Here is a 53,778-nt window from a genome sequence, read left to right as displayed (position 1 = left end):
GCTCGCGCCGCTTTTCCAGCACATAGTCCTCGCAATCGCCAAAGCCGTCGTCCGGATAGGCCCAGACTTCGTCCTTGCCGTAGTGATCGAGATCGCTCATCGGCCTGACCGCGGCATTGACCTTCGCGGTGATGCTTGTCAGCTTGCGCCAGACCCCCTCGGTCATCTTGGCCGGTGCGAGATTGTTTGGCCGGATGTTGCATTCGCCCGGATGGCTCTTGCAGAAATCGTAATGTCCAATCGGCTGCGACGTCAGGCCACCGGTCGTCATGGCGCCGGCCGCCCAAGCCGGCACCGCCCAGTGGGCCGAGATCGCCAGCCCTGCGACTGCACACAAACGCAGCATCCGCGCCATCGCTGAGGAAGTCATTGCCCCCGCCGCCCTGTTTTTATTAACGAAACGTTAAGGGCGATTTACAGTCCGTGTCAATTAGCGACGGCGGCTAGTTTGACGGCATGGTTACCCGCACGATCGCGAGAGCGGCTATTTCGCAACAGCCCTCGGGCTGAACGCCGCCGACCGCCTCGACAATGCAGCCTTTGGTAGTGGCGCCTGCAAGCATAGGTACGAGGCGACGACGCGGAGGACCGCCGTCCTGGAATCGCTTCATCGGCGAGCGGATCTGTCTTTCACGCCTTGGCGGAGCGCACCAGCTTGGGCTTCGCGGCCACGCGGCTCTGCCTGCCATAGCCCGTGATGAAGTCGACGATGCGCGGTACGATCTCGGAGCGGAAGCGCGAACCGTTGAAGACGCCGTAATGGCCGACGGCCGGCTGCATGTAATGCGCGTGCTTGTCGGGCGGAATGTTGATGCACAGGTCATGTGCGGCCTCGGTCTGGCCGAGGCCGGAAATGTCGTCGTTCTCGCCTTCCACGGTGAACAGGGCGACGTTGCGGATCGCCGAAGGATCGACCGCCTCGCCGCGATGCTTCATCTCGCCCTTCGGCAGAGCGTGACGCACGAACACCGTATCGACGGTCTGCAGGTAGAATTCCGCCGTCAGATCCATCACCGCCAGATATTCATCGTAGAAGTCGCGATGCTTCTCGGCGCTGTCGCCGTCGTTCTTCACAAGGTGCATGAAGAAGTCCTTGTGGGCGAGGATGTGGCGGTCGAGGTTCATGCTCATGAAGCCCGAAAGCTGCAGGAAGCCGGGATAAACCTCGCGGCCGAAGCCGGGCACCGGCCAAGGTGCCTTCATGATGACGTTGTCGCGGAACCAGCCGCTGCCCTTTTCCTCGGCGAGAAGATTGACCGCGGTCGGGTTGCGCCTGGTATCGATCGGGCCGCCCATCAGCGTCATGGTCGAAGGCACGAAGGGATCGCCGCGCTTTTCCATCAGCGCAACCGCCGCCAGCACCGGCACGGAAGGCTGGCACACCGCCATGACATGGGTGTCGGGGCCAAGCGCGTGGAACATGTCGATGATGTAGTCGATATAGTCGTCCAGGTCGAAACTGCCGTCGGCGAGCGGCACCATGCGGGCATCGACCCAGTCGGTGATGTGCACGTCGGCATGGGGCAGCATCGCCTCGACCGTGCCCCGCAGCAGCGTCGCGTAGTGGCCGGACATCGGCGCCACGATCAGAAGCTTGGGGTCCGGCTTGCGCCCTGCCGGCAGAGCCCGCTCGAACCGCACGAGGTTGCAGAACGGCCTGGACCAGACGGTCCTTTCCACGACGTCGACCGTGTTCCAGTCGACCACGGCCTTGCTCAGGCCGAATTGCGGCTTGCCGTAGCGGCGCGTGGTGCGCTCGAAGAGCTCGGCGGTCGCCGCGACCGAACGGCCGAAGGGCGTATGCGAGATCGGATTGAGTGGGTTGGAATAAAGCAGCCGCACCGCGTCGGCGTAAAGGCGGACCGGTTGCAGCGCCGCATGGTTCAGTTCGTAGAGCTGGTAGAACATCGACAACTCCGCTGCCGGCCTTCCGACTCAACGACGACGGGCAGCGCCGAGCCTCAAATGTCTCGCAACGACGTTAACAAGATATTGTTGCGATGCAATAGGTCACGCCGAGTGATCAATGCTTCTTTTGTCCAAGGTGTTGAAAACCCGCATCGAACGGCGGCGCCGGCTCACTGTGCATTGCCGAAATGTGCAGGAAACCTGTCCGGCCGCTGTTGCCGGACACCGAACCGGGATTCACCGGCAGCAGGGTCGCACCGGCGGAACCCGGCCTTCGCATCCGGCAATGGTCACGGTCGATGGCTGCCTCACACCCGCGCCATGCACACCGCGGTATGGCCCGAGCCGATGAAGCCGAGCTGGCCGGCCGCGCCGCGGGAGAGGTCGAGCACCCGGCCCCTGACGAACGGGCCGCGATCGTTGATGCGAACGACGACGCTGCGGCCGTTGTTCTTGTTGGTGACCTTGAGCTTGGTGCCGAACGGCAAGGTGCGATGTGCGGCGGTCAGTGCCGAAGGGTTCATGCGCTCGCCGGAGGCGGTTCTGGAATGCAGCGCGTACCAGGACGCTCGGCCGCACTGTGCGGCGGCCGAAGAAGCTGCCGAGGCGCCAGCCATCAGGCCAGCCGCGACCGTTACCGCGACAAGCGCGGTCCGCTTGGTTCTCTTCATCTTTGGGGACAGCTCCGTTTACAAGACAGGCCCCGCCGGTAAGTGTCGAATGAGGCGGGAAATGCGGCAGCTGTCTGTCGGTTCCATGGCAGAGGCACACGTTTGGAGTCGCCGCGAAACAGTTCGTCATGACTTTTTCGCAATGCGTCAACGTATTGTTAATGAAGAACCGGACCGCTGCGCTGGAAGTCTCGAATAGGACTGGCCCTCAGTCCCCAAGTAGAAGCTGGAGCGACTGCTTCGCTTCCTTGCGCTTCATTATTGCGCGCCCATCGCGATGAAGGATCGTCTTTTCGAAGCGGCCACGCCGATGCGATTGATCAGGAATGTGCTGGCGCTGACGTGCTGCCGATCGAATGTCGCCCAGACTTTCGCCAATCGCCAACGTTGTCAGAAAAGCTGTGCCGGCGAAGCTGCTGATCTCCTCCCCAAGTGGGTCCCTCGTGGGGGAGATGGCCGGCAGGCCACCAGGGGGCGCTGTCCCGCCGACATGTCGGTATGTGTGCCATTGCAGACCGCAATCCACGCTCTAAACTGCGCCGGCTTGCGATCTCCGGAGGCGCCATGCGCGTGATCGTGTTGGGCGGCGGCGTGGTTGGCGTCACCACCGCCTATCAGCTGCAGAAGGATGGGCACGAGGTCATCGTCCTCGAGCGCCAGTCCCAGGTCGCCGCCGAGACCAGCTGGGGCAATGCCGGCATGATCGCGCCGGGACATTCCTTCGTCTGGTCGTCGCCGAAGGCGCCGATGATCCTTTTGAAATCGCTGGTGCTGAAGGACCAGGCTCTGCGCTTCAAGCTCTCGTCCGATCCCAGGCTCTACAGCTGGTCATGGCTGTTCCTGATGGAATGCACGGCAGAGAAGGCCCGTCGCAACACGCTGCTCAAGCATCGCCTTGCCGCCTATTCGCAATCCGTCCTGCACGAGGTCATCGCCGACGAGCAGATAGATTACGACCGCAACGATCGCGGCATCCTCTATTTCCACCGCAGCCAGCAGGCGCTCGACAGGGGCGTCGAGCACATGAAGCTTTTGGAGGAGGACGGGCAGCAGATCGAGGTGCTCGACCGCGACGGCGTCGTTGCGCTCGATCCGGCGCTGGCCTCGGCCAAAGAAAAGATCGCCGGCGGCATCTATTGCCCGACCGACGAGACCGGCGATCCGGCCAAGTTCACGCGGGCGCTTGCGGCAAAGGTTGTAGAGCGCGGCGGTGTGATCCATACCGGCACGACAATCACCGGCATCGAGACCTCAGGCGACGGCGTCACGCAGGTGCTGACCGACAAGGGAAGCTTCAAGGGCGATGCCTATGTGCTGGCGCTCGGCTCCTACAGCCCGCTGATCGCCAAAACGGTCGGCATCAGCCTGCCGATCTATCCGATCAAGGGCTATTCGCTGACCATTCCGGTCGGCAACCGGCCGGCGCCGCCGACCATCGCTTCCGTCGACGAGCACAATCTTGTCGCCATGTCGCGCTTCGGCGACCGGCTGCGGATCACCGCGACGGCCGAGTTCGCCGGCTACGACACCAGCCACAAGCCGGCCGATTTCGCCTTCATGAAGGGCGTGACGCAGGAGCTCTACCCGGAAGGCGCCGACTATGACCGCGCCGAGATGTGGGCGGGCCTCAGACCCATGACTCCGAACAACCTGCCTGAGTTCGGACGTCGCCGCCTGCGCAATCTCTACTTCAACACCGGGCATGGCCATATCGGCTGGACCATGTCGCATGGTTCGGCCCGCATCACCGCCGATCTGATCGCCGGACGCCGGCCGGCCATTTCCATGGACGGTCTTTTGAACTGAGAGCATGATCCAAGACTGGACCCGAGCAGGATCGATCAGAAGAAAGGGAATGCCATGTCTGTCAGCGCAGCTGCTACCCGCCTGCAATCTTCGGAATCGCTCGATCCCAAGCCGGTCGATCTGGGCGTGTTGCCGTCGGAGATCGACGGCGGCCTTGCCTCGCGCGCGGCGATCGGACTGGCGATCCTTGCCACCGACCAGACGCTGGAGCATGAGTTCCGCGCGCTGGTCCGCATTCCGGGCGTCGCCTTCTACGAGGCGCGCCTCTTCAACGACAACGACATCACGCCCGACACGCTGCGCGCCATGGGCCCGCGGATCGCGCCGACGGTCGACCTCATCCTGCCCAGCATCCCGCTCGACGTCGTCGGCTTCGGCTGCACTTCCGCCACCATGACCCTCGGCGAGGAAGCCGTGTTCGCCGAGATCCGCAAGGCGCGGCCGGGTGTCGCCTGCACCACGCCGGTCACCGGCGCGCTTGCCGCCTTCAAGGCATTGGGCGTCAAGGGAATAGGCCTGCTCACGCCCTACGCGCCCGAGATCAACAAGGGGCTGGTCCGCTATTTCAATGGCCGCGGCCTCGACATATCAGCCGTCGCCACCTTCGACCGCCGCGACGACCGGGAAGCGGCCCGCATCTCGCTCGCGTCGATCGAGGCGGCGGCCGAGCGCATGGCTGCCGTACCGGGCGTCGAGGCGATCTTCATCTCCTGCACCAGTCTGCGTGTCGCCGAGGCGGTGGCGGAGCTCGAACGACGCATCGGTATCCCCGTCACCTCCAGCAATCACGCCATGGCCTGGCACTGCCTGCGGCTTGCCGGCATCGATGACGTCGTGCCGGCCGGCGGCAGGCTGTTTGCCCTGCCGGCGAGGTGAAGCGGACGGCTACGAATCCACTCCAACTTAAAATATTCCACGAAACAAGTGTGAGGCAACAATGGATAATGGACTCGTGGAATAGTTTGCAAGATGCGCTTGCTGTAACGCAGTTAGCGCAGGAGGAAACAATGCTTCGTGTGTTAATAGCGGCGCTAGTCACCGTCACGTGCCTATCGACGGCATCCTCGGACGAAACTGCAGTCAAAGTTTTTGACAAGACGCAGTTGATGGCCTTTACCTACATAAAACCGGTGCCAGCACCGCAAATGTCGACTCCGCTTGTCACAAAGGTCTCTGTGCAATGCGGGCCTTATACCTGTGACACCGGTTGTTGCGCTTACAAAGTAGGAAACGAATGTGTGCATGAGTGCGCAACGCACCACGCCCCTCTTTGTCCCCCTGGCAATCCTTGTTAGAGAAGGCGCACGGGCCAAGCCGGGGAACGGTCTAAAGTCCGGGTCCCGGCATGGCTGACCCAGTCTCGTCCTAAAAGCGAAAGTCGCTGCTGCCGCATCTGGAAGAGTGGTGGTCGCGGCATCCTTTGCTACTCAGTTTCGGAGCCAGTCACGGCCCGGCTGAGTCTGCATACTCGCCTTTCGCCGAAGGGCGAGCCGGCCGGCGCTAGAAGCATGGTTGGGCCATTGATGCCAGGCGGCACCAGCGCCAGAAAATTCCGCCTCGCCTTCATCCGCCGCCTGATGGCTTGTGGCCAGCGCCGTGCATTCTGCGGGCTAAACAAACAATGGCCCGTGCCGCCAAAACCTCAGCGTTAACGGAATCGGAAGGGGTTGTTTAACGCTTCGCTACTATCTCCCGCCTCGGGAGGCAGGACAGAGTGAGCGCGATGAACGACGACCCCGAAAAACGCAACGAATGGCGTGCCATTTTCTACGTGCAAGCGCGTGTCGCCATGCTGTTTGTGCCGATCATCGTCAGCCTTCTGATCATCGGCGCGCTCGCCGGCAACAACCGCGACCCCAGCGCCCTCGACCGCACCGTCACCAGTTCGGTGAAGTAGGGCGGCTTCGCCGCGAGATCGTTATTCGTTCTTCCAAGGCAGAGGCGCGTTCATCGTTTTGCGCAATCTCTCATTGGGCTTCGGAGGCGCGTCAAGCTGGGCGACAAACTGCGCATAGGCTGCTGCCGTGACCGTAATGAGCGTTCGATCAAGCAACTCTTTCGGCTCAATGGGAGCGTCGGATATGCCCTTGCGAGCTTTGTCTGGGAGCTTGGTCTTCATTATCTCAACTATGCTAACTCACTGTTCAAATCAAACAAAGCGCGGTATTGGGCCGTTCTGCGGCGTCGTCCGCGCGCCGAGGTCGATGAAGACCTCGTCGACATAGCACCAGCCCCAGCCTTCCGGTGGATCGTAGCCCTCGATGACCGGATGCTGGGTCGCGTGAAAATGCTTGGTGGCGTGGCGGTTGGGCGAGTCGTCGCAGCAACCGACATGGCCGCAGGTGCGGCAGAGCCTGAGATGCACCCACCAGGATCCGCTCTTCAGGCATTCCTCGCAGCCGAGCGCGCTCGGCGTGACGTCCTTGATGCCGTCCGTATGCCCACATTCGTCCATCACGGTCTCCTGGGTTCGTTCTCACCGGGGGGGTCGCCGTTCTGCGCAAGATAGGCATGCAGTGCCGCCACCACCTGGGCGCCTTCGCCGACGGCGGCGGCGACCCGCTTGGTCGAGCCGGAGCGCACATCGCCGATGGCGAACACGCCGCTGCGGCTCGTCTCCATCAACCCATGTCCCGGTTTCACGTCCGGGCCGGTGCGAACGAAGCCCTTGGCGTCGAGCGCCACATTGCAATCAGCCAGCCAGTCGGTGTTGGGGTCGGCGCCGATGAACAGGAAGATATGATGGATGGCGCGCGCCGTCTCCTCGCCGGTGAGCCGGTTGCGCCAGCGCACCCGGTCGAGATTGCCGTCGTGGCCTTCCAGTGCCGTGATCTCGGTCTCTGCCAGCACCTCGATGTTCGGCTGCGCCTCGATGCGCTCGACCAGGTAGCGTGACATGGTGGCATTGAGGCTGTCGCGCCGCGCCAAGAGCGTCACCTGGCGCACCTGGCTCGCCAGATAGACGGCCGCCTGGCCGGCCGAATTGCCGGCGCCGACCAGCGCCACCTCCTGGTCCTGGCACAGCCGCGCCTCGATCGGTGAGGCCCAATAATGCACGGACGTCCCCTCGAATTGCGCTAGGTTGGCGATATCGAGGCGGCGGTAACGCGCGCCGCTGGCGATCACCACGGTGCGTGTGCGCACCATCTCGCCGTCGCCGACTTCGAGCTTATAGCGGGCGCCTTCGGCGGCGGCGCCGAGCAGCTTCGCCCCATCCGGGATCACCATCTCGACGCCGAACTTCTGCGCCTGGTTGTAGGCGCGCGCCATCAGCGCCATGCCCGAAATGCCGGTCGGGAAGCCGAGATAGTTTTCGATGCGCGAGGAAGCCCCCGCCTGACCACCGAAGGCGCGGCAATCAAGCACGATCGTCGACAGTCCTTCGGAGGCCGCATAGACCGCCGCCGCCAGCCCGGCGGGACCGGCGCCGACGATGGCGACGTCATAGACCTTGTCGGCATCGACTGGCCGCAACACGCCGACGCAGCGGGCGAGCTCGCTTTCGCCCGGATTGTGCAGCAGCTTGCCATTCGGACAGAGCACGATCGGCAGATGGTGCGGATCGACGTGGAAACGCGCGATCAGCGTCTTGGCGCAGGGATCGTCGTCGGAATCGAGCGCCCGGTGCGGCAGGCCGCTGCGGGTGAGAAAGCCCTGCAGCCGCAACACGTCGCCATTGCCGCCAGGGCCGATGATGATCGGTCCGCTGGTCCCGCTCTCCAGCAGGCCGACACGGCGCAGGATCAGCGCCCGCATGACGCGCTCGCCGAGATTGGCCTCCTGCACCATCAGGTCGCGCAGCCGCTGCGAGGGGATGACGATGGCCTCGACCGGTTCGATCGCCTCGGCATTGACTAGGGACGGCCGGCTCGAAAGCTGCGCCAGCTCGCCAATGAAGTTGCCGGCGCCGTAGGTGATGATCGGCTCGGGCCGGCCGAGCCCGCCGGCCTGCGTGATCTCGACCTTGCCCGACAGGATGACGATCAGCCCGGGCGACACCTCGCCGGCCGTGACGATGCGGTCGCCCGCGGCATAGGCACCAGGTTCGCCAAACCGGCGCATCCGCTCGATGTCCGCATCGGCCAGGACGGGAAACATCTGGTCGCGACGAGCAGCGATGGTCGGGCTGACGAAAGGGGCCATGGGGCGAGCGTAGCGCCGCGGTCGCCGGGTTTGAAGCGCTTTGTTCGGCACCTGGCCGCCAGGGGAGGTTGGTCGCTATGCTTTCATCTATCCGAGCGACGTCGCCAGCTTGCGCAAGGCCCCCTGCGGATCATCCGTGATGACGGAGCCATGCGATACAAGGATGCGCTTGAGCGCTGGTTGTTCCGCCCATCGTCTCAACTGCGCTGCGAGCGCGGCCTTGTGGCCGACCATCGTCAGCTTGACCGGCAAGGGTATATGCGGCTCATCACCGGCAAATCCCATCATTCGCAACGCCCAGCCTGCAAAGCCGGATGCATCGCGGATGTTGCCGACGAGATCGTTGAGGACGAGCGTCGTGCCGTTTGGTCCGTCAACCTGCAGCGCCGCTTCGCGCTCGCCGGTTCCGGGGACGGTGATGAGCTTGACGTCGGGGTCGCCAAAGTCGCCGCGTGTCGCATCGACATGTACCGCCTTCCCGACGCTGTCGAGCGCGCCCGGCGGTGCAATCACCTGAAGGCCGGGATAGCGGTCCTTCCATGGCTTTGCATCGAGCCGGTGATGATTGTTCGGGACGATCAGGAAGGCCGGCTGGCCAAAGGCCTCGATCGCGCGCATCTGGTCGTCATCAAGCGCGATGGCGCTGAAGATGACGAGCCGTTGGTCGCGCAATCGCACCACGGTCATGCGCCGTTTCATGTTGCCGACGGGCATCGGTATGTCGCCGGTCACCGTCAGAATATTGTCGTCGACAGAAGTGAGCCTGCCATGCGGCAGAACCTTCCATTCCTTGAATGGCTTGGGCATCACGGAACCTCGGGTTGACCGACAAGATAGGAACGGTTCAACTCGGGACGAGTTGCAGGGCACAAAAAAGCCCGGAAAATCCGGGCTTTTTGCTCATCGCTTCAGAGCGTCTGAAACGGGAATTTGGTGCCCAGAAGAGGACTCGAACCTCCACTCCTTGCGGAACACGGACCTGAACCGTGCGCGTCTACCAATTCCGCCATCTGGGCTGGTGCGGGCTCATGTAAGCGGGCGAACGAAGCGTGTCAACGCGCTTTTTTCAAACCCGGCTGGCCGCCGGCTCACCCCGCCAGCACTTCCTTCGAAGCCACGGTGGAATCGGCGTTGAGCTTGTAGATCACCGGCACGCCGGTGCCGAGCTCGAGCTTGACGATCTCCTCGCCGCTCTTGCCGTCCAGCGCCATGATCAGCGCCCGCAGCGAATTGCCGTGCGCGGCGACCAGCACGGTCTCGCCCCGCAGCACATGCGGCTGCACGTCGTGCAGGTAATAGGGCCACACGCGGGCGCCGGTGTCCTTCAGGCTTTCGCCGCCGGGCGGCGCGACGTCGTAGGAGCGGCGCCAGACATGCACCTGCTCCTCGCCCCACTTCTTGCGCGCGTCATCCTTGTTGAGGCCGGAAAGGTCGCCATAGTCGCGCTCGTTGAGCGCCAGGTGGCGAATGGTCTCGAGATCGCTTTGGCCGACCACGTCGAGGATGTGCTGGCACGTCTCCTGCGCCCGCTTCAGGTCGGAGGTGAAGGCGATATCGAATTTCAACCCGCGTGCCTTGAGCTTCTCGCCGGCGGCAAGAGCTTCCGCATTGCCCTGCTCGGTCAGGTCGACGTCGCGCCAGCCGGTGAACAGGTTCTTCAGGTTCCATTCGCTCTGGCCATGGCGCACGAGCACGAGAGTTCCCGACATGTTTGCTCCTTCGTTGAACAACACCAGAGCGGGTTTTCCCCTCCGGAATTGCGGAATGACAAGTTTTTCCGGGTCGTCTCAGGCGAGACCGAGCACGTCCCGCATGGAATAGAGGCCGGGCTTCCTGCCTCGTGCCCAGAGTGCGGCCTTGACGGCGCCGCGGGCGAAGATCGCCCGGTCCTCGGCGTGGTGGGAGAGCGTGACGCGCTCGCCGGTGCCGGCCAGCATGACGCTGTGGTCGCCGACCACCGACCCTCCGCGCAGCGTGGCGAAGCCGATCGTGCCCGCCTTGCGCACCCCGGTATGGCCGTCGCGCACCCGCACGCTGTTGTCCGCGAGCGCGATCTCTCTGCCATTGGCCGCCGCCTCGCCGAGCAGCAGCGCCGTGCCGGACGGGGCGTCGACCTTGTGCTTGTGATGCATTTCCAGGATCTCGATGTCGAAATCCTGCGGGTCGAGCGCGCGCGCGGCCTGTTCGACCAGCACCGCCAGCAGATTGACGCCGAGGCTCATATTGCCGGACTTGACGATTGTCGCATGGCGCGCCGCGGCCGCGATCTTGGCATCGTCGTCGGCCGAGCAGCCGGTGGTGCCGATGACATGGATGATGCGCGCCTGCGCGGCATAGCCGGCGAACTCGACGCTTGCGCCAGGGGCCGTAAAATCCAGCACGCCGTCGGCCTTGGCGAAGGCCGGCAGCGGGTCGTCGACGATCGGCACGTTGATGATGCCGATGCCGGCAAGCTCGCCGGCATCCTTGCCGAGATGCGGCGAGCCCGGCCGCTCCACCGCGCCGGCAACGCGCGCGCCGGGCATGGTGTGGATGGCGCGGATCAGTGTCTGGCCCATGCGGCCGGCGGCGCCGACCACCACCAGGCCCATATCGCCTGCTTCGCTCATGCGTTTCTCCCGACCGCCTTCTTCGCGCGGCTGCGCGGGGGCGGAGTTTGGATTGGCTTGGCGTCATCGACAAGCCCCAGGCCCTTCTTGCCCTGCACCCGATGGAAGCGGGCATAGACGCTGTTCGGATCGGCCATCAGCAAGGCATGCGTGCCCTCCTCGACCAGCCTGCCCTCCTCCAGCACGATGATGTGGTCGGCGTTGACCACGGTCGACAGCCGGTGCGCAATCACGATGGTGGTGCGCCCTTCCATGACATGGGTCAGCGCTTCCTGGACGCGCGCTTCCGCCTCATTGTCCAGCGCCGAGGTCGCCTCGTCGAGCAAAAGGATCGGCGCCTGGCGCACGATGGCGCGGGCGATCGAGACGCGCTGGCGCTGCCCGCCCGACAGCGTCACGCCGTTCTCGCCGACAGGTGTGTCGTAGCCACGCGGCTGCTGGCGGATGAACTCGTCGGCGGCGGCCTGCCTTGCCGCCAGCTCGATCTCGGCATCGGTGGCGGCAAGCCGGCCGTAGCGGATGTTGTCGCGGATCGTGCCCTCGAACAGATAGGGCGCCTGCGCCACATAGGCGATCGATTGGCGCAGCGAATGCTTGGTCACCTTGGCAATGTCCTGGCCATCGACCTCGATGCTGCCGCCGTCGACGTCGTAGAAGCGCTGCAGCAGCGCCACCAGCGTCGATTTGCCGGCACCGGAGGCGCCGACGATGGCCGTGACCTTGCCGGCTGCGGCGGTGAAGCTCAGATCGCGCAGCACCGGCAGGTCGGCCGAATAGCCGAACGAGACATTGTTGAAGCGCACCTCACCCCTGGTGATCCTGGCCTCGGCCGCGTTTGGCGCGTCGCTCTGCTGCGGCTCGAGATCGAGAAGCTCGTAGATCATGCGGGCGTTGACCAGCGCGCGCTCCATGCCGACCTGCATGCGGGCTAGGCGCCTCGCCGGGTCGTAGGCCATGATCAGCGCGGTGATGAAGGAAAAGACCGCGCCCGGCGGCTGCCCGAGTACCAGCGCCCGATAGCCGGAATAGGCCAGCACCGCGGTGACGGCCAGACCGGCCAGAATGTCGGAGATCGGCGACAGCCGTTCCGAGACGCGGGCGATCTTGTTGTTCCGCTGCTCCGCCGTGTCGGCCATGACGCCGATGCGGCGTGCCAGCTCCTGCTCCATGGTGAAGGCCTTGACGATTGCGATGCCCTGGGTCGCCTCCTGCACGGCCCCGGTCAGCCGGGAGTTGATGAGCACGGACTCGCGGTTGATGCGCCGCAGCCGGCGGGTGATGTAGACGACCGCCCAGATCAGCGGCGGTCCGATCAGCAGCGAACTCAGCGACAACACCGGATCCTGGTAGATCATGACGCCGACAAGACCGACCAGCGTGACCGCGTCGCGGCTGATCGAGGTCAGCGTCAGCGACAGCAGGTCGCGAATGCCGCCGACATTCTCATTGACCTGTGCCGCCAGCCGGCCGGACCGTGTGTCGTTGAAGAAACCGACGCCGAGCTTCATCAGATGGTCGAAGATGCGCTTCTGGTAGCGCGCCACCAGATTGTTGCCGATCTTGGCCAGCGTCACCGCCTGGCCGTAGCCGGCGAAGCCGCGCAGCAGGAAGGCTGCCATGAAGCCGGCGCAGATCCAGACGATCATGTCGCCGCGCCGTTCGTAGAAGATCTGGTCGACCATCGGCGCCATGATCCACGCCGTGAAGGCCGTCGTGCCCGAGACGATCAGCAGGCAGGCGACGGCGACCACATAGGACCAGCGATATTCATTGCCGTTTTCCTTGAGGATGCGGCGCAGCACCGCCGTAACCTCGCCGGGCCGCACCTTCAGCATGTTTTGGGCTTGAGCTGTCAAATCAGGAGTGCTTCGTGGTTCTCGCAGGACCGAGGCGGCAAGATTTGGCACTTCTCTTAGCGCCCCGGTTGCTCCTTGCCTATGGCGAAACTTCGTCGCGGCGCGGTTCGGGACCTGACGCTGCGGTTCCGAGAGCTCGAAAAGCTACGCCCGCCAGTGCCGACCTGCCGTCTGGACGCCGAACAGCGACGGCGTCCTGGCATAGGCCGCGAGGCCGAGAAGCGCCGCCAGCGGATGCGTGATGACATAGACCGGCATCGCGCGCAGCAGGGCGCTGTGCGGCGCCTTGTCCTCGAAGGCGGCGCGGAAATTGCCGGCCTTCAGCGCCGGCACGATTTTCTGCGCGATGCCGCCGGTCAAGAACACGCCGCCCCGGCTCATGAACACCAGCGCCAGGTCGCCGGCGGTGCGTCCGAGGCAGGTGACGAACAGCGACAGCGCCTCTTCCGCCACAGCGTCGGATTTCGAGAGCGCCGCCGCGGTGACCTCGGCCGGCGTCGTGAACGGCATTGGCCTGGCGTCGGCCTTGGCCACCGCGCGATAGAGGTTGACCAGCCCGCGGCCGCACAGGATCTGCTCGCCGGAGATGCGGCCATCGAGCTTGTCGATATGCGGAAACACCTCGAAGTCGCGCGGCGTGCGCGGACCGATGTCCATGTGGCCGCCTTCGCCTGGAACCGGAATCCAGTGGCGCAGCGCGTAAATCAGCCCGGCGACGCCGAGCCCGGTCCCGGGGCCGAGAACGACCCGGCCGGCATTGGGCTCCGGCGTGCCGCCGCCGATCTTTTCCATATGCTCTTCGCCCAGCGCCACGACGGCCAGGGCCTGCGCCTCGAAATCGTTGAGCACGACGATCTCGCTCAAGCCCAGATTGGTGAACATCTGGCGGGGCTTGACCACCCAGGGGCAGTTGGTGAGCCGGATCTCGTCGCCGTCGACCGGACCGGCCACCGCCAGCACTGCCGAATTCGGCCGCACCGACGAGCGGTCGAGCACCGCCGCCTGGATCGCCTCGTCGATGGTCTTGAAATTGGCCGTCTGGACGATCTGCGGCTCGGTCGCTTCCGAATTGGCGTCGAGCACGACCGAAAACCGCGCATTTGTGCCACCTATGTCGCCGATCAAGACCGGAAACCGCAGCGCTGTGTCGTCTTCGCCTGCCATTCTGTCTGCTCGTCCCTGTTCGGGCCACCCGCCGTCGTCTGTGCGTTGACTAGCGCATGACCCTGGAAAGGGAAAGCCGCTTCGGTGCCTATCTATCCAGCGTCGGCGCCGCCCCTCACCTGCCTGCCGGCGTCCTCTTCCATATAAGGACGAGGAGAGGGAAGCTCGTTGGCGGTTTCGCCAATCGTGCGGCGGCCGCATCATAGGGGGAGAACTGTTACCTATGTATCCGGTTCAATCTGTAACCCCTCTATCCGCTGGGCACGGTAGGGCATGAGGCACGGCGCTGACTTCGACAATTGGCCCGCCCAAATGGCTTCGGCGTCAGTTCCCCGGTCTTGGCCTTGGCAGCGGGATACCGATCTTCGGTGTGGGGGCGAAGGCGCTGGCTTGCGCCGGGAGCGCAGCCGCATCGCTGGAGATCGTCTGCGCCGGCTCGCTCGGCTGGGGTTCGGCCACCGCCACCGCGGTGGCGCTGCCGCCCTGATAGGTGACTGCTTGCAGCGACGGCGCATCGGCCGCGGCGAGCACCGCCTGGCATTCTCTCGGCAGGTTGGCCATCGTCATCAGGTCGCGCGCCTTCGGCGCATCCGGATTCTTGTTCGGCCGCCACGGCTCCTCGGTGAACCACCAGGCCAGCGCCTTGCCGCAGCCGTCGTCGGCAGGCGTCGCCTCCTGCGCCTTGCAGCCCATCGAGCCGGGCTGGCAGCCGATGCGCATATGGAAATGATAGTCATGGCCCCAGAACGGGCGGATCTTGCGCAGCCAGGAGCGATCGCCGGTGACCGTGTCGCACAGCTTCTTCTTGATGCCGGGATTGACCAGGATGCGCTCGACCTCCGGATAGCTGGCCGCCCGCTTGAACAACCGCGTATGCGCCGGGGTCCACAGCGCCTCCTTCACCAGATGTGTCTTTTCGTTCACCATCAAGGTGGCGCTCATCGTCTCGCGCTGCGCATAGGTCAGTGCTCGCCTCGGCATCGGCGTCAGCCAGATGTCGGCATCCAGCCCGATCTGGTGCGAGGCATGGCCGGTCGTCATCGGGCCGCCGCGCGGCTGCGAGATGTCGCCGATCAAGAGACCTGGCCAGCCGTCGGCCAGGGCCTCGCGCGACAGTTTCTCTATCAACCCAATCAGTACCGGGTGGCCCCAGCGGCGATTGCGCGAGGGACGCATCACTTCCCAGGTCGGACCTTCCATCGGCAGCGCAACGCCGCCGCTGAAGCAGCCCTTGGAATAGAAGCCGAAGGATTGCGCCGATGCCACGGCCGGCAGTTTCTTGGCGCCGAACAGGTCCTTTGCCTTCTGCTCGGCAGAGATTGCGCCTGCGGCCAACGCGGTCAGCGTCACAAGCGCAAGCGCGGCGCTCAGGAAGGGTTTCCTGTCGGGCAGCGATCGCAATGTCATCAGGCCGGTTCCCTCTCCAGTCGATCCGTCAGCGGTCTGGCGTGGCGCGAATCATATCATGTCGCGGGCCGCGCTTCGATCACTAGCGTTTCATGGGGCTGCGCGGCTCGCCGTCGCGCCAGTTCCCGTCGGTCCACATCCGGTCAAGGGCCGCACGATAATTGGGAAAGCGGAATTCGTAGCCGGCCGCCTTGATCGCCTTGTTGGTGACGCGCTTGTTCTCGCCATAGAAGGACCGCGCCATGGGCGAAAGCTCGGCGGTCTCGAAGGGAATTTCGGGTGGCGCCTCGACGCCCATCAGCTTGGCGGCATAGGCGACGACGTCCTGCGGCGGCGCCGGCTCGTCGTCGGTGACGTTGAAGATGCCGCCGAGATTTTTGTCGGCCAGATGCCAGAGCGCGCCGGCAATGTCGTCGCAATGGATGCGGTTGAAGACCTGGCCGGGCTTGACCAGCCGCCGCGCGGTGCCCTCCTCGAGATTGCCAAGCGCATTACGGCCCGGGCCGTAAATCCCGGAAAGCCGCAGGATCGCCACTGGTTTCCCGATCTCTCGGCCAAGGGCCAGCCACGCCTGTTCGGCCGCCACCCGCATCACAGAGCGCTTGGACACCGGCCGGCATTCGGCGCTCTCGTCGACCCAGGCGCCGCCGTGGTCGCCATAGACGCCGACGGTCGAGAGATAGCCGATCCATTCCAGCGCCGGCATTTGCGCCCGGATTGTTTCGCCGCTGGCGTTGAGGACGGGGTCGCCGGCTTCATCCGGCGCCACCGAGACGATGAGATGCGTCGTTTGCCGCAGTGCGTCGCTGATCTCACCCGTCAGCGAACCGTCGAAGCGCAATGGCTCGATGCCGGCGTGGCGCAACCCATCGGACTTTTCTGGCGAGCGCGTGGTGCCCAGGATCGGCGCACCGCTTTCGTTGGCCCGCGCGAACGCCTTGCCGGAATAGCCGGCGCCGAAGATGAAGAAGCGTCTTTCGCCCATCAATGAACCCCCATCAGTGAAGCTCTGCGCGGTCTGGCAGCGCCGAAAACCATTCGTCGCGCACCGCTGGATCGCCTTCGGTCTGCAACACGGCGGTGGCGAGGTCTCTAAAGTCGCGGTTGGAGAGAAGTCGCGACAGGGCCCAAACTGCCGCACCCCGCACCAGCGGTGAGCCGTCTTCGAGCAGGCTTTGCACGGCCGGCGTCAGCGAAGTATCGCCCGAATTGCCGGCGGCGATCAGCACGTTTCGGATGAAACGGTCGCGGCCGATGCGCTTGATCGGCGAGCCCGAGAAGAAAGCCCGGAACCCCGGATCGTCGAGCTTCAAGAGTTCCGACAGCGGCGGCTCGCGCAGATCGGTGCGCGCGGCAAGCTTGGCGTCGGAGGCAGCGCTGGCGAACTTGTTCCAGGGGCAGGCGGCGAGACAATCGTCGCAGCCATAGATGCGGTTGCCGATCGCCTCGCGGAATTCGTGCGGGATCGGCCCCTTGTTCTCGATCGTGAGGTAGGAAATGCAGCGCCGCGCATCGAGCCGGTAGGGTGCCGGGAAAGCGCCGGTCGGGCAGGCATCGAGGCAGGCGCGGCAGGAACCGCAATGGTCCTCTTCCGCCGCGTCGGGTTCGAGGTCGGCCGTCGTAAAGATGGTGCCGAGGAACAGCCATGAGCCATGCGCGCGGCTGACCAGGTTGGTGTGCTTGCCCTGCCAGCCGAGGCCGGCGGCTTCGGCCAGCGGCTTTTCCATCACTGGAGCCGTATCGACGAAGACTTTCACGTCGCCGCCGGCGCGCGCGACGATTTTGCCGGCGATTTCCTTCAGCCGGCCCTTCATCACGTCGTGATAGTCGCGGTTTTGCGCGTAGACCGAAATCGCGCCCCGGTCGCGCCTGCCGAGCACGTCGCGCGGGTCGTGGTCCGGCCCGTAGTTCATCGCCAGAACGATGATCGAGCGCACCTCCGGCCACAGCGTCGAGGGCTCGGCGCGGCGCTCGATCGTCTCGGCGATCCAGCCCATCGAGCCGTGAAAACCGTCGGCGACGAATTCCGCCAGCCGCGCGGGCGCCATAGGGATCGCGTCCGGCGTGGTCACGGCAATAGCCTCGAAGCCGGCGCGCCGCGCCTCCGCGTCGATCAGCGCGCGCAGTTTTGCCCTGCTAGAAATCGAGGTCCGCATAATGCGACACCGGCGACAGGCCGCGCACCCGATCCGACAGCAGCGGCCGGAAGGCCGGCCGCGATTTCACCCGCGTGTACCATTCGCGCGCCGCGGTATGCTCGCGCCAGTCGATCTCGCCGAGATAGTCGAGCACCGAAAGCGCCGCCGCCGCCGCGAGGTCGGCATAGGTCACCCTGTTGCCGGCCAGCCAATGGCGGGTGCCGGCCAGCCAGTTGGTATACTTCATGTGCTGGCGGATATTGGCGCGCGCGGCACGGATCGCGGCCGAATCGGGCGAGCCGCCGCCGGCCGTCTCCGGCATGACCGGCTTCAGCACGCGCTCGCGCACCAGATGGCGGGTAACCTCGCTTTCGGCCTTGCTGAGATACCAGTCGGTCAGCCGGCGGATCTCGGCGCGCTGCATCGGATCCTCGGCGAACAGCCGCTTGTCGCGCTTGAGCACGCCGCGCGTCTCGTCGAGATATTCGGCGATCACCATGGCGCCGATGATCGGCACGTCGCCTTCGGCGAGCAGGATCGGCAGCGTGCCGGCCGGGTTCAGCGCCAGAAACTCCTTGCGCCGCGTCCAAGGCTTTTCCTCGATCAGCGCCAGCTCCTCGCCATATTCGCCGAAGGCGAGGCGCACGAACCGGCAGGTGGCGAACATCGGATGGTGGAAAAGCGTCAGCATGGTTCCGCGATGATAGGGCGCACTAGTGTGGTGGATTTGAAGTTCCTGTACCCTCAATGGCATCAGCGCGTCCAGGAACTTCAAATCCGAAACCGCACTAGAACTCAAAGTTGACAGTGTGGCTCAGAATCCGGAATTAGCACAGTGCGCGGCTCCCAGGTGCGGCGAATTCCGGATTGCCACACTGGCGAATCGTTTTTGGCGCCGGTAAGTCTTGGCCGCCCGATTCCAGGACTGTCAGGGTGCTGCGACCTATAGGGGGACTTCCGTCCCATGACAAGCAAGCCCTTTCCCAAGCCGTCATTCGAAAAGCAGAGGTTGCCATGGAAAGCCAGACCATCGTCGAAGCGCTGTTGCTTGGACTGCTCGAAGGCCTGACCGAATTCATCCCGGTGTCCTCGACCGGCCATATCCTGCTTGCCGGCCATTTCCTCGGCTTCCACTCGACCGGCAAGGCCTTCGAGATCCTGATCCAGCTCGGCGCGATTCTGGCGATCCTGAGCGTCTACTTCCGCCGCCTCTGGCAGATGCTGCTCGAACTGCCCCATGACCGGCTGACCCGGCATTTCGTCATTGGCATCCTGATCGCCTTCCTGCCGGCGGCGATCATCGGCGCGCTGGGGCACGATTTCATCAAGACCTTCCTGTTCGAATCGCCACGGCTGATCTGCATCATGCTGATCATCGGCGGCGCGGTGCTGCTTGCGGTCGACCGCATGAATCTCAAGCCGTACTACCGTGACGTCGAACGCTTCCCGACCAGGCTCTATTTGCAGATCGGGCTCTTCCAGTGCTTGTCGCTGATCCCCGGCACCTCGCGCTCCGGCTCCACCATCGTCGGCGCGCTGCTCTTGGGTGTCGACAAGCGCGCGGCCGCCGAGTTCTCCTTCTTCCTCGCCATGCCGACCATGGTCGGCGCCTTCGCCTACGACCTGTTCAAGAACCGCAACGTGCTGACCTCGGCCGACTTGCCGATCATCGCCGTCGGTTTCGTCGCCGCCTTCGTCAGCGCGCTGATCGTCGTGCGCTTCCTGCTCGATTACGTCTCACGCAACGGCTATTCGCTGTTCGGTTGGTGGCGGCTGGTGGTCGGCGGGCTCGGCCTGGTGGCGCTGATGATCTGGGGGTGAGGCTAAACCGCCGCGAAGTGGATGGCTCAATTCCTGCCATAAAACGCGTTCTCGACATGCACCGGCCAGCGCCAGGGCAGCACGGCCACCATGTCGAAGCGCGCCGACAGCCGGCCATAATCCGGCTGGCGCGACAGCCAGAGATCGGCGGCGCCCTCGATGCGGCGCTCCGAACTGTGGGCGATCGCTTCCATCGCCTCGATCAGCGTGCGGCGCGCCTTGACCTCGACGAACAGCACCAGATCGCCGCGCCTGGCGATCAGGTCGATCTCGCCCAGCCTGGTGCGGTGGCGGCGCGCGAGAATCCGGTAGCCCTTTAGCATCAGCGCCAGCGCCGCCAGCCACTCGCTGCGATGGCCGCGCCGATAGGCCTTGCGCCGATTGCCGACGCCGCGCTCAGTCACCGTTGACTTCCCTGAGCTCCAGCAGCCGCCGGTAAAGCGCCTGTTTCTGGCCGCCGGTCATCTTGGCCGCCTCCGCCGCCGCCTTGGAGGCCGGCATTTCGGCCGCGAGCGACAACAGCAGCCGGTCGATGTCGGCCGGTTGGTCCGCCATTGCTTCCGCTGGGCCGACGCAGATCACGATCTCGCCCTTCGGCGTGTCGGCCGCCGCATAGTGATCGGCGAGCGCGGCAAGCGTGCCGGTGCGCATTTCCTCAAAAGTCTTGGTCAGCTCGCGGCCGATCGCGGCCTTGCGCGCGCCGCCGAGCGCCTCGACCATCGCGGCAAGCGTCTCGGCGAGCCGGCGCGGCGATTCGAAGAAGATCAGCGTCGCCGCAACCTGCCTGTAGTTTTCGAGCTTGGTCAGCCGCTGCCCGGCCCTGGCCGGCAAAAACCCGGCGAACAGGAACGCATCGGAGGGGAGCCCGGAAGCGGTCAGCGCTGCGAGCGCCGCCGAAGGCCCAGGCACCGGCACGACGCGGATGCCGCGCTCCAGCGCTTCGCCGACCAGCCGGTAGCCAGGATCGGACACCAGCGGCGTGCCGGCATCCGAAATCAGCGCCACGCTCTGCCCCGCTGCGAGCGCCTCGATCAGCTTCGGCCCGGCCTCGGCGGCATTGTGATCGTGATAGGCCGTGGTGCGGCGGCGGATGCCGTAGCGATCGAGCAGCACGCGCGAGACTCGCGTGTCCTCGCAGGCGACGACATCGGCACTCGCCAGCGTCTCCAGCGCGCGCAGCGTGATGTCGGCAAGGTTGCCGATCGGCGTCGCCACCAGATAGAGCGCCGGCTCCAGCGGCCGCGCCGGCATCTCGGTCTGCCCGATCACATAGCTGCGTTTCTCGCTGCTCAATTGAAGCCCTCCCCTCCGAGCAAGTGCGCAGCGGTTTTCCGCCCGGAATTGCGCAAGAACAAGGTCTGTTTGCCACGGCTGATCTCCGGTTGCAAAACGTGATGGCGATGCAAAGGCGATCGCCATGCCTTTGCCACGATGCGGAACCAAACCGCGCAAGGCGGATTTACTCCTGATTCCCCGAGGAGGAGGACAGGATGGACAGCCTGATCATACAGGACGCTTTCACGCCCTACTATTCGGGCTGCAAGCGCTTTGCCGGATCGGAAAGGGTTGCCGGTGCGGAGAATGGGGAACCCGCCGCCAGGACAAAGGACGAGGAAGTGATGAAGCCGCTTCCGCGCCCTGCGGTTCAAGACGTCCCGAACGAAACCGAAAGCACGACGGAGCACTGACCGGACGATGCCCAATCGCTTCGACATTTTCATCAGCCGACTTGAAAGCAAGACCGCCCGCGAGGGCATTCCCCCACATCCGATCGCCGCCCAGCACGGCGCCCGCCGCGGCAAGGCGGACCAGAAGCCGGTCCGCAACGGCGAGGCGCATGCGGATAAGACCCGCGGCAAGCACCGCCAGAAGCACGACGCTTGAAGCATCTGGCGACGTTCGCGGTCATCATCCCAAGGCGGGAGCGGAGCGACGCGCGCAGACCCTGGGATCCATGCCGTTGAAGCCCGAGAATGACGAATGCGCGGGGAAGCGCCACATCCTCAGAGATATCTGCCTACCCTCGCCTCCAGAATCCGCACCAGTTCCGGATCCATGAACGCGTAGTCGTCCGGGATGTCGAGGCAGATCAGTCTGGCCCCCTTCAGGCTCGCCCGGAATTTCTTTTGCAGCTTGGCCCGATGCGCCTTTTCCATGACGAAGATGATGTCGGCCCAGGCGACGAGTTCATGCGTCAGCGGATTGTCGGCATCGTGATTGGTGCCGGCCGATTCGACCTCGATGTCGCGGCGCTTGGAGAACACCTGCTCGGCCGTCGGACTGCGCAGGCGGTTCTGGCTGCAGACGAACAGAACATTCTTCAAAGGTGTTACCGCGCCAGATCCGCCACCACGGCGTCGAGCACGATCATGCCGGCGGTGGTGGCGCGCAGGCGGGCATTGCCGACCGGCGCCACCAGTCCCTCCTGCTGCAGCACCGAAAGCCTCGCGCTCGATAGGCCGCGTCCAGAAAGCGCCTCGTAGCGCGCGAGGTCGATGCCTTCGGCAAGCCTCAGCCCCATCAGCAGGAACTCGTCGGCTTCCTCAGTGCGGGTCAGCACCTCGCCGCCGGTGACGCCGTGGCCTTTGGCCTCGACCAGATTGGCCCAGGTCTCCGGCATTCTTTCCGCGACGGTCACGGTGCGGCGGCCATTCTCGACGAAGCGGCCATGCGCGCCCGGCCCGACCCCGACATATTCGCCATAGCGCCAGTAGGTCAGATTGTGACGGCTCTCGGCCCCCGGCCGCGCATGATTGGAGATTTCATAGGCCGGCAGCCCATGCGCCTCGGTGACGTCCTGTGTCAGCGCGTAAAGGTCGGCGGCATGGTCGTTGTCGGGGAGGATGAACTTCCGTGCCGCGTGCAGCGCATGGAACGGCGTCCCCTCCTCGATGGTCAGCTGGTAGAGCGACAGGTGGTCGGCGGCATGGCCGATCGCTTCTTCGAGTTCCGCCCGCCAGGCCTCCGGCGTCTGGCCAGGCCGCGCGTAGATCAGGTCGAAGGACAGCCGCGGAAAGATTTCCCGCGCCAGCCCGATCGCATGCAGCGCCTCCGCGACATTGTGCAGCCGCCCCAGGAAGCGCAGGTCCTTGTCGTTCAGCGCCTGCACGCCGAGCGAGATGCGGTTGACGCCGGCCGCGCGATAGCCGCGGAAGCGCTCGGCCTCGACCGAGGACGGATTGGCCTCGAGCGTCACCTCGATCCCGGCGGGCACCGTCCAGTTCTTCGCCACCGCTTCCAGCACCGCGCCAACCGTTTCCGGCTTCATCAGCGATGGCGTGCCGCCGCCAAGAAAGATGCTGGTCACTTCGCGCGGGCCGGTGCGGGCGCGCATGGCCGCCAACTCCATCGCGAAGGCGCGTGCAAAACGCTCCTGGTCGACCGGCTGGTGGCGAACATGGCTGTTGAAGTCGCAGTACGGGCATTTGGCCGCGCAGAACGGCCAGTGGATGTAGACACCGAAGCCTGGGCTGCGGTCGAGCGGCATGGTCATCCCGCTCATCCCAGGCGCGCCATATCCAATCGCGCTTGCGCAAACTTCTGGAAGGCGCGCGCGCGGTGCGACAGTGCCGTCGCCTGGCCGGGCTTCCAGCCGTGCTTTTGCTCCGCGCTCATCTCGCCAAAGGTCTTGTCGAAACCGTTGGGCAGGAACACCGGATCGTAACCAAAACCGAGCGTGCCGCGTGGCGGCCACACCAGCCTGCCTTCGGCCTCGCCCCGGTAATACTCGGCCTCGCCGTCGGGAAAGGCGAGACAAATGACGGCGACGAAGCGGCCGGTGCGCTGCGCCGGCTCGGTCGCGCCGACCTCCTGCAGCGCCACTTCGGTGCGCTGCATGGCCATGCCGAAATCTCTGCTGCCGTCCGGCGTCTCTGCCCAGTTGGCGGTATAGACGCCGGGCGCTCCATCGAGCGCGTCGACACAGAGTCCCGAATCGTCGGACAGCGCCGGCAAACCGGTCGCCTTGGCAGCGGCATATGCCTTGATATAGGCGTTCTCCTCGAAGGTCGTGCCCGTCTCGTCCGGCTCCGGCAGGCCGTATTCCTTGGCCGACTTCGCCTCGAAGCCGTACGGCGCCATCAGGTCGGCGAACTCGCGCAGCTTGCCTTCATTGTGGCTGGCCACGACGATCTTCTGTCCCCTCAGGGAATGAAAATGCGAAGAATGCATCAGAGGCCCCAGATCCTTGGCTCGGCGAACTCGATCGAATTGCCCGACGGGTCGCGGATATAGATCGAGTGTCCGCCCTGCGGCCATTCAAAATCGCTTTCGATGGCGATGTTCCTCGCCGCCAGGTGCTTGCGCCATTCGGCGATCTCGTCGGCGCTTGCGGTGAAGCAGAGATGGCCTTCGCCCACCGTGCCGTGCGGCGGCACCTGCACTTTGGCGTCGGGTGCCGGCGGTATTTTGGTTGCCTCGGCATTGAAGAGGAGGAGCACGCCGTTGCCGCAGCGGAAGAACACGTGCCGGCCTTCGACCTTGCCCAGCACCTCGAGGCCGAGGATGTCGCGATAGAACTGTTCGGCAGCGGTTAGATCTGTGACGTAGAGCGCTGATTCCAGAATCGCCGAGGGAGTCACGAGGCACCCCCCTCTGCCCTGCCGGGCATCTCCCCCTCAAGCGGGGAGATTGGCTGTGGCTGCGTCGGCATCCTTTCTGCGATGTTGGCGATTGATACCCGATTTCCCCCCTTGAGGGGGAGATGGCCGGCAGGCCAGAGGGGGGTGCCTGGGCTCGGCATCCGAAACCTACGCCACCGCCATCTGCTGCAAGCTCACCAGCCGCGAAATACCTTTCTTGGCCAATCCCATCAGCGCGGCAAACTGCTCCTCGGAAAACGGCTCGCCCTCGGCAGTGCCCTGGATCTCGACGATGCCGCCCTTGCCGGTCATGACGAAATTGGCGTCGGTGCCGGCCGACGAGTCTTCGAGATAGTCGAGATCGATGACCGGCTGGCCGTCATGGATGCCGCAGGAGATCGCGGCGACATGGTCCCTCAGCACCTTCGAGACGCTTGCCATCTGGCGCGCCTCCATCCAGCGCAGGCAATCATGGAGCGCCACCCAGCCGCCGGTGATCGAGGCGGTGCGGGTGCCGCCATCGGCCTGGATGACGTCGCAGTCAACGGTGATCTGCTGCTCGCCCAGCGCCTGCAGGTCGACCACGGCGCGCAAGCTGCGCCCGATCAGGCGCTGGATCTCCAGCGTGCGGCCGCCCTGCTTGCCGGCGGACGCCTCGCGCCGCATGCGCTCGCCGGTCGAGCGCGGCAGCATGCCATATTCCGCCGTCACCCAGCCCTTGCCGGAATTGCGCATCCAGGCCGGCACCTTTTCCTCCAGGCTCGCCGTGCACAGCACATGCGTGTCGCCGAACTTCACCAGGCACGACCCTTCGGCATGCTTGGAGACGCCGCGCTCGAAGGAGATGGCGCGCATTTCGTCGGCTTGGCGTTTGGAGGGGCGCATCGGGACTCTTTCTGTTCTTCTTCCGGATTCGTCGGCGGCTTGTAGACGCATGCGGTGCGTGGCGCAAAGGAAAAGGGCGCGCGAAGCAAAAGGGGCCGGGTTGCGCCGCAGGGCCGGGAGTCTATATCTTTTGAGAACCGGAGGTTCTGGCTGGAATGAACAAGGCAGTCGATCCCGCGTCGCAGTCGCCCGTGCTTCAGTCGCTCGACATCCGATCGCGCGACATCTTCCGGCGCATTGTCGATTCCTATCTGCGCGACGGCGAGCCTGTCGGCTCGCGCAGCCTGTCGCGCATCCTGCCCTCCTCGCTGTCGCCGGCCACGATCCGCAACGTGATGAGCGACCTCGAGCAACTCGGCCTCATCTACGCGCCGCATATCTCGGCCGGCCGCCTGCCGACACAGACCGGCCTGCGCTTTTTCGTCGACGCCTTCATGGAGCTCGGTGATCTCTCCGAAGAGGAGCGCCGCGCCATCGAGGCGCAGGTGCGTGCCTCCGGTTCCGGCGCGACGCTGGAGCATATGCTGACCGAAGCCAGCCAGATGCTGTCCGGCATGTCGCGCGGCGCCGGCCTGGTGCTTGCCGCCAAGAACGAGGTGGCGTTGAAGCATATCGAGTTCATCCAGCTCGAGCCGACCAAGGCGTTGGCAGTCCTGGTGTCGCAGAATGGCGACGTCGAGAACCGCGTCGTCGATCTGCCGGCAGGCATCACCGTCTCGCAGCTGCACGAGGCTTCGAACTTCCTCAACGCTCACATACGCGGCCGGACGCTCGCCGAGGTGCGGGTCGAGATCGGCCGCATCAAGGACGAGACCAGGGCGGCGCTCGACACGCTGTCGCAGGAACTGGTCGAAAAGGGCCTCGCGGTTTGGGCTGGCGCCGACAGCGGCCTACCGGCGCGGCTCATCGTGCGCGGCCGAGCCAACCTCCTGGAAAATGTCACCGCCCAGGCCGACTTGGAATTGCTGCGCCATCTGTTCGATGATCTGGAGACGCAGGACGGCCTGCTGCAGCTGCTCGACCTTGCCGAGCAGGGCTCCGGCGTGCGCATCTTCATCGGCTCTGAGAACAAGCTGTTCTCGCTGTCCGGCTCGTCGCTGGTCGTTGCGCCCTATCGCGACAAGGATGCCCGCGTCATCGGCGCGCTCGGCGTCATCGGGCCTACCCGATTGAACTACGCGCGCATCGTGCCGATGGTCGACTATACGGCGCAGCTGATTTCGCGCATGCTTCGGTAAGCGAAAGATTACGGATATCGCTGCAAGGAGGGTGGAGATGGCGCTGGAATCGCTCAAGGCTCAGATCAGCCTGTTGCTCGAGGAAATGGTCAACCAGCCCGAGGACGAGCACGAGATACAGGAGCAGCTGCGCGAGAAGCTCATGGAGCTTCGCGCCATGGGCCTGCCGCTGCCGGCCGATCTGGTCGAGCTGGAAAGGCAGCTCGACGAGGATCTCGACTCCGAGGACGGCTGATGCTTCGCCCCAAGGGCACAGCGGTTCTTGGGAGACGCGGTTTGAGACAAGCAGTGCGCAAAACGGGCGGCCACCCGGCCGAACTCTGGTGCGCGCCTACTGCATGTCGCGCCAAGCGTGCAGCGGTCTTGAAAGAACGACATCCATAGAGACAAGGGGGTCGCCTGATCCGTTTCGGCGCGACGCGCTTCAATTGAATGGAACGCCTCTTGATCCCAGCTGTTTCTGCGCTGATGCATGAGCCGTTCGAAAGCGGCGATCAAACAGGGAGAACAGCATGATCCGGATCGCGGGCCTGGCCGCTCTCGGACTGTTGCTGGCCGCCGGCGCCTTCGCGCAGCAGGCGGACCAGCCCTTGCTGACCGGCAAGCAAGCCTTCGGTGACTGGAAGGCCGATCGTCCCGGCGTGAGGCGTCTCATCAAACCGGACGATCTGCAGCAGCCCTATGTCACCGACTCCGCCTCGAACGGCGGCGGGCTGACCGACCGCCCGGAGGGCGCCAAGCCCATCGTGCCGCCCGGCTTTTCCGTCGAGCTCGTGGCTTCCGGCATCGACAGCCCGCGTGTCGTGCGCGTTGCGCCGAACGGCGATCTCTTCGTCGCCGACAGCAGGGCGAACCAGGTCCGCGTCTACCGCCTGGCCGAGGGCAGCGCCAAGCCCGCTGCGGAAGCGATCTTCGCCAAGCGTCTTACCCGCCCCTATGGCATCGCCTTCTATCCGCCTGGCGACAAGCCGCAATGGGTCTATGTCGCCAACAGCAACAGCGTCGTTCGTTTTGCTTATCGTGACGGCGACATGCAAGCCTCCGGCAAGCCGGAGACGATCGTCTCGAACATTCCTTCAAGCCATCACTGGACGCGCGACATCGCCTTCTCGCCCGACGGCAAGACGCTCTACCTGTCGGTCGGCTCGGGCTCGAACGTCGCCGAGGATATGGGCGCCAGGCCGAAGGGCGGGGTCGAGGAATGGGCGCGATCGCAGCCGCTTGGCGCCAGCTGGGGGCCGGAGGAGGGCCGCGCCGATGTGCTCGCCTTCGATCCCGACGGCAGGAACCGCCGGATGGTCGCCACCGGGCTGCGCAACTGCTCCGGCATGACCGTTCAGCCGGCGACCGGCGCGCTCTGGTGCGTCGTCAACGAACGCGACGAGCTTGGCGACAACGTGCCCTTCGAATATGCCACCGCCGTCAAGGACGGCGCCTTCTATGGCTGGCCCTGGTATTATCTCGGCGGCAACGAGGACCCGCGCCACGAGGGCGCACGCCCCGATCTCGCGGAAAAGGTCACGGTTCCCGACGTGCTGATGCAGGCGCATTCGGCGCCGCTCACCATCGCCTTCTATGAAGGCGGCAACTTCCCCGCCGACTACAAGGGCGATGCCTTCGTCGCGCTGCACGGCTCCTGGAACCGCAATGTCCGCACCGGCTACAAGCTGGTGCGATTGAAATTCAAGGACGGCAAGCCGACCGGAGAATATCAGGATTTCGCCACCGGCTTCGTCATCGCCGATGACGCGGTCTGGGGCCGTCCGGTTGGCGTCGCGGTGGCCAAGGACGGAGCACTGATCCTCACCGAGGACGGCAACGGCACCATCTGGCGCATCACTTACGGCGGGTAGCCACCCGAACCTCGTCATCCCAGAGTCTGCGCCGCGTCGCGTCGCGCCTTGCTCCGCCCGTGGCTGACGATCGCATGAATGTCAACCAATCTCAGACATGTCCAGCAACGCTGAGCGGGCGCTCCCAACAGCGGAGATTGCCGACTGACGTCGTCATACTCGGACTGGCGCAACGAATCCCGCCGTCAGGGAATTACCGTTGCCCCGGTATCATGATAAAGGGCGGCTCGACATCGCTCCCCACGCTCCAGGCTCAACCATGACACTGACAGGATTTCTCGCCTACAGCGCGGCCCTCGGCCTGGCCGCCGCCATTCCGGGGCCCGGCGTCACGGCGCTTGTCGCCCGTGCGCTCGGTTCGGGCTTTCGTTCTTCGCTGGCGATGTTCTTCGGCCTTATGCTTGGCGACGTCACTTATCTCACCGCTGTGGTGCTCGGCCTCGCCTTCATCGCGCAGAGCTTCGGCATGGTCTTCCTCGCCATCAAATGGGCGGGCGTCGCCTATCTCGCCTTCCTAGGCTGGCGCTTCTGGACCACCGGCATCTCGCCCGAAACTGTCGAGGCCCGCAAGGGCAAGGGCGGCCTGGCCGCGAGCTTCATCGCCGGGCTGACGCTGACGCTCGGCAACCCGAAGACGATGATCTTCTATCTCGCCATTACGCCCACCATCGTCGATCTCAAAGCGATCACGCTGGCCGACTACGGCGTCCTTCTCGCGCTCACCGCAATCGTTCTGTTCGTGGTGCTGGTGCCCTATCTGGCGCTCGCCGCCAAGGCGCGCTGGTTCCTGAAGTCGCCGCGCGCGCTCAAGCTGTTGAACCGCACCGCCGCCGGCTTCATGGTGGGGGCGGCAGCCGCGATCGCCGCTCGTCAATAGCTGCCGTCCCAACCCGCCATCATTTCAGCGAATCCGTTCCGAAAACGGCCCAATCTGGAAAATGCATTTCCGGCGCGGCGCGGTTTTGAGCAATCGCCCCACTCGGATATTTTCGGCGCCCAGCCTATCTTGCGCGGCTGAAATCCCTATTCTGTCTGCCTCTACATTGCCTTGGGAGCAAAACCAATGAACAAGCCCGTCACCTCCGCGCGCATCCCCGGTCGCGGCCGCATCTTCAATTCGATCACCGAGACGATTGGAGACACGCCGCTGGTGCGGCTGGACAAGTTCGCCAGGGAGAAGGGCGTCGTCGCCAATCTCCTGGCCAAGCTCGAATTTTTCAACCCGATCGCTTCGGTCAAGGACCGCATCGGCGTTTCCATGATCGAGGCGCTGGAGGAGGCCGGCAAGATTTCGCCCGGCAAGACGACCCTGATCGAGCCGACCTCCGGCAACACAGGCATCGCGCTTGCCTTCGCCGCCGCCGCCAAGGGCTACAAGCTGATCCTCACCATGCCGGAGACGATGTCGGTCGAGCGCCGCAAGATGCTGGCGCTGCTCGGCGCCGAGCTGGTGCTGACCGAAGGGCCGAAGGGCATGAAGGGCGCCATCGCCAAGGCCGACGAGCTTGCCGCGACGCTCCCCAACGCCATCATCCCGCAGCAGTTCGAGAATCCGGCAAACCCGGAAATCCACCGCCGCACGACGGCCGAGGAGATCTGGAACGACACCAATGGCGAGGTCGACATCTTCGTCTCCGCCATCGGTACCGGCGGCACCATCACCGGCGTCGGTCAGGTGCTGAAGAAGCGCAAGCCTTCGGTGCATGTCGTGGCGGTCGAGCCGGAAGCCTCGCCGGTGTTGTCCGGCGGCCAGCCCGGCCCGCACAAGATCCAGGGTATCGGCGCCGGCTTCGCGCCAAAGATCCTCGACACCTCGATCTATGACGAGATCGTCAGGGTCTCGAACGAGGACTCGGTCGCCAATTCGCGCCTCGTCGCCCGCCTCGAAGGCGTGCCGGTCGGCATCTCGTCGGGCGCTGCGCTCCAGGCGGCAATCGTCGTTGGCTCACGGCCGGAGAACAAGGGCAAGAACCTGGTCGTCGTCATCCCGTCCTTCGCCGAGCGCTATCTGTCGACGATCCTGTTCGACGGGCTGGGGGCTTAGGCGCCCGAGAGCCAATTCGTTACATCTCGAGAAGGCTCACCCTGCCTGGCCGAAATGCCGACCGCTTGTGCGGCAAGCCGCGAGCAGGTCTCAGTTGCCGGCAAGTTTCGCCCGTCGGCCTGCAGGTGACGGCGCAAGGCCGGATCGCGTTCCAGCCCGATCGCCTGGTCGAAGGCTTCCGTGGCCTCGGCAAGCTTGCCCAGCCTGGCGGACAGCTCGGCGCGCGCCGCCCAATAGGGTTGGTATTGGACAAGCCGCCTGTCGTCGCCGATCCGGTCGAGCGCAGCAAGGCCCTCGGCCGCGCCTTCGGCCTCGGCGATCGCCACGGCGCGGTTGATCGCCACCACCGGTGAGGCGGCAATCGCCATCAGCGCGTCATAGATCTGGCGGATCGCGGCCCAGTCGGTGCGGCCGCTCAGCCGCCGCGCCGTATGCGCCGACTGCACGGCCGCTTCGAGCTGGTAGCGGCCGATGATCCCTTTGGCTGCGGCGCGTTCGAGCAGGGCCTCGGCTTCGTCGATCAGCGCGCCGTCCCACAATGCAACGTCCTGTTCGGCGAGCGGCACGAAGTCGCCTTCGGGACTGCGCCGCGCCGCGCGTCGCGCCTCGGCGAAAAGCATCAGCGCCAGGAGGCCGAGCGCCTCAGCCTCGTCAGGCATGAGCGAGGCGACCAGCCTGCCAAGCCAGATGCCTTCGCTGGCGAGGCTGCGCCGGCGCGTCTCCGTGCCCGCCGGGTCGGTCCAGCCTTCGGCGAAGGTCGCATAGATCGCCTCCAGCACCGCATCGAGCCTTTCGCCGAGTTCGCCCCGCTCCGGCACGCGAAACGGAATGCCGGTTTCGCGGATGCGAGCCTTTGCCCGCACCAGCCGTTGTCCCATCGTCGCCGGCGACACCAGGAAGGCAGAGGCGATCGTCGCGGCGTCGAAGCCGAGGATCGTCTGCAGTATCAGCGGTGCCCGCACCGTGGCGTCGATCGCCGGATGGGCGCAGGCAAACATCAGCCGCAGCCGCTCGTCGGGCAATTCTTCGTGGTTCACGCGGGCCTCCACCTCCTCGGCGATCAGCTGGAGATGGTCGCTGGCCGCCTCGCCGGTCAGCCGCCGTCGGACGACATCGACGCTTCGTCGTCGCGCCACGGCCAACAGCCAGGCCTCCGGTTTTTCCGGCACACCGTTCTGCGGCCAGCGTTCGAGCGCGGCCGCGAATGCATCGGCCAGCGCATCCTCGGCGCCGGCGACATCGCGCGTCCGGGCGGCGAGCCAGGCCACGAGCTTGCCGTAGCTGCGGCGGGCGGCTGCTTCGGCCGCCGCCCGCGCCATGTCCGGGCGATTCTCCATCACAGCGTCGCTTCCAATGCATGAACCCGAAAATATGCAGCGATTTTCGCTTTGCGGACCGCTGGTTCGGAAAAGATCATGCTCAAACAGGAAGATAAAGCGGGATGAGCGTTCGCGGAAAACTCATCCCGCCTTAGACAGGTAGTCGGTCATTTCCCAGATCGGCCGCACCTCGACCGTCCCTGTGCTGGCCGCCGGGCAGCGCGCGCTCCATTCGATCGCCGCGTCGATGTCCGTCGCCTCGATCATGTAGAAGCCGGCGAGCTGCTCCTTGGTGTCGGCATAAGGACCGTCGAGCACATTGGTCTTGCCGTTGGCCGTCCGCACCACGGTCGCCGCCTGCGTCGGCCGCAGCCGGTCGCCGGCAAGCCATGCGCCGGATTTCTTCAGCGCCTCGGTATAAGCGCCATAGGCTGCGCTGATCTGATAGGTCTTTTCGCTTGGCGTGTTCGCCATCGCGGCCTCGTCGTTGTAAATCAAAAGCATGTATCGCATGGTCTTCTCCCGTTTTTTCCGAAGGCCGCGTGGTCGCGGGCCGAGCTAAAGTCGCGCGGCCCCGGTCGATTTCGACAGGCTGGCGAAAATTTTTGTCTTCGTTCCGAGATTTCGCAAGCACCAGGGCACTTGAAATCGCCGCGACCGCAGCGCCGCCGGATTGACGTTCGCGGCCGAAGCCGTGCCCCGCGTGGCCGACCGAAACAGGCCGGAATTGAGCGTTTGTCGTCCGTTTTCGCCGCTCCTTAACCGTTCGTCTAATGACTGCAATTGCGGGTTGGCATTTACCGCTTGCTGTCTAAACTCTCCCCGAATTGATGTCACAGGGAGGAGTTCACCATGTTCTATTTCAGAACCAAATTTATTGCCGCCGGCGCTTTGGCGCTGTCGCTCGGCCTCGGCGCAGCGTCGGCTCGAGCTCAGGAATTCATCAACGTGCTGACCGGCGGCACGTCCGGCGTCTATTATCCGCTCGGCGTCGCGCTATCCGAGATTTACGGCAAGGGCATCGAAGGTGCCCGCACCCAGGTCCAGGCGACCAAGGCTTCGGTCGAAAACCTCAACCTGCTGCAGCAGGGCAAGGGCGAGATCGCCTTCGCGCTCGGCGATTCCGTCAAGATGGCCGCGGAAGGCAACACCGAGGCCGGCTTCCCGGGCAAGCTCGACAAGCTGCGCGGCATTGCCGCCATCTATCCCAACTACATCCAGATCGTCGCCAGCAAGGAGTCAGGCATCAAGACGCTTGCCGACCTCAAGGGCAAGAGCCTGTCGGTTGGTGCGCCTGCCTCCGGCACGGAGCTCAATGCCCGCGCCATCTTCGCTGCCGCCGGGCTGAAATATGAGGACCTCGGCAGGGTGGAATATCTGCCATTCGCCGAATCGGTCGAGCTGATCAAGAACCGTCAGCTGGACGCCACGCTTCAATCGGCCGGCCTGGGCGTCGCCTCGATCCGCGATCTCGCCACCTCGATACCGATCAACGTCGTCGCCGTGCCGCCCGAGGACGTCGCCAAGATCGGCTCGCCCTATCTTTCGGTCGTCATTCCCAAGGGAACCTACGAGGGCCAGACAGACGATGTCGCGACCGCCGCGGTCGGCAATTTCCTCGTCACCCGGGCCGACGTTTCCGACGAGACCGCTTATCAGATGACCAAGCTGATGTTCGAGCATCTCGACCAGCTCGCCGCCGCCCATGCCGCCGCCAAGGCGATCGACCCGGCCAAGGCGCTGGACGGCATGCCGGTGCCGCTGCATCCCGGCGCGGAGAAATATTACAAGGAAAAAGGGCTGCTGAAGTAGGCGCCGATTTTCCTCGCCCTTGAGGGGAGGGTGGACAAGCCGCAGAAGGCCGATGGACGGGTGGGGTCCTCTGCGACGCGCTCCATCTTCTTAGATGAAGGTCGACGCAATTGAGGTGACCCCTTCCGCCTCGCTTCGCTCGTCACCTGCCCCTTTTCGGGCATGGATACCGCCCGCCAGGAGCCCGCTGAATGGCCGAAACTCCGACCGTCATTTCGCCAGCCGTCGAAGAGACTCTCGAAGGCCTGCCGCCGGGCTTTGGCGACGGCATCGCCGGCAAGGCGGCGTTCCTGATTGCCGTCGCCTTTTCCGTCTTCCAGATTTACATCGCTGCCTATGGCAGCCTGCCGAGCCAGGTGGTGCGCGCCATGCATGTCGGCTTCCTGCTGCTGCTCGGTTTCGCTCTGATCGCCAATCTGCGCGCCACCAGCGCGGCAGCCAAAGCAGGTTTCTGGACGCTTGGCGTGCTGGGCTTCGCCACCGGCCTCTACAACTGGGTCTTCTATGCCGACCTCATCCGCCGCTCCGGCTTTCTCACCACGCCCGACCTGATCGTCGGCACGCTGCTGGTGGTGCTCGTCTTCGAGGCGGCAAGGCGGCTGATGGGGTTGCCGCTAGCGGTCATCGCCTTCATCTTCCTCGCCTATTGCTTCGTCGGCAATCATTTGCCGCCGCCTTTCATCCATCGCGGTTATGATTTCGCGCAGCTGGTCGACACCTTCGCCTTTGGCACCGAAGGCATCTACGGCACGCCTGTCTATGTTTCGGCCGCCTATATCTTCATCTTCGTCGTCTTCGCCGCCTTTCTCGAACGCGCCGGCATGATCGCGCTGTTCAACGATTTCGCGCTTGGCCTGGTCGGCTCCTGGCGCGGTGGCCCGGCCCAGGTCTGCGTGCTCTCTTCGGCGCTGATGGGCACCATTTCCGGTTCGGGCGTCGCCAATGTGGTGGCGAGCGGCCAGTTCACCATCCCGCTGATGAAACGCTTCGGTTTCCGCCCGGCCTTTGCCGGCGCCGTCGAGGCGACCTCCTCGATGGGCGGCCAGATCATGCCGCCGGTGATGGGTGCGGTTGCCTTCATCATGGCCGAGACGCTGAACATCCCTTACGCCGAGGTGGTCAAGGCCGCGATCATTCCGGCGCTGCTCTATTTCGGCGCCTGTTTCTGGCAGGTGCATCTCGAGGCCGGCAAAGCGGGCCTGCACGGCATGGCCAAGGATGACCTGCCCGATCCCTGGGACGCGGTCCGTCAGCACTGGCCGCTGGTGCTGCCGCTTGCCGTGCTGGTCTACCTGCTGTTTGCCGGCTACACGCCGATCTTCGCCGGCACCATGGGCCTGGCGCTGACCATCGTGCTGATCCTCGGCACGCCGCTGGCGGCCTTGATCGGGCCGTTTGCCTTCCGCGTCGTTTTCTGGCTGGCGCTTGGGCTTGCTGCCGCCTCCTTCATGCGGTTCGGCGTCAACATTCTCGGCCTCGTCATCGTGGCGCTTGTCGCCGCCTGCTTCACTTTCAGAGGTGGTCGCGAGACGCTGCGCATCTGCGTCGACTCGCTTGCCGAAGGCGCCAAGAACGCGCTGCCGGTCGGCATCGCCTGCGCCATCGTCGGCATCGTCATCGGCACGCTGACGCTGACCGGCATCGCCTCGACCTTCATCGGCTGGATCATCTCCATCGGCGAGAACAATCTGTTCCTGTCGCTGGTGCTGACCATGCTCACCTGCCTGGTGCTCGGCATGGGCATCCCGACCATCCCCAACTACATCATCACCTCCTCGCTCGCCGGCCCGGCGCTGCTGTCGCTCGGCGTGCCGCTGATCGTCAGCCACATGTTCGTCTTCTATTTCGGCATCATGGCCGACCTTACCCCGCCGGTGGCGCTCGCCGCCTTCGCCGCCGCGCCGATGGCGAAGGAAAGCGGACTGAAGATCGGCATCCAGGCGACAAAGCTCGCCATCGCCGGCTTCGTCGTGCCGTTCATGGCGGTCTACACGCCGGCGCTGATGCTGCAGGATGCCGGCCCGATCGCCGCTTCGTTCGGTTATCCGGTCGAGGTCGCCTACATCCTCGCCAAAGCCTGCATGGGCATCGTGCTCTGGGGCGCTGCCGCGGTCGGCTTCCTCGCGCGCCGCATGGCCTGGTGGGAACGCTTGGTCGCCTTCGCCGCGGGCGTGCTCCTGGTCGCGGCACTGCCGCTCACCGACGAGACCGGCTGGGCCCTGGCGCTTGCGTGGATCGGCTGGCACTGCTGGCGCGCAAGCCGGGCGCCCGCGGCCGGTTCCCTATGAGCCTGTGCATCCTGGCTGCCGGCAAGACGGTGACCCTTGCCGTCGCCGCCTTCACGCTGTCGTGGACGCATTCGGTGGAACGGACGCGCTGGCAGGAAGACTGGAAAGTCACGCCTGCCGGGCTTCAGCTGATCGAGGCACGGATCCAGGGCTCCGGGGCCGGCATGGACCCGCCCGAAGGTTCGGTCTTGCGGAACGGCTGGTGGAGCTACGTGCCACGGATCGGACCTCAGCCGCGCCTGATGCTCGCGGCGTCGGGGGCGTCCAGGCAGGGATGGACGTTGTGTACGGCCACGAGCTGCCGAGACCTCGGCAAGACGGCGGGAGAAGCGATCGTGCTTCGGCCTTGCCAGGATTGAAGCCAGCGAGCATAGCGCGGGATCCGCGAATGCGATCGCCGAGAGGGTCTGGTCGGTGGGCGGGAAAAGAGCAGGTTTCAGGTCGGGCGGCTTGGCGGCTTCGGCAGCCTCTCTGCCCATGTCTTAAGACACTAAGTCAGCCGGCTGCGGCCTCAAAGCCGCGGCGTTGTCGCACGCCGGCCGTCGGCGACGGCCGGGCATTCGTCACGATAGGTCGTGGCGCGCTGGCCGGCGGCCGGCTTGCAGATCCGGCTGTTGTGGCGGCTGTCGGGCATCGTGGTCAGTGCGTGCCGACACCGAGCGAGCTGCCGCGGCGCGCGCAGGCCGGTCCCGGGCCGCGCATGTAATAGCGCTCCGGCCGATAGGTCGGCGCGACGAATTCGCGAATGGCGGCGGCATAGCCGGCGATGTGGTTCCAGAAGTTCATTTTACCAGTCCCTGTCCCGTTTCGGATGTCCCGTCCGAATTGTTCGGGAATATAGCGTCGAGGCGTGAATAGTCGGTGAACGTGATGTTAATTTCTGGTCCGAAACCCGTTGCTTCATGGCTGGATTGCGGCTGATTCGCGGTCTTTCGGTGCTTTTTGTCGCGTTTCCGGCTCGTGTGACTTTTGCATCACATATGTTTCGTCTGAATGTCGCTTGAGCGCGCTTCTGTTTCAAATCGCAAGCGCACGTCGGAATTTCCTTGCTCGACCTGCATGCCTCAGGAACTTGCCCGAGACGGTTACGTTGACCAGACAAGGCCGGTCGAGAGCCGGTCGCGTTGGCGCCGGCCGGGCCGGCGCAACTTCCCGACAACACGAGACATGGAAGGCAACCGCCATGGGTTTCTTTTCGAAAGACATCAAGACGCTGGATGATCTTTTCGTGCATACGCTGCGCGACATCTATTATGCCGAGAAGCAGATCGAGAAATCGCTGCCGAAGATGATCGACAAGACGACCGATCCGCAGTTGAAGGCCGGCTTCGAAAAGCATCTCGAACAGACCAAGGGTCATATCGAGCGGGTCGAGCAGGTGTTCGAGCTGCACGGCGTCAAGGCCAAGACGGTGAATTGTCCGGCCATCGACGGCATTCTCGAGGAGGCCGACGAGGTGAGCGGCGATGTCGACGACAAGGAAGTCCTCGACGCCGCGCTGATCGCTTCGGCGCAGGCCGTCGAGCACTATGAGATGACGCGCTACGGCACGCTGATCGCCTGGGCCAAGCAGCTCGGCCGCAGCGACTGCGCCAATGTGCTGGCCAAGAATCTCAAGGAAGAGCAGGCGACCGACCGCAAGCTCACCGAGATCGCCGAAAGCAAGGTCAACCTGCAGGCTGCCGAATAGGCTTGCCGACCGAATGCAAGGCCGGCGCGCCGCGCCGGCCTTCGCGCGCCGGAACCGAAGCGGTGCTTGACCGTTCCGGTTCGACTCGCATCATCATGCAAGGAGTTCCCCATGGCGCCGCGCCCCGCCTGGAGCGGTTATCTCAAGCTTTCCCTGGTCACCTGCGCCATCGAACTGACCAATGTCGTCAGCCACGCCGAGAAGGTTTCCTTTCACGTCCTCAACCGCAAGACCGGCAACCGTGTCCGGCGCATCTATGTCGACCAGCAAAGCGGCAAGCCGCTGGAGGAAGGCGACGAAGTCAGGGGCTACGAGGTCGGCAAGGACGAGTTCATCCACATCGAGGAGGAAGACATCGAGGCGGTGCAGATCGAGTCCTCGCACACGCTCAATCTCGATGGCTTCGTCGACAAGTCCTCGATCGAACAGATCTATCTCGACACGCCCTACTACGTCACGCCGGCCGACAAGGTATCGGAGGAAGCCTTTGCGGTGATCCGCGATGCGCTGGCCGAGAAGAAGATGGCCGGCCTCGCCCGCATCGTGCTCTATCAGCGGGAGCGGCCCGCCGTGATCGAGCCGCGCGGCAAGGGCATGGTGCTGACCACGCTGCGCTACGGCGACACGGTGCGGGAGCCCGGCAGCGTCTTCGACGACATCAAGGCCAGCAAGCCCGAAGGCGAGATGATCGACCTCGCCGAGCACATCATCGACAAGCAGAAGGGCAAGTTCGACCCCGCCGGGTTCAGGGACAGGTACGAGGAGGCGCTGCTCGAGCTGGTTCGCGCCAAGAAGGCCGGCAAGAAGGCGCCGAAGGCCAAGGCTGAACCCAAGCCTTCCAACGTCGTCAACCTGTTCGATGCGCTGAAGAAGAGCCTTTCCTCCGAAGGCGGCTCAAGCACGAAGACCGGGAAATCCTCGAAGGCCGCAGCGCCGGCGAGGCGGGGCAGGAAGGCGTCGGCCTCCAAGCGCAAATCCGCATAGGAGCACAGCCTCATGGCCAGCCTCGAGCAATACCACGCAAAGCGCAATTTTCGGAAAACCGCCGAGCCGGCCGGCAAGGTCGATCGCCGCAAGAAAGGGGAAACGGGCGGCATTTTCGTCGTCCAGAAGCACGCCGCGACGCGGCTCCACTACGATTTTCGGCTGGAATATGACGGTGTGCTGTGGAGCTGGGCGGTGACGCGCGGTCCAAGCCTCGATCCGCATGAGCGGCGGCTGGCCGTGCATGTCGAGGACCACCCGCTCGATTATGCCTCGTTCGAGGGCACCATTCCGAAGGGCGAGTATGGCGGCGGCTCGGTCATCGTCTGGGACGAAGGCAAATGGATCCCGGATGGCGATCCGGCCAAGGCCATGAAGAAGGGCCATATCGACTTCGAACTCGAAGGCCACAAGCTCAATGGCCGCTGGCATCTGGTCAGGCTGAAGCCGCGCCCGCGCGAGAAGCGCGACAACTGGCTGCTGATCAAGTCCAACGATGCCGCCGCCCGGCCCGGCGAGGACATTCTCGCCGAGGCGCCGCAATCGGTGAAGTCCGGCCTCACTGTCGAGGAGGTCGGCGAAGGCAAGACCGCGAGGGGCGCCAAGCCGAAGGTCTGGCACTCCAACAGGCCGGCCACGGCCAAGGCCAAGGCTGCCCGCCTGGAATTCATCGAGCCGCAGCTCGCCACGCTGGAAAAGACCGCGCCGTCGGGCGAGGAATGGGTGCATGAGGTCAAGTTCGACGGCTATCGCATGCAGGCGCAGATCGCCGGCAGCGAGGTCAGGCTGCTGACGCGCACCGGTCTCGACTGGACGAAGAAGTTCGAAGGTCCGGCGGTGGCCGGGCTGGCCGGCTTGAAATGCCGCGATGCCGTCATAGACGGCGAAATCGTCGTCCTGGCCGACAGCGGCGTGTCGTCCTTTGCCCTGCTGCAGGCCGATCTCTCGGCCGGCCGCACCGATCGCTTCGTCTACTACGTCTTCGACCTGATGCGGCTGGACGGCGAGGATCTGCGCGGCGAGCCGCTGGTCGAGCGCAAGCAGGCCCTGGCCGACCTGCTTGGCAAGCAAGCCGAGGACTCGGCGTTGCGCTTCAGCGACCATTTCAACGAGCCCGGCAAGGTCATGCTGCAGCATGTCTGCCGCATGGGCCTCGAAGGCGTTGTTTCCAAGCGCGCCGATGCGCCCTATCGCAGCGGCCGCGGTCTCACCTGGATCAAGTCGAAATGCACGCTGCGCCAGGAGTTCGTCATCGGCGGCTACCTGCCTTCGGACAAGACCGGGCGCGGCCTGCGCTCATTGCTGGTCGGCTACTATGAAGGCGGCAAGCTGCATTATGCCGGCCGCGTCGGCACCGGCTTTTCCGGCAAGGTCGCGGCGGACCTGAAGAAGCAGCTCGACGGCCTCAAGGCCAAGACCTCGCCATTCGCGGCCGCCGTGCCCAAGGGCAAGGGCCTCACCTGGGTCGAACCCAAGCTCGTCGGGGAGGTGGAGTTCCGCAGCTGGACATCCGACCGTATAATCCGCCACGCTGCCTTCCAGGGGCTGCGCGAGGACAAGCCGGCGGAGGAAGTCGTGCAGGAAAAGCCGAAGCAAGCCCCCGGCAAGGCGGAAGGGAAGGCGAGCGGCGCCAAGGCTGCGTCGAAGCCCGCGGCCGGGACCGCCAGGACCTCGGTCAAGCTCTCGCATCCCGACAAGTTCCTGTGGCCCGACGAGAAGGTCACCAAGCAGGGCCTGCTCGACCACTACGCGCTGGTTTGGCCGCGCATGGAGCAGTTCGTCGTCAACCGGCCGCTGAGCCTGGTGCGGGCGCCGGACGGTATCCATGGCCAGCGCTTCTTCCAGAAGCATGCTTCGCCCGGCATGAGCGATAAGATCGCCAGGACCAAGGATCCGACCGACGGCGAGGAGATCCTGTTCATCAAGGATTTCGACGGCATCGCCGCGCTGGTCCAGTACGGCGTCGTCGAGGTCCACATCTGGGGCTGCACCGTCGACGAATTGGACCGCCCGGACCAGATCGTCTTCGACCTCGACCCGGACGAAGGCATCGGCGTTCAGGCTGTGCGTGATGCGGCGCTCGACATCCGCGCGAAGCTCGACGAGCTGTCGCTGCTCAACCTGGTCAAAACCTCCGGCGGCAAGGGTTTTCACGTCGTTGTGCCGCTGAAGCCGTCGGCCGACTGGGATGAAGTGAAGGATTTCGCGCATCATTTCGCCCGCGCGCTGGAGCAGGCTTCGCCCGACCGCTATACCGCAACGCTGTCGAAGAAGGCGCGCACCGGAAGGATATTCGTCGACTATCTGCGCAACGGCCGCGGCTCCACCACGGTCGCGCCCTACTCTTCACGAGCCAAGAAGGGCGCGACGGTGTCGATGCCGGTGACTTGGCCGGAGATCGAGGCCGGCCTGCCGCCGAACGCGTTTCCGATCGGCGACGCGACGACGCTGAAGCAGCTGAACAAGGCCGATCCGTGGAAAGAGTTCTTCAAGCTGGGCAAGCCGCTGAAACGGGGCTAGGGCAATTCCAGGAAAAGTGCGCGGCGGTTTACGTCCCGAATTGCGCAAAATCAATTTTTCGTTTCGGCAGCGAAATCAGCGCAGAAATACGCGCTCGAAAGCCTGCTTGCCTTTCGGCGAGAACACCACGGCGCGGCTGCCCTCCTCGCGCCTTGCCCATTTCACCGCAATGATCTTGTCCAGGATGGCGGCGCCGAGCGTGCCGGCAAGATGCGACCGCCGCACGCTCCAGTCGAGGCAGGCGCGGCACACCGGCCGCCGCGCCTTGGCATCGATCTCGATGCCGAGCGCGGCGAAATGCGAGGCCCCGGACGGCGAAAGCCTGATCTGGTCGTCCTCGCGCAGCAGGATCTTCCGGTCGACCAGGCGGTCGAGCATTGCCACCGCCTGCTCGCCGGCAAGGTGATCGTAGCACACCCGCGCCACGCGCATCGCCGCATCCCGCGGCCCGGGCCGCACCCGCTTCGGACCGACAGCCTCCGCGACGCCGATGATCGCCTCGATCATGCCCGCCACCTGCGCACTGGCGAGCCCGTAGTAGCGGTGCCGGCCGTGGCTCGCCAACGTCAGCAGTCCGCCATCCATCAGCTTCGACAGGTGCGAGGAAGCGGTGGGCAGCGACACACCGGCCTCCAGCGCCAGCTCGGACGCGGTCAGCGCCGTGCCGCCCATCAGCGCATTGAGCATGTTGGCGCGGGCCGGATCACCGATCAGGCTGGCGATGCGGGCAATATCGGGTCCCTCGCGCATAGTTCGATCCCTGTCGAAGCGTCCCTGTCAGAAAAGCATTATTCTCGTTTCAGTTCAAGGAGCGGACGCGAAAGCAGCGAACACTCCTCACAGCAAAGCTAGCACACCAATGCATGCGATGTTTCGACGGTGGTCGAACTGTCGCCAACCCAACCTGCGAGGAGACCAAAATGACCATCACCTGCTTCATCCGCTACCAGATCGACCCGTTCGGCAAGCCGGCCTTCGAGCAGTATGCGCGTGCCTGGGGCCAGGCCATCCCGCGCTGCGGCGCCGACCTCATCGGCTATTTCGCGCCGCATGAGGGTTCGGCGACTACCGCCTACGCCGCCTATAATATCGAGAACCTAGCGGCCTACGAAGCCTATCGCGCTCGGCTTGCCGCGGACCCGGCCGGCAAGGCAAACTACGCCTTCGCCCAGCGTGAGAAGTTCATCCTCAAGGAAGACCGCATCTTTCTCAAGCTGGTGTCCGGGCCGCATGGGCCGAGGCAGGTCTTTCGCACCGACGTCACCGTCAGGGAAGGGATAGAGGCATGATCGCAGTCATCTTCGAGGTGGAGCCAGCCGAAGGAAAGCGCGATGCCTATCTCGGCATCGCCGCCGACCTCAGGCCTTTGCTCGACGGCATCGACGGCTTCATCTCGATCGAGCGCTTCCAGAGCCTTGCCGACCCCAAACGCGTCCTGTCGCTGTCCTTCTGGCGCGACGAGGAAGCGGTCCAGGCCTGGCGCAACACCGAGGAGCACCGGCAGGCGCAGAAGGCCGGCCGTGGGGGTTTGTTTGCCGGCTATCGTCTGCGCATCGCCCATGTGGTGCGTGATTACGGGCTCACTGAAAGGGCCGAGGCGCCGAAGGATAGTCGCGCGGTGAATGGGTGAAACGCGGCACTCCCTTCTCTCGCAAGGGGAGAAGGAGAGTCGGCCCTTACGCATTCCCGATCAGCACGCCCGCGCCGAACACCAGCGCGCCGCCCAGCACCACTTGGAAGGCGGCGCGCCAGAACGGCGTCTGCATGTAGCGGTTCTGGATGAAGGCGATCGCCCAGAGTTCGAAGAACACGACGATCGCGGCAACGATCGTCGCCGTCCAGAAATAGGGGATGAGGTAAGGCAGCGCGTGCCCAAGCCCGCCCAGCGTCGTCATGATGCCGACCGTTAGGCCGCGCTTCACCGGCGAGCCGCGGCCCGACAGCTTGCCGTCGTCGGAGGCCACCTCGGTAAAGCCCATCGAGATGCCGGCGCCGATCGAGGCGGCCAGGCCGACCAGGAAGGTCTGAAACGTTTGATGGGTGGCGAAGGCGGCAGCGAAGATCGGCGCCAGCGTCGACACCGATCCGTCCATCAGTCCGGCCAGCCCCGGCTGCACATAGGTCAGGATGAACTGGCGCTGTTCGGCCGTCGCCTCCTCTTCTCTCACCGCGCCCGGGACGTGCGTCTCCTCCAGTTCATGGGCGGAATTCTCGTGGCCGAGCTCGGCCGCCGCCAGATCGTTGAGCAGCTTGCGCGTCGAGGCATCCGTGGTGCGCTTGGCGGCCTCGACATAGAAGCGGTAGGCCTGCCGCTCCATGTCTTCGGCCTGCTGGCGCACATGATCGATGCCGAGCGGCCGCACCAGCCAGTCCGGCTTGCGCTCGTAATAGCCCCTGACATGCTCGCGCCGGATCAGCGGAATGCGCTCGCCGAAACGCCTGCGGTGCAGCTCGATCAGGGAGTCGCGGTGGCCGTCCTCTTCCTCGGCCATCGCCTCGAAGACCTTGGCCGATTGCGGAAAGTCTGCCGTCAGTCCGTCGGCATAGGCCCGGTAGATGCGCCCGTCGTCCTCTTCGGAAGAGATCGCCAGCGCCAGGATCTCCTGCTCCGACAGTGAATCGAAGGAACGGCGGCCAAAGCCGAAAACGCGGGAAAGCATGAGGAAATCACCTTAGTTTAGAATTGTTCTAAACTAGGGGCTTGGATGGCGAGGGTCAATCGCGGGTGCTGCGGCGCAGGCAGAATTCGTTGATCCAGGGATTTATCGACCCCGGCGTCCGCCACGCCCTTCCTTATTGCCGAATGTTCACCTATATAGCCGGCATCAGCCGCAAAGGAAGCTAGGATGACGCCAAAGCAGCCGCCGCACGCATTCGATCCCAAACCCATTCTCGATCTCATCGCCGGCATCGAGGCCGATCTGCAGCGCCTCAAGGGGCTGGTAGAACAACAGGTCGAAAGATTCGATCCGGCCAATCCGCACAACAAGACGCCGGAGGGCAAGCTGACCGACGAAGGTGTCGAGTGCTGCTACCGCATGTTCGACGAAGGCAAGTCGCGCTATTCGGTCTCCCAGCAGATGAAGATCTCCTTTGCCGCCGCCACCCACCGCTTCAACAGCTGGCGCAAGGCCGGCGGCAAGAAAAGGACCCGGGCGTTGCTGGGGTGAGGAGGGGTCCGTCGCAGCGGACGAAGCCGAAGCGGAGGGCCGTCGCCGTCGCTGGTCGCCATCGTTGGCGCCGCCCCTCATTTGTCCCTGGCGCCCCGTGAACGGGAGAAAGGGCTGGCCGCAACCACCGCGCCCTAGCTGCAACGCCGGTCATTGGCGAACGCAGCGATGACAGGATCTTCTCCCCGTTCACGGGGAGAAGATGGCGGCAGCCAGATGAGGGGCGGCGCCAACGTTTGATTGTATTCAGCCAAACATTGTAACCGTTACATTATTTCGTTGGCGCGCCGCCACGGTTTCCGTGCACCATCGAAGCGTCATTTTCCGCGAGGCCACACTCATGACCACCCTGCCCGGTATTTCCGACATCCGCGCCGCTGCCGCACGGCTTTCCGGCCTGATCGTCGAAACGCCGCTGATCGAATCGCCGGAGATCAACAACCGCTATGGCGGCCGCATCCTGTTCAAGCCGGAGACGCTGCAGCGCACCGGCTCCTTCAAGTTCCGCGGCGCCTATAACAAGTTGTCCTCGCTGAGCGAGGAAGAGCGCGGCCGCGGCGTCGTCGCCTTCTCCTCCGGCAATCACGCGCAAGGGGTGGCCGCTTCCGCCGCGATGTTCGGCGTCAAGGCGGTCATCGCCATGCCGGCCGACGCCCCGGCGATCAAGATCGCCAATGTGCGCAAGATGGGCGCCGAGGTGGTGCCGTTCGACCGCTACCGCGAGGACCGCGCGACGGTGGTTCGCCCCTATGTCGAGCGTGGCATGGTGCTCGTCCCGCCCTATGACGATCCGGCCATCATCGCCGGCCAGGGCACGATCGGCCTTGAACTCGTGGCGCAGGCAAGCGCGCTTGGAGCCAAGCTCGACGCGGTCGTTATCCCTTGCGGCGGCGGCGGTCTGTCGAGCGGCATCTCGATCGCCGTCAAGGATGTTTTGCCCGGCACGTCTGTCTGGGCGGCGGAGCCCGAGCACTTCGACGACACGACACGTTCGCTTGCCAAGGGGGAAAGGGTGTCGAACGAGCCAGGCCACGTCTCGATCTGCGATGCGCTGCTGGTCGCCGAACCAGGCGCGCTCACCTTCGAGATCAATCGCAGCTATCTCGCCGGCGGCATCGCCGTCTCCGAAGACGCCGTCAGGCAGGCCATGCGCGACGCCATGACCCATCTCAAGCTGGTGGTCGAGCCCGGCGGCTCAGTCGGCTTGGCGGCGCTTTCGTCGGGCAAGATCGACCTCGCCGGCAAATGCGTCGCCGTGGTGCTCTCGGGCGGCAATGTCGATCTCAGTGTGTATGCGGAGATTATGGCTGCGGGTTAGGTGTAGCCGAAGAGTGCCGCGATCCAGGTTCCGCAGCGATCCTTCGCGCCCCCCTCTGGCCTGCCGGCCATCTCCCCACTTCGGGGGAGATCAGACTTCACGCCGCCCTTCGCCAACCTCGAACGTTGCAGAATGAGTGAGGCGCAGAAACAGCCAATCTCCCCCCAAGTGGGGAGATGACCGGCAGGACAGAGGGGGGCGCTGTCCAGCCGGCATTAAAACGTCTGCACCCAGAAACGATCAATCGAGCGTCCGCCGGAAGCGCAGCAGCGCGGTGCCGGCGAACACCGCCACGAACAGCAACAGCCAGCCGATTTCCGCCGCGACCGCCGGGACGTCGGCGCCCTTGAGCATGACGGCCCGCGTGATGCGCAGGAAATGCGTCAGCGGGAAGACTTCGCCCAGGATCTGCGCCCAGCCGGGCATGCCGCGATAGGGGAACATGAAGCCCGAGAGCAGCAGCGACGGCAGGAAGAAGAAGAAGGTGAGCTGCATCGCCTGCATCTGCGAGCGGGCCATGGTCGAGATGGTGTAGCCCAGCAGCACCAGCGCCAGCACGAAGATAAGCACCGACGAGAGCAGCAGCGTCAGGCTGCCGACGAACGGTATGCTGAACAGAAGCTTCGCCGCCACCAGCACCACCGCCACCTGCACGGCACCGACGGCGAGGAAGGGCAGCACCTTGCCGAGCATGATCTCGGCCGGGCTGGACGGCATGGCAAGCAGGTTCTCCATCGTGCCGCGCTCGGTCTCGCGCGTCAGCGCCATCGCCGTCATCATCACCATGGTCATCTGCAGGATGACGCCGAGCAGGCCGGGCACGATGTTGTATTGCGAGATGCCTTCCGGATTGTAGCGCTGGTGCACCACCACCTGCAGCTGCTGCCTGGCATTCTCCGACACCGTCGCCTGCATGCCCTGGGCGCGCAGCAGGGCTTGGCCCGCCACTGTGCTCAGCGTCGAAATCGCGCCGCTCGCGGCGGAAGGGTCGGTCGCGTCGGCCTCGATCAGGATCTGCGGGCTGTCGCCACGCTCGACGCGGCGCGAGAAGTCGGCCGGGATCGTGACGACGAAGGAGACGGCGCCCTTGGCCATCAGCGCCTCGGCCTCGGCCGCGCTCTCGGCCACACGGTCGAAGCGGTAGTAGCCGGTCATCTGCAGGGCGGAGACCATGGCGCGCGTGTACTTGTCGTTGCTCATCGCCACCAACGCCGTCGGCAGGCTCTTCGGGTCGTTGTTGATGGCAAACCCGAACAGCACCAGCTGCATCAGCGGCACGCCGAGCATCATGGCGAAGGTGACGCGGTCGCGCCGCATCTGGATGAACTCCTTGATCAGCAGCGCGCCGAGTCTGGCGAAGGAGAAGACCGCTCTTAAGCCATCTTTCATGCCATGTTGTCCTTCGAGCCGGACATGAACTGGATGAACACGTCCTCCAGGCTGGTTTCGCCCGGAGTCACCGTCACGCCCTTGTGCTGCTTCTCGACATCGGCAAGGGCCTGTTCGAGGGCGGCCTTGTCGGAGCCGACGACATGCAGCGTCGCGCCGAACGGCGCCACCTGGTCGACGCCCGGACGGCCCTGCAGCGCTTCGGCTACCCGGTCGAGCCGCGGCCCCTGCACGACGAAGGTGGTGAGCCCGGCATTCTCGACCACCTCCTCCACCGTGCCGGTGGCAAGCATCTTGCCATAGGAGATGTAGCTGATGCGGTGGCAGCGCTCGGCTTCGTCCATGTAGTGGGTGGAGACCAGCACGGTCAGCCCGCCGCTCGCCAGCCGGTGGATCTCGTCCCAGAACTCGCGCCGCGCCTTCGGGTCGACGCCGGCCGTCGGCTCGTCGAGCAGCAGCAGCTTGGGCTGGTGCATGATGCAGGCGGCGAGCGCCAGCCGCTGCTTCCAGCCGCCCGACAACGTCCCGGCCAGCTGGTTGCGGCGTGTCGCCAGCCCGAGCTCCTCCAGCGTCCTGGACACATGCTCCTCGACCGGCTTCAGCTGGTAGAGCCGCGCCACGAATTCGAGGTTCTCGCCGATGGTCAGATCCTCGTAGAACGAGAATTTCTGCGTCATGTAGCCGACTTCGCGCTTGATCTTCAGCGACTCGGCGCGGATGTCGTATCCCAGCACCTCGCCCTCGCCCTCATCCGGCGTCAGCAGGCCGCACATGATGCGGATCGTCGTCGTCTTGCCCGAACCGTTCGGCCCGAGAAAGCCGACGATCTCGCCCTCGGCGACCGTCATCGTCACATGGTCGACGACGGTCTTGCTGCCGAAGCGCTTGACCAGCCCGCGGACGTCGATGACGTTCATTTCTTGAGATCCGCCAGATCGACGTCGACGATCTGGCCGGGCTGCAGCGGCCCGGCATCGCCTTCCGGCCGCGCTTCGACGAGATAGACGAGCTTCTGCCGGTTCTCGAGCGAGTAGATGACCGGCGGCGTGAACTCCGGATCGGGCGACACATAGCTGACGCGCGCCTTGAGGTCGGGCCCGCAGCCGTCGCAGCGCACCCTGAGCAGCGAGCCGACCTTCACCGACGAGAACGCGGTCTCCGGCACATAGACGCTGAGCTTCACCGCGCCGTCCGGCAGCATCGAAATCACCGGGGCGGTCGGACCGGCTGTGTCGCCGGGATTGCGGATCACGTCGTCGATGCGGCCGGCCGATGGCGCCGCCAGCACACGCTTGGACAATCGCCATCGCGCCTGCCCCAGTTCCGATTGCGCCTGCTTGACCTGGTTCTCCGCGGCCTTGATCGTCTCCAATCGAGCCGGCAGGCCGCCGACCGCGAGATTGGCCTCGGCTTGGCCGACCTGCGCATTGGCGGTCTCCAGCGAGGCGGAGGCGGTGTCATAGTCGGCCTGCGTGCCGGTACCGCGTTTGTAGAGGTCGCTGGCGCGCTCATATTTGCGTTTGGCGTCCGCCGCCTGCGCTTTCGCCATATCCACTTGCGCCTTGAGCACCGCGATCTCTTCCGGGCGCTTGCCCACCTTGAGGTCGGCAAGCTGCGCCTGCGCCTGGGCGAGCGCGGCTTGGGCCTGCGCCACGGCAATCTCGGCATCGGCATTTTCCAGCGTCGCCACCGGCGTGCCTGTCGTCACCCGGTCTCCGCGCTTGACGTTGACCGTGGTCACTTGTGCCACCTCGATCGGCGCCATCAGCACATACTCGCCCTCGACATAGCCGACGGCGAGCGGCGCCGCCGGGGCGCAGGCGCCGAACAGCTGGGCCGCGAGCGGTAGCGAACAGAGGAAGCTCATGATTTGCGCTCCTTGGCGACGGCTGGATCGCGTGCCGCCAGCATGGCCTTGAGATTGTTCGTTGCGACCGACACCACCTTGGCGGCTTCGGCGTTGCCGATCTCGCGCCACCCCATCCGGCGCAGCACCGCCTCGCGGCCGATGCGGAAATAGATGACCTGGCCGATCATCGTGAACACGGTGAGCTTGGTGGCCTCGCTCTCGGCCGGCTCGCCGGTCGCCTGCTCCCAGATCTGGCACAGCCGCCGGTGCGTCGGCTCGAACACGCCGGCGTAGATGCGGTCGAGCGCCGCCGTCGGGTGGGAAAGCTCGCGCAGTACGAATTGTACGATCTCGCCGGCCTCGGGACTTGCCACGACAAAGCCGACCATCCGCTCCAGCGCGAAAAAGAGCTGAGCCCGCGCGGCTTCGGGGCTGGCGGGGGCCGCCGCCCGGGCAGCGCCGAGCGCCTGGCCGGCAATCCCCTGGATGGTTTCGACGATGTAGTCGGCGGCGGCGGCGCGCAGGCCTTCCTTGCCGCCGAAATGGTAGGCGATGGAGCCGATATTGGCCTTGGCCTCGGCGGCGATCTCGCGCGTCGAGGTGCCGTCGAAGCCCTGCCGCCCGAACAGCTTGAGGGCGGCATGCACGAGCGCCGCCCGCGTTTGATCGGCGGGAGATGCTTCGCGCAACGTCGTTCCAGGCTTCGTTTTCTTGCCCATGGCGCTGTTTAATCAATCGATTGATTAAAGTCAAGTCGTCTACAGCTTCGGCTTGCCATGTCGGCTCACGCGCGCTTTAGTGCGCGGCCATGGTCAAGGAAGTCGAACGCAAGTTCCTGGTCGCCAGTTCCGCCTGGCGCGATCGGGCCGAGGCGCATATTCGCATCCGCCAGTTCTATCTTGCGGCGGCGCCGGGGCGCACCGTGCGGGTGCGCATCAGCGATGACAACTCCGCCCGGCTGACGTTGAAGTTCGGCAGCAGCGCGCGCGAGCGCGACGAGTTCGAATATCCGATCCCGCTGGCCGATGCCGAGGAGATGATGGCCTTCGCCGTCGGACGTGTCATCGACAAGACACGCCACCATGTTAGGCACCGCGGCTATCTTTATGAAGTCGATGTCTTCGGGGGAGTTCTCGCCGGTCTGGTGGTCGCGGAACTGGAAACGCCGGAGGACGTACCGGGCGAAATGCTGCCGGACTGGCTCGGTCGCGAGGTCACCGGCGAACAAAGGTTCTACAACGCGTCGCTCGCCCTCGGGGGAATTCCGGAGATCGCCGCATGAGCTTTCGCATTGATCCGCGCCTTCCGCTGACCGGCGAGGTCCGGCGCATATTGGCCGCAGAGATCGGCAAGGCGCTCGGCCATCTCGAAAAGGCGCGCGACATGCCGGAGCAGGGGCTGCACAAGTGCCGCAAGCGGCTGAAGAGCATCCGCGCCTTGCTGCGCCTGGTTCGTTCCGGAGACGAATCCTTCTGGCAGACCGAAAACGAGTGCTACAGGCAGGTCTCGGCGCTGCTTGCCGGCCCGCGCGAGGCGACCGCTCTGATCGAGACCCTCGATCGCCTGTCGGACGCCTTTCCGAAACAGAGCGCTGGTGGCGGTCTTGATTCCGTGCGCGAGCGGCTGGTGTTGCGCCAGCACGAGCTTCATGCCGGGCCCGGCCTTGACGCCGCCATAAACGCGGCGATAGCCGCCTGTCAGGAAGGGCTCGAGCGGACCGACGGCCTGTCGCTTCCCGATCAGCCGGAGCGGGCGGCGGACATATTGGCCGAGGGCGCGCGCGCCACCTTGCGGCGAGCCAGGAAGGCCCTGGACAAGGCCGGCTCGCGCGGCGGGGCCGACGACTTTCACGAATTGCGCACGGCGGCCAAGACGCACTCCATGCATCTGTCGCTGCTCGGTCGCCTGTGGCCGACGCCGATCAAGGCCCGCCGCAAAGCGGTCGACAAGCTCGGCGAGCTGCTCGGCGAATTGCACGATGTCTTCGTCATGCGCGCGTTGCTCGAGGCCGATGGCGAGCCGCTCGGGCCGCCCGGCGAGACCAGGCTTCTGCGCAAGCTCCTGAAACGCTCGCAGAAGAGCCTGACCAGGGCCTGCCTTGCCGAGGCCGCGGAATTGTTCGATGACAGCCCCAGGCGTTCGGCCAGGAAGCTGGCGCGCAAGGCGCGGGGCGATCTCACGGCGCCTCCGGCGGAAACGAGCGCGGCCACGGCCTGATTGTGGTCTCGAAAGCCGGCTTGTGGTAATCGCTGTCTGGCATGAGTGCGCCAGCCGACACCCTTCTCGATCGAATTGGCCGCTGGCTTGCCGGCCGCCTGCAGGACGAGTCCTCGGGTTACGAGCCCTATACGCCGTCCGATGCCGAAACCTTGCGCCGCACACTGCAGCCCGGCGACATCCTGCTCATCGAGGGCAACCAGAAGATCTCGGCGGTCATCAAGTATCTGACCCAGTCGACCTGGTCGCATGCCGCCTTCTATGTCGGTGACGTCCTGGCCGAACCGGACGACGGGTCGGAACGCCCGCGCCTGATCGAGGTGACGCTCGGCGAGGGTTGCGTCGCCGTGCCGCTGTCGCGCTACCGCACCTACAACACGCGCATCTGCCGCGCGAGCGGGCTCACCCCGGAGGATCGCGACAAGGTCGTCGCCTTCATGATCGGCAAGCTGGGTCTCCGGTACGACCTCAAGAACATCTTCGACATGCTGCGCTATTTCATGCCGATGCCGCCGGTGCCGGTGCGCTGGCGCCGCCGCATGCTGGCCTTCGGCTCCGGCGACCCGACACGCGCCATCTGCTCGACGCTGATCGCCGAGGCCTATGGCCAGATACGCTATCCGGTCCTGCCCGAGATCACCCGCGCGCCCGGACGTGCCTCGGCACAGTCGAGCTACATGCGCCGCGAAATCCTGCACATTCGCCACCATTCGCTCTACACGCCGCGCGATTTCGACCTGTCGCCCTTCTTCCGCATCGTCAAGCCGACGCTGGAGTACGGCTTCGATTACCGGGCCGTAACCTGGGAGGACAAGATTGCCGAGGCCAAGGCCGCGGAATAGCTGGAGCAATTCCGGGAAAAGTGTGAAACGGTTTTCCGTCCGGAATTGCGATGAACTGCTCTAGGCCGGCACGCTGGGCTTCCCGGCAGTGCGCCGGGCGCTGGCATCTCTCGGGTGCGGCCCGATCGGCATGATCGCCGGAAACGGGGTCGCGCCGAAAGCAAAGGTCCATTTGTAGCCGATGAGCTGATCCTCGGGAGTCGTGTGCTGGTCGTGATGGGCAAGCAGCCTGGCGCGCTCGGCCAGTTCCTCCGCCTCGCGCCGCAACATCTCTGCCGTCTCGGGCCGCATCCTGCGCGAGAAGCTGACGAACGTCGCTTGCCTGTCCAGATGGCCGATCGCCCAGCCGATGAAGTTCTTGTTGGTCGTCTCGAAATGCGGTTTCAGCGGCCCCTCGAAATCCCACTGGATGGGCGTTTCGACCAGCAGCCTCGCCGACAGGCCGCGCCCGAGCGCCACCAGCCCGAGCTCCTCCAGATCGCGCAGATAGAGGAACATCGAGGCCTCGCTCAGACCCTGCGAGCGCATGATGCCTTCGGGGGTGAATTTCTCCGATAACATGATGAAGACGAAGAGCAGCGCCGGCCGCGCCGCCAGTCTGCGCTCGATCTCCGGCGCGACGTGGTTGGCCGGCCCCGGCCCCCGGTTCATCGAGCCGAGCACGTTCTCCAGCTCCACCTCAGCGGCGGCGCAGATCTCCATCAGACGGTCGAGCTTGCAGTTGCGCTCGTGGAAGATGCGCTTCACCGTCGGCTCGGAAACGCCCATGCGTTCGGCCAGCATGCGATAGGTCAGGCCCTTCGCCTTCAGCGTCCGCTTGAGCGCCTCGAAGATCGGAGCGTTCATGGAATGCACCTCGTTTCTGCGATTTCGTATCGATCTTCGATACTAGCGGCAACGGTACTTCCAGAAAAGTATCGGAAAACCTAGCTCTCCGCCGTCACAACAGGAGAGCACCATGAAGACCCTGATCGCTTCGACCATTCTCGCCTTTCTCGGCGCAGCAACGGTCACCGCCGCCGAGGCCGGCGAAATCTGGCGCGCCGGCGGATTCGAGCAGCCGGAATCGGCCCTGTTCGATGCCGCCAGCAACCGCATCGTCGTCTCCAACATCGCCGGCAACCCCGGCGAGGCCGACGGCAACGGCTACCTGTCGCTGCTGTCCCCGGACGGCAAGGTCGTCACCCGCCATTGGGCAGACGGCATGGACGCGCCCAAGGGCATGGCGATCGCCGGCGGCAGGCTTTATGTCGCCGACATCACCAAGGTCCGTGTCGTCGACCTGGCCAGCGGCAGGCTGGTCGCGAGCATCGAGGTGCCGAACGCCGTTTTCCTCAACGACATGACATCGGACGCCTCCGGCAAGGTCTATGTCACGGACATGCTGGCCGACGCGATCTACCGCATCGGCGGCGACAAGCCGGAGTTGTTCGTCAAGGACGCGCTGCTGGCTTCTCCCAACGGCATCTTCGCCGACGGCGCAAGGCTCGTCGTCGCGTCCTGGGGCAAGGGCATCAAGCCCGATTTCAGCACCGCGCGACCGGGCGGCCTGCTGTCGGTCGACCTTGCCAGCAGGACGGTGACGCCTTTGCCGGGGGCTCAAGAATTCGCCGACCTCGACGGTGTCATCGCCATCGGCGACAGCATCTATGCCACCGCCTACATGACCGGCACACTTTACCGCTACAAGGCCGGCGGCACACCGGAGGTGGTCGCGACTTTCAAGCCCGGCAGCGCCGACATCGGCAGCAACGGCAACTCGACCATCTATGTCCCGTTGATGAACGAAGGCGAGATCGCGGCGCTGAAGATCGACTGACGGCCATCGTGACGGGAACGACGCCGATCGGCATTGGACCGCCATATCGACGGGTCTGCCATCTGGCTTTGCCTTTCGCTCCCCGATATCCGGCTGTGATCCGTCACATGAGCGAAGCCGTGAAGACACCCAGCCCGACCGGCGCCGTTTCCCCGATGATCCCCGTGCTGGTATGCGCGCTCGCCATCTTCCTGCTGTCCGGGATGGATGCGGCGATGAAGTCCCTGGTCATAGCGGTCGGCGTGTACAATACGCTGCTGTGGCGCAGCACGGTCGCAGCCCTTGTCGCGGGCGCGGCCTGGTCGGCAGGGACGCGCTCGAGACCGACCCTTCGAGTGCTGGGACTGCATGCGCTGCGCGCGGCGATTGTCGGCGTCGTTCTCGTCTCGTTCTTCTGGGGGCTCGCCAGGCTGCCGCTCGCGGAGGCGGTCGGGCTCA

Annotated in this window: 58 protein-coding genes and 1 tRNA gene (2 of these 59 only partly in view); 26 read left to right on the top strand and 33 right to left on the bottom strand. The window is 65.0% G+C overall.

Features of this window, described 5'->3' with window-relative positions:
- The 3 genes from EJ074_RS16185 to EJ074_RS16175 all read right to left on the bottom strand — a co-directional run.
- Positions 1–370, bottom strand: the 5' portion of a protein-coding gene (locus EJ074_RS16185; RefSeq protein WP_095805317.1) for a transglutaminase-like cysteine peptidase. Its footprint begins 248 nt before the window's first position; the window shows 370 of its 618 coding nt (coding positions 1–370); it begins with the start codon at positions 368–370; its stop codon lies beyond the left edge, outside the window.
- A 260-nt stretch (positions 371–630) separates the two neighbouring features.
- Positions 631–1,908, bottom strand: a complete 1,278-nt coding sequence (locus EJ074_RS16180) for a polyhydroxyalkanoate depolymerase (protein WP_095805316.1) — start codon at positions 1,906–1,908, stop codon at positions 631–633.
- 308 nt (positions 1,909–2,216) lie between these two features.
- Complete coding sequence (locus EJ074_RS16175; protein WP_095805315.1) at positions 2,217–2,579, bottom strand: septal ring lytic transglycosylase RlpA family protein; 363 nt, start codon at positions 2,577–2,579, stop codon at positions 2,217–2,219.
- A 564-nt stretch (positions 2,580–3,143) separates the two neighbouring features.
- On the opposite strand from EJ074_RS16175, the gene EJ074_RS16170 reads away from it, so the two are divergent.
- The 3 genes from EJ074_RS16170 (at position 3,144) to EJ074_RS16160 (ending at position 6,282) form a co-directional block, all read left to right on the top strand.
- Positions 3,144–4,385 (top strand): D-amino acid dehydrogenase, encoded by a 1,242-nt coding sequence (locus EJ074_RS16170; protein ID WP_129553578.1) that lies wholly within the window; start codon positions 3,144–3,146, stop codon positions 4,383–4,385.
- A gap of 54 nt (positions 4,386–4,439) precedes the next feature.
- A complete protein-coding gene (locus tag EJ074_RS16165) occupies positions 4,440–5,261 on the top strand; it encodes an aspartate/glutamate racemase family protein (protein ID WP_095805313.1) in 822 nt (273 codons plus the stop codon).
- An 838-nt stretch (positions 5,262–6,099) separates the two neighbouring features.
- Positions 6,100–6,282, top strand: coding sequence for a hypothetical protein (locus EJ074_RS16160; RefSeq protein ID WP_129553577.1), 183 nt, complete (start codon positions 6,100–6,102; stop codon positions 6,280–6,282).
- Positions 6,283–6,303: 21 nt separating this feature from the next.
- Here EJ074_RS16160 and EJ074_RS16155 read toward each other — a convergent pair whose 3' ends face one another.
- From EJ074_RS16155 to EJ074_RS16095, 13 genes are all read right to left on the bottom strand, one after another.
- Positions 6,304–6,504 (bottom strand): DUF1778 domain-containing protein, encoded by a 201-nt coding sequence (locus EJ074_RS16155; protein ID WP_095805311.1) that lies wholly within the window; start codon positions 6,502–6,504, stop codon positions 6,304–6,306.
- A 30-nt stretch (positions 6,505–6,534) separates the two neighbouring features.
- A complete protein-coding gene (locus EJ074_RS16150; protein ID WP_095805310.1) occupies positions 6,535–6,840 on the bottom strand; it encodes a UBP-type zinc finger domain-containing protein in 306 nt (101 codons plus the stop codon).
- Entirely contained in the window at positions 6,840–8,528 is a 1,689-nt protein-coding gene (locus tag EJ074_RS16145) for an FAD-dependent oxidoreductase (RefSeq protein ID WP_129553576.1), read from the bottom strand. Before EJ074_RS16145 ends, EJ074_RS16150 begins: the two co-directional genes overlap by 1 nt.
- 87 nt (positions 8,529–8,615) lie before the next feature.
- On the bottom strand, positions 8,616–9,335 hold the full coding sequence (locus EJ074_RS16140) for a hypothetical protein (protein ID WP_095805308.1): 720 nt from the start codon (positions 9,333–9,335) through the stop codon (positions 8,616–8,618).
- Between the two features lie 124 nt (positions 9,336–9,459).
- Positions 9,460–9,544: transfer RNA gene (locus EJ074_RS16135), tRNA-Leu, on the bottom strand.
- Between the two features lie 72 nt (positions 9,545–9,616).
- Positions 9,617–10,237, bottom strand: a complete 621-nt coding sequence (locus EJ074_RS16130; RefSeq protein WP_095805454.1) for a 2,3-bisphosphoglycerate-dependent phosphoglycerate mutase — start codon at positions 10,235–10,237, stop codon at positions 9,617–9,619.
- 78 nt (positions 10,238–10,315) lie between these two features.
- The gene (gene dapB, locus EJ074_RS16125) at positions 10,316–11,137 is read right to left on the bottom strand and encodes a 4-hydroxy-tetrahydrodipicolinate reductase (RefSeq protein WP_095805297.1); all 822 of its coding nucleotides are present in this window, start codon (positions 11,135–11,137) and stop codon (positions 10,316–10,318) included.
- The gene (locus EJ074_RS16120; RefSeq protein ID WP_245420309.1) at positions 11,134–12,972 is read right to left on the bottom strand and encodes an ABC transporter ATP-binding protein; all 1,839 of its coding nucleotides are present in this window, start codon (positions 12,970–12,972) and stop codon (positions 11,134–11,136) included. Before EJ074_RS16120 ends, dapB begins: the two co-directional genes overlap by 4 nt.
- A 165-nt stretch (positions 12,973–13,137) precedes the next feature.
- Positions 13,138–14,157 carry a glucokinase gene (locus EJ074_RS16115; protein WP_095805295.1) on the bottom strand — a complete coding sequence of 340 codons (1,020 nt, stop codon included), beginning with the start codon at positions 14,155–14,157 and terminating at the stop codon, positions 13,138–13,140.
- 324 nt (positions 14,158–14,481) lie between these two features.
- Positions 14,482–15,564, bottom strand: coding sequence for a penicillin-insensitive murein endopeptidase (gene mepA / locus EJ074_RS16110; RefSeq protein ID WP_095805294.1), 1,083 nt, complete (start codon positions 15,562–15,564; stop codon positions 14,482–14,484).
- Between the two features lie 82 nt (positions 15,565–15,646).
- Positions 15,647–16,549, bottom strand: coding sequence for an SDR family oxidoreductase (locus tag EJ074_RS16105; RefSeq protein ID WP_095805293.1), 903 nt, complete (start codon positions 16,547–16,549; stop codon positions 15,647–15,649).
- A gap of 13 nt (positions 16,550–16,562) precedes the next feature.
- Positions 16,563–17,720, bottom strand: a complete 1,158-nt coding sequence (gene queG / locus EJ074_RS16100; protein WP_095805292.1) for a tRNA epoxyqueuosine(34) reductase QueG — start codon at positions 17,718–17,720, stop codon at positions 16,563–16,565.
- The gene (locus EJ074_RS16095; protein ID WP_095805291.1) at positions 17,701–18,393 is read right to left on the bottom strand and encodes a glutathione S-transferase family protein; all 693 of its coding nucleotides are present in this window, start codon (positions 18,391–18,393) and stop codon (positions 17,701–17,703) included. The genes queG and EJ074_RS16095 overlap by 20 nt, the downstream gene beginning before the upstream one ends.
- A gap of 323 nt (positions 18,394–18,716) precedes the next feature.
- On the opposite strand from EJ074_RS16095, the gene EJ074_RS16090 reads away from it, so the two are divergent.
- Positions 18,717–19,523: an undecaprenyl-diphosphate phosphatase gene (locus EJ074_RS16090; protein WP_095805290.1), complete on the top strand. Its 807-nt coding sequence runs from the start codon at positions 18,717–18,719 to the stop codon at positions 19,521–19,523.
- Positions 19,524–19,549: 26 nt separating this feature from the next.
- Here the strand turns inward: EJ074_RS16090 and EJ074_RS16085 are convergent, their stop codons facing one another.
- Both EJ074_RS16085 and rsmI read right to left on the bottom strand, forming a co-directional pair.
- Positions 19,550–19,927, bottom strand: coding sequence for a YraN family protein (locus EJ074_RS16085; RefSeq protein WP_095805289.1), 378 nt, complete (start codon positions 19,925–19,927; stop codon positions 19,550–19,552).
- On the bottom strand, positions 19,920–20,816 hold the full coding sequence (gene rsmI, locus EJ074_RS16080) for a 16S rRNA (cytidine(1402)-2'-O)-methyltransferase (protein WP_095805288.1): 897 nt from the start codon (positions 20,814–20,816) through the stop codon (positions 19,920–19,922). Before rsmI ends, EJ074_RS16085 begins: the two co-directional genes overlap by 8 nt.
- 197 nt (positions 20,817–21,013) lie before the next feature.
- Between rsmI and EJ074_RS16075 the strand changes: the two genes are divergently transcribed.
- A complete protein-coding gene (locus EJ074_RS16075) occupies positions 21,014–21,211 on the top strand; it encodes a hypothetical protein (protein WP_095805287.1) in 198 nt (65 codons plus the stop codon).
- Between the two features lie 7 nt (positions 21,212–21,218).
- Complete coding sequence (locus tag EJ074_RS16070) at positions 21,219–21,407, top strand: hypothetical protein (protein WP_095805286.1); 189 nt, start codon at positions 21,219–21,221, stop codon at positions 21,405–21,407.
- A gap of 119 nt (positions 21,408–21,526) precedes the next feature.
- On the opposite strand, the gene EJ074_RS16065 is transcribed toward EJ074_RS16070, so the two are convergent.
- The 5 genes from EJ074_RS16065 to rph form a co-directional block, all read right to left on the bottom strand.
- The gene (locus EJ074_RS16065; RefSeq protein WP_095805285.1) at positions 21,527–21,847 is read right to left on the bottom strand and encodes a low molecular weight protein tyrosine phosphatase family protein; all 321 of its coding nucleotides are present in this window, start codon (positions 21,845–21,847) and stop codon (positions 21,527–21,529) included.
- 5 nt (positions 21,848–21,852) lie between these two features.
- Positions 21,853–23,016 (bottom strand): radical SAM family heme chaperone HemW, encoded by a 1,164-nt coding sequence (hemW, locus tag EJ074_RS16060; RefSeq protein ID WP_095805284.1) that lies wholly within the window; start codon positions 23,014–23,016, stop codon positions 21,853–21,855.
- Positions 23,017–23,021: 5 nt separating this feature from the next.
- Positions 23,022–23,693: an RdgB/HAM1 family non-canonical purine NTP pyrophosphatase gene (rdgB, locus tag EJ074_RS16055; protein WP_095805283.1), complete on the bottom strand. Its 672-nt coding sequence runs from the start codon at positions 23,691–23,693 to the stop codon at positions 23,022–23,024.
- Positions 23,693–24,103: a VOC family protein gene (locus tag EJ074_RS16050; RefSeq protein ID WP_095805282.1), complete on the bottom strand. Its 411-nt coding sequence runs from the start codon at positions 24,101–24,103 to the stop codon at positions 23,693–23,695. The genes rdgB and EJ074_RS16050 overlap by 1 nt, the downstream gene beginning before the upstream one ends.
- Before the next feature lie 168 nt (positions 24,104–24,271).
- Positions 24,272–24,988 carry a ribonuclease PH gene (gene rph / locus EJ074_RS16040; RefSeq protein WP_095805280.1) on the bottom strand — a complete coding sequence of 239 codons (717 nt, stop codon included), beginning with the start codon at positions 24,986–24,988 and terminating at the stop codon, positions 24,272–24,274.
- A gap of 155 nt (positions 24,989–25,143) precedes the next feature.
- Between rph and hrcA the strand changes: the two genes are divergently transcribed.
- The 5 genes from hrcA (at position 25,144) to cysK (ending at position 30,123) form a co-directional block, all read left to right on the top strand.
- The gene (hrcA, locus tag EJ074_RS16035) at positions 25,144–26,226 is read left to right on the top strand and encodes a heat-inducible transcriptional repressor HrcA (protein WP_095805279.1); all 1,083 of its coding nucleotides are present in this window, start codon (positions 25,144–25,146) and stop codon (positions 26,224–26,226) included.
- Positions 26,227–26,263: 37 nt separating this feature from the next.
- Positions 26,264–26,461: a hypothetical protein gene (locus EJ074_RS16030; RefSeq protein WP_095805278.1), complete on the top strand. Its 198-nt coding sequence runs from the start codon at positions 26,264–26,266 to the stop codon at positions 26,459–26,461.
- Positions 26,462–26,738: 277 nt separating this feature from the next.
- Positions 26,739–28,079, top strand: a complete 1,341-nt coding sequence (locus EJ074_RS16025) for a sorbosone dehydrogenase family protein (RefSeq protein WP_095805277.1) — start codon at positions 26,739–26,741, stop codon at positions 28,077–28,079.
- Positions 28,080–28,338: 259 nt separating this feature from the next.
- Positions 28,339–28,956, top strand: coding sequence for a LysE family translocator (locus EJ074_RS16020; protein ID WP_095805276.1), 618 nt, complete (start codon positions 28,339–28,341; stop codon positions 28,954–28,956).
- Positions 28,957–29,142: 186 nt separating this feature from the next.
- Positions 29,143–30,123, top strand: a complete 981-nt coding sequence (gene cysK, locus EJ074_RS16015) for a cysteine synthase A (protein WP_095805275.1) — start codon at positions 29,143–29,145, stop codon at positions 30,121–30,123.
- On the opposite strand, the gene EJ074_RS16010 is transcribed toward cysK, so the two are convergent.
- Together EJ074_RS16010 and EJ074_RS16005 are read right to left on the bottom strand one after the other, a co-directional pair.
- Positions 30,120–31,460: a DUF6596 domain-containing protein gene (locus EJ074_RS16010; RefSeq protein ID WP_129554062.1), complete on the bottom strand. Its 1,341-nt coding sequence runs from the start codon at positions 31,458–31,460 to the stop codon at positions 30,120–30,122. The two genes, cysK and EJ074_RS16010, sit on opposite strands and share 4 nt — an antisense overlap.
- Positions 31,461–31,583: 123 nt before the next feature.
- Entirely contained in the window at positions 31,584–31,955 is a 372-nt protein-coding gene (locus EJ074_RS16005; RefSeq protein ID WP_129553575.1) for a YciI family protein, read from the bottom strand.
- Positions 31,956–32,294: 339 nt separating this feature from the next.
- On the opposite strand from EJ074_RS16005, the gene EJ074_RS16000 reads away from it, so the two are divergent.
- The 3 genes from EJ074_RS16000 to EJ074_RS15990 all read left to right on the top strand — a co-directional run bounded on the left by EJ074_RS16000 (position 32,295) and on the right by EJ074_RS15990 (position 35,901).
- On the top strand, positions 32,295–33,254 hold the full coding sequence (locus tag EJ074_RS16000) for a TAXI family TRAP transporter solute-binding subunit (protein WP_095805272.1): 960 nt from the start codon (positions 32,295–32,297) through the stop codon (positions 33,252–33,254).
- Between the two features lie 191 nt (positions 33,255–33,445).
- Positions 33,446–35,542, top strand: a complete 2,097-nt coding sequence (locus EJ074_RS15995; protein ID WP_095805271.1) for a TRAP transporter permease — start codon at positions 33,446–33,448, stop codon at positions 35,540–35,542.
- Entirely contained in the window at positions 35,539–35,901 is a 363-nt protein-coding gene (locus tag EJ074_RS15990; RefSeq protein ID WP_129554061.1) for a DUF1850 domain-containing protein, read from the top strand. The genes EJ074_RS15995 and EJ074_RS15990 overlap by 4 nt, the downstream gene beginning before the upstream one ends.
- Positions 35,902–36,181: 280 nt before the next feature.
- Here the strand turns inward: EJ074_RS15990 and EJ074_RS15985 are convergent, their stop codons facing one another.
- A complete protein-coding gene (locus EJ074_RS15985) occupies positions 36,182–36,328 on the bottom strand; it encodes a hypothetical protein (RefSeq protein WP_095805269.1) in 147 nt (48 codons plus the stop codon).
- Between the two features lie 397 nt (positions 36,329–36,725).
- Between EJ074_RS15985 and EJ074_RS15980 the strand changes: the two genes are divergently transcribed.
- The 3 genes from EJ074_RS15980 to ligD all read left to right on the top strand — a co-directional run bounded on the left by EJ074_RS15980 (position 36,726) and on the right by ligD (position 40,736).
- Positions 36,726–37,232, top strand: coding sequence for a ferritin-like domain-containing protein (locus EJ074_RS15980; protein WP_095805268.1), 507 nt, complete (start codon positions 36,726–36,728; stop codon positions 37,230–37,232).
- Positions 37,233–37,343: 111 nt separating this feature from the next.
- The gene (locus EJ074_RS15975) at positions 37,344–38,216 is read left to right on the top strand and encodes a Ku protein (RefSeq protein WP_095805267.1); all 873 of its coding nucleotides are present in this window, start codon (positions 37,344–37,346) and stop codon (positions 38,214–38,216) included.
- Positions 38,217–38,228: 12 nt separating this feature from the next.
- Positions 38,229–40,736, top strand: a complete 2,508-nt coding sequence (gene ligD, locus EJ074_RS15970) for a DNA ligase D (protein ID WP_129553574.1) — start codon at positions 38,229–38,231, stop codon at positions 40,734–40,736.
- A 75-nt stretch (positions 40,737–40,811) separates the two neighbouring features.
- Here the strand turns inward: ligD and EJ074_RS15965 are convergent, their stop codons facing one another.
- Positions 40,812–41,486: a winged helix-turn-helix domain-containing protein gene (locus tag EJ074_RS15965; protein ID WP_095805265.1), complete on the bottom strand. Its 675-nt coding sequence runs from the start codon at positions 41,484–41,486 to the stop codon at positions 40,812–40,814.
- A gap of 170 nt (positions 41,487–41,656) precedes the next feature.
- On the opposite strand from EJ074_RS15965, the gene EJ074_RS15960 reads away from it, so the two are divergent.
- Both EJ074_RS15960 and EJ074_RS15955 read left to right on the top strand, forming a co-directional pair.
- Positions 41,657–42,025, top strand: a complete 369-nt coding sequence (locus EJ074_RS15960) for an NIPSNAP family protein (protein WP_095805264.1) — start codon at positions 41,657–41,659, stop codon at positions 42,023–42,025.
- Positions 42,022–42,366: an antibiotic biosynthesis monooxygenase gene (locus EJ074_RS15955; RefSeq protein ID WP_095805263.1), complete on the top strand. Its 345-nt coding sequence runs from the start codon at positions 42,022–42,024 to the stop codon at positions 42,364–42,366. The genes EJ074_RS15960 and EJ074_RS15955 overlap by 4 nt, the downstream gene beginning before the upstream one ends.
- A gap of 46 nt (positions 42,367–42,412) precedes the next feature.
- Here EJ074_RS15955 and mbfA read toward each other — a convergent pair whose 3' ends face one another.
- On the bottom strand, positions 42,413–43,396 hold the full coding sequence (gene mbfA / locus EJ074_RS15950) for an iron exporter MbfA (RefSeq protein WP_095805262.1): 984 nt from the start codon (positions 43,394–43,396) through the stop codon (positions 42,413–42,415).
- Between the two features lie 186 nt (positions 43,397–43,582).
- Between mbfA and EJ074_RS15945 the strand changes: the two genes are divergently transcribed.
- Positions 43,583–43,906: a hypothetical protein gene (locus EJ074_RS15945; protein WP_095805261.1), complete on the top strand. Its 324-nt coding sequence runs from the start codon at positions 43,583–43,585 to the stop codon at positions 43,904–43,906.
- Between the two features lie 340 nt (positions 43,907–44,246).
- Positions 44,247–45,224: a threonine/serine dehydratase gene (locus tag EJ074_RS15940; RefSeq protein WP_095805260.1), complete on the top strand. Its 978-nt coding sequence runs from the start codon at positions 44,247–44,249 to the stop codon at positions 45,222–45,224.
- 240 nt (positions 45,225–45,464) lie between these two features.
- Here EJ074_RS15940 and EJ074_RS15935 read toward each other — a convergent pair whose 3' ends face one another.
- Genes EJ074_RS15935 through EJ074_RS15920 form a run of 4 tightly spaced genes read right to left on the bottom strand, consistent with a single transcriptional unit; the run spans position 45,465 to position 49,181 of the window.
- Positions 45,465–46,613: an ABC transporter permease gene (locus EJ074_RS15935; RefSeq protein ID WP_129553573.1), complete on the bottom strand. Its 1,149-nt coding sequence runs from the start codon at positions 46,611–46,613 to the stop codon at positions 45,465–45,467.
- Positions 46,610–47,530, bottom strand: a complete 921-nt coding sequence (locus tag EJ074_RS15930; RefSeq protein WP_095805258.1) for an ABC transporter ATP-binding protein — start codon at positions 47,528–47,530, stop codon at positions 46,610–46,612. Before EJ074_RS15930 ends, EJ074_RS15935 begins: the two co-directional genes overlap by 4 nt.
- Positions 47,527–48,480: an HlyD family efflux transporter periplasmic adaptor subunit gene (locus EJ074_RS15925; protein WP_095805257.1), complete on the bottom strand. Its 954-nt coding sequence runs from the start codon at positions 48,478–48,480 to the stop codon at positions 47,527–47,529. Before EJ074_RS15925 ends, EJ074_RS15930 begins: the two co-directional genes overlap by 4 nt.
- Positions 48,477–49,181: a DUF1956 domain-containing protein gene (locus EJ074_RS15920; RefSeq protein WP_095805256.1), complete on the bottom strand. Its 705-nt coding sequence runs from the start codon at positions 49,179–49,181 to the stop codon at positions 48,477–48,479. The genes EJ074_RS15925 and EJ074_RS15920 overlap by 4 nt, the downstream gene beginning before the upstream one ends.
- Positions 49,182–49,270: 89 nt before the next feature.
- On the opposite strand from EJ074_RS15920, the gene EJ074_RS15915 reads away from it, so the two are divergent.
- Genes EJ074_RS15915 through EJ074_RS15905 form a run of 3 tightly spaced genes read left to right on the top strand, consistent with a single transcriptional unit; the run spans position 49,271 to position 51,521 of the window.
- The gene (locus tag EJ074_RS15915; protein ID WP_095805255.1) at positions 49,271–49,744 is read left to right on the top strand and encodes a CYTH domain-containing protein; all 474 of its coding nucleotides are present in this window, start codon (positions 49,271–49,273) and stop codon (positions 49,742–49,744) included.
- The gene (locus tag EJ074_RS15910) at positions 49,741–50,679 is read left to right on the top strand and encodes a CHAD domain-containing protein (protein WP_095805254.1); all 939 of its coding nucleotides are present in this window, start codon (positions 49,741–49,743) and stop codon (positions 50,677–50,679) included. Before EJ074_RS15915 ends, EJ074_RS15910 begins: the two co-directional genes overlap by 4 nt.
- 41 nt (positions 50,680–50,720) lie before the next feature.
- Positions 50,721–51,521: a lipo-like protein gene (locus EJ074_RS15905; RefSeq protein ID WP_095805253.1), complete on the top strand. Its 801-nt coding sequence runs from the start codon at positions 50,721–50,723 to the stop codon at positions 51,519–51,521.
- 60 nt (positions 51,522–51,581) lie between these two features.
- Here EJ074_RS15905 and EJ074_RS15900 read toward each other — a convergent pair whose 3' ends face one another.
- Positions 51,582–52,367, bottom strand: a complete 786-nt coding sequence (locus EJ074_RS15900; protein ID WP_095805252.1) for a helix-turn-helix transcriptional regulator — start codon at positions 52,365–52,367, stop codon at positions 51,582–51,584.
- A 112-nt stretch (positions 52,368–52,479) separates the two neighbouring features.
- Between EJ074_RS15900 and EJ074_RS15895 the strand changes: the two genes are divergently transcribed.
- Complete coding sequence (locus EJ074_RS15895) at positions 52,480–53,340, top strand: ATP/GTP-binding protein (RefSeq protein ID WP_095805251.1); 861 nt, start codon at positions 52,480–52,482, stop codon at positions 53,338–53,340.
- Between the two features lie 107 nt (positions 53,341–53,447).
- Positions 53,448–53,778, top strand: the beginning of a protein-coding gene (locus EJ074_RS15890) for a DMT family transporter (protein WP_095805250.1). Its footprint extends 596 nt past the window's final position; only the first 331 of its 927 coding nucleotides appear in the window; the start codon lies at positions 53,448–53,450; the stop codon falls past the right edge of the window.

Origin of the sequence: Mesorhizobium sp. M3A.F.Ca.ET.080.04.2.1 (genome assembly GCF_003952525.1) — a bacterium.
Classification (GTDB): domain Bacteria; phylum Pseudomonadota; class Alphaproteobacteria; order Rhizobiales; family Rhizobiaceae; genus Mesorhizobium.
This window is presented reverse-complemented; position numbering and strand designations above follow the sequence as displayed.

Excerpts from the sequence above, each read along its gene's own strand:
- EJ074_RS16180 (WP_095805316.1), bottom strand. The coding sequence starts at position 1,908 with ATGTTCTACCAGCTCTACGAACTGAACCATGCGGCGCTGCAACCGGTC.
- EJ074_RS16175 (WP_095805315.1), bottom strand. The coding sequence starts at position 2,579 with ATGAAGAGAACCAAGCGGACCGCGCTTGTCGCGGTAACGGTCGCGGCT.
- EJ074_RS16170 (WP_129553578.1), top strand. The coding sequence starts at position 3,144 with ATGCGCGTGATCGTGTTGGGCGGCGGCGTGGTTGGCGTCACCACCGCC.
- EJ074_RS16165 (WP_095805313.1), top strand. The coding sequence starts at position 4,440 with ATGTCTGTCAGCGCAGCTGCTACCCGCCTGCAATCTTCGGAATCGCTC.
- EJ074_RS16155 (WP_095805311.1), bottom strand. The coding sequence starts at position 6,504 with ATGAAGACCAAGCTCCCAGACAAAGCTCGCAAGGGCATATCCGACGCT.
- EJ074_RS16150 (WP_095805310.1), bottom strand. The coding sequence starts at position 6,840 with ATGGACGAATGTGGGCATACGGACGGCATCAAGGACGTCACGCCGAGC.
- EJ074_RS16145 (WP_129553576.1), bottom strand. The coding sequence starts at position 8,528 with ATGGCCCCTTTCGTCAGCCCGACCATCGCTGCTCGTCGCGACCAGATG.
- EJ074_RS16140 (WP_095805308.1), bottom strand. The coding sequence starts at position 9,335 with ATGCCCAAGCCATTCAAGGAATGGAAGGTTCTGCCGCATGGCAGGCTC.
- EJ074_RS16130 (WP_095805454.1), bottom strand. The coding sequence starts at position 10,237 with ATGTCGGGAACTCTCGTGCTCGTGCGCCATGGCCAGAGCGAATGGAAC.
- dapB (WP_095805297.1), bottom strand. The coding sequence starts at position 11,137 with ATGAGCGAAGCAGGCGATATGGGCCTGGTGGTGGTCGGCGCCGCCGGC.
- EJ074_RS16120 (WP_245420309.1), bottom strand. The coding sequence starts at position 12,972 with ATGCTGAAGGTGCGGCCCGGCGAGGTTACGGCGGTGCTGCGCCGCATC.
- EJ074_RS16115 (WP_095805295.1), bottom strand. The coding sequence starts at position 14,157 with ATGGCAGGCGAAGACGACACAGCGCTGCGGTTTCCGGTCTTGATCGGC.
- mepA (WP_095805294.1), bottom strand. The coding sequence starts at position 15,564 with ATGACATTGCGATCGCTGCCCGACAGGAAACCCTTCCTGAGCGCCGCG.
- EJ074_RS16105 (WP_095805293.1), bottom strand. The coding sequence starts at position 16,549 with ATGGGCGAAAGACGCTTCTTCATCTTCGGCGCCGGCTATTCCGGCAAG.
- queG (WP_095805292.1), bottom strand. The coding sequence starts at position 17,720 with ATGCGGACCTCGATTTCTAGCAGGGCAAAACTGCGCGCGCTGATCGAC.
- EJ074_RS16095 (WP_095805291.1), bottom strand. The coding sequence starts at position 18,393 with ATGCTGACGCTTTTCCACCATCCGATGTTCGCCACCTGCCGGTTCGTG.
- EJ074_RS16090 (WP_095805290.1), top strand. The coding sequence starts at position 18,717 with ATGGAAAGCCAGACCATCGTCGAAGCGCTGTTGCTTGGACTGCTCGAA.
- EJ074_RS16075 (WP_095805287.1), top strand. The coding sequence starts at position 21,014 with ATGGACAGCCTGATCATACAGGACGCTTTCACGCCCTACTATTCGGGC.
- EJ074_RS16070 (WP_095805286.1), top strand. The coding sequence starts at position 21,219 with ATGCCCAATCGCTTCGACATTTTCATCAGCCGACTTGAAAGCAAGACC.
- hemW (WP_095805284.1), bottom strand. The coding sequence starts at position 23,016 with ATGACCATGCCGCTCGACCGCAGCCCAGGCTTCGGTGTCTACATCCAC.
- rdgB (WP_095805283.1), bottom strand. The coding sequence starts at position 23,693 with ATGCATTCTTCGCATTTTCATTCCCTGAGGGGACAGAAGATCGTCGTG.
- rph (WP_095805280.1), bottom strand. The coding sequence starts at position 24,988 with ATGCGCCCCTCCAAACGCCAAGCCGACGAAATGCGCGCCATCTCCTTC.
- hrcA (WP_095805279.1), top strand. The coding sequence starts at position 25,144 with ATGAACAAGGCAGTCGATCCCGCGTCGCAGTCGCCCGTGCTTCAGTCG.
- EJ074_RS16030 (WP_095805278.1), top strand. The coding sequence starts at position 26,264 with ATGGCGCTGGAATCGCTCAAGGCTCAGATCAGCCTGTTGCTCGAGGAA.
- EJ074_RS16025 (WP_095805277.1), top strand. The coding sequence starts at position 26,739 with ATGATCCGGATCGCGGGCCTGGCCGCTCTCGGACTGTTGCTGGCCGCC.
- EJ074_RS16020 (WP_095805276.1), top strand. The coding sequence starts at position 28,339 with ATGACACTGACAGGATTTCTCGCCTACAGCGCGGCCCTCGGCCTGGCC.
- cysK (WP_095805275.1), top strand. The coding sequence starts at position 29,143 with ATGAACAAGCCCGTCACCTCCGCGCGCATCCCCGGTCGCGGCCGCATC.
- EJ074_RS16010 (WP_129554062.1), bottom strand. The coding sequence starts at position 31,460 with ATGGAGAATCGCCCGGACATGGCGCGGGCGGCGGCCGAAGCAGCCGCC.
- EJ074_RS16005 (WP_129553575.1), bottom strand. The coding sequence starts at position 31,955 with ATGCGATACATGCTTTTGATTTACAACGACGAGGCCGCGATGGCGAAC.
- EJ074_RS16000 (WP_095805272.1), top strand. The coding sequence starts at position 32,295 with ATGTTCTATTTCAGAACCAAATTTATTGCCGCCGGCGCTTTGGCGCTG.
- EJ074_RS15995 (WP_095805271.1), top strand. The coding sequence starts at position 33,446 with ATGGCCGAAACTCCGACCGTCATTTCGCCAGCCGTCGAAGAGACTCTC.
- EJ074_RS15990 (WP_129554061.1), top strand. The coding sequence starts at position 35,539 with ATGAGCCTGTGCATCCTGGCTGCCGGCAAGACGGTGACCCTTGCCGTC.
- EJ074_RS15985 (WP_095805269.1), bottom strand. The coding sequence starts at position 36,328 with ATGAACTTCTGGAACCACATCGCCGGCTATGCCGCCGCCATTCGCGAA.
- EJ074_RS15980 (WP_095805268.1), top strand. The coding sequence starts at position 36,726 with ATGGGTTTCTTTTCGAAAGACATCAAGACGCTGGATGATCTTTTCGTG.
- EJ074_RS15975 (WP_095805267.1), top strand. The coding sequence starts at position 37,344 with ATGGCGCCGCGCCCCGCCTGGAGCGGTTATCTCAAGCTTTCCCTGGTC.
- ligD (WP_129553574.1), top strand. The coding sequence starts at position 38,229 with ATGGCCAGCCTCGAGCAATACCACGCAAAGCGCAATTTTCGGAAAACC.
- EJ074_RS15965 (WP_095805265.1), bottom strand. The coding sequence starts at position 41,486 with ATGCGCGAGGGACCCGATATTGCCCGCATCGCCAGCCTGATCGGTGAT.
- EJ074_RS15960 (WP_095805264.1), top strand. The coding sequence starts at position 41,657 with ATGACCATCACCTGCTTCATCCGCTACCAGATCGACCCGTTCGGCAAG.
- EJ074_RS15955 (WP_095805263.1), top strand. The coding sequence starts at position 42,022 with ATGATCGCAGTCATCTTCGAGGTGGAGCCAGCCGAAGGAAAGCGCGAT.
- mbfA (WP_095805262.1), bottom strand. The coding sequence starts at position 43,396 with ATGCTTTCCCGCGTTTTCGGCTTTGGCCGCCGTTCCTTCGATTCACTG.
- EJ074_RS15945 (WP_095805261.1), top strand. The coding sequence starts at position 43,583 with ATGACGCCAAAGCAGCCGCCGCACGCATTCGATCCCAAACCCATTCTC.
- EJ074_RS15940 (WP_095805260.1), top strand. The coding sequence starts at position 44,247 with ATGACCACCCTGCCCGGTATTTCCGACATCCGCGCCGCTGCCGCACGG.
- EJ074_RS15935 (WP_129553573.1), bottom strand. The coding sequence starts at position 46,613 with ATGAAAGATGGCTTAAGAGCGGTCTTCTCCTTCGCCAGACTCGGCGCG.
- EJ074_RS15930 (WP_095805258.1), bottom strand. The coding sequence starts at position 47,530 with ATGAACGTCATCGACGTCCGCGGGCTGGTCAAGCGCTTCGGCAGCAAG.
- EJ074_RS15925 (WP_095805257.1), bottom strand. The coding sequence starts at position 48,480 with ATGAGCTTCCTCTGTTCGCTACCGCTCGCGGCCCAGCTGTTCGGCGCC.
- EJ074_RS15920 (WP_095805256.1), bottom strand. The coding sequence starts at position 49,181 with ATGGGCAAGAAAACGAAGCCTGGAACGACGTTGCGCGAAGCATCTCCC.
- EJ074_RS15915 (WP_095805255.1), top strand. The coding sequence starts at position 49,271 with ATGGTCAAGGAAGTCGAACGCAAGTTCCTGGTCGCCAGTTCCGCCTGG.
- EJ074_RS15910 (WP_095805254.1), top strand. The coding sequence starts at position 49,741 with ATGAGCTTTCGCATTGATCCGCGCCTTCCGCTGACCGGCGAGGTCCGG.
- EJ074_RS15905 (WP_095805253.1), top strand. The coding sequence starts at position 50,721 with ATGAGTGCGCCAGCCGACACCCTTCTCGATCGAATTGGCCGCTGGCTT.
- EJ074_RS15900 (WP_095805252.1), bottom strand. The coding sequence starts at position 52,367 with ATGAACGCTCCGATCTTCGAGGCGCTCAAGCGGACGCTGAAGGCGAAG.
- EJ074_RS15895 (WP_095805251.1), top strand. The coding sequence starts at position 52,480 with ATGAAGACCCTGATCGCTTCGACCATTCTCGCCTTTCTCGGCGCAGCA.